Annotated in this window: 50 protein-coding genes, 1 tRNA gene and 1 pseudogene (2 of these 52 running past the window's edge); 38 read left to right on the top strand and 14 right to left on the bottom strand. The window is 58.7% G+C overall.

Annotation, left to right across the window (positions count from 1 at the left end):
* A protein-coding gene (locus B8783_RS00845) for a protein-disulfide reductase DsbD family protein (protein ID WP_169711664.1) crosses the window boundary here: on the top strand, positions 1-789 show its 3' end. The gene continues 1,332 nt to the left of window position 1, outside the view; the window shows 789 of its 2,121 coding nt (coding positions 1,333-2,121); the start codon falls outside the window, past its left edge; its stop codon occupies positions 787-789.
* A gap of 21 nt (positions 790-810) precedes the next feature.
* Positions 811-1,464, top strand: a complete 654-nt coding sequence (locus tag B8783_RS00840) for a redoxin family protein (RefSeq protein WP_084418319.1) — start codon at positions 811-813, stop codon at positions 1,462-1,464.
* A gap of 51 nt (positions 1,465-1,515) precedes the next feature.
* Here B8783_RS00840 and B8783_RS00835 read toward each other — a convergent pair whose 3' ends face one another.
* Positions 1,516-2,043, bottom strand: coding sequence for a hypothetical protein (locus B8783_RS00835; RefSeq protein WP_084417884.1), 528 nt, complete (start codon positions 2,041-2,043; stop codon positions 1,516-1,518).
* Between the two features lie 103 nt (positions 2,044-2,146).
* Here B8783_RS00835 and B8783_RS00830 point away from each other — a divergent pair, with 103 nt between their 5' ends.
* The 4 genes from B8783_RS00830 to B8783_RS00815 all read left to right on the top strand — a co-directional run bounded on the left by B8783_RS00830 (position 2,147) and on the right by B8783_RS00815 (position 9,042).
* A complete protein-coding gene (locus tag B8783_RS00830) occupies positions 2,147-3,814 on the top strand; it encodes a peptide ABC transporter substrate-binding protein (RefSeq protein WP_084417883.1) in 1,668 nt (555 codons plus the stop codon).
* Between the two features lie 25 nt (positions 3,815-3,839).
* Positions 3,840-4,940 (top strand): DUF3667 domain-containing protein, encoded by a 1,101-nt coding sequence (locus tag B8783_RS00825; RefSeq protein ID WP_084417882.1) that lies wholly within the window; start codon positions 3,840-3,842, stop codon positions 4,938-4,940.
* Positions 4,941-5,144: 204 nt separating this feature from the next.
* Entirely contained in the window at positions 5,145-8,201 is a 3,057-nt protein-coding gene (locus B8783_RS00820; protein ID WP_084417881.1) for a TonB-dependent receptor domain-containing protein, read from the top strand.
* Positions 8,202-8,307: 106 nt separating this feature from the next.
* Entirely contained in the window at positions 8,308-9,042 is a 735-nt protein-coding gene (locus tag B8783_RS00815) for an RluA family pseudouridine synthase (protein WP_084417880.1), read from the top strand.
* 131 nt (positions 9,043-9,173) lie between these two features.
* On the opposite strand, the gene B8783_RS00810 is transcribed toward B8783_RS00815, so the two are convergent.
* The 4 genes from B8783_RS00810 to B8783_RS00795 form a co-directional block, all read right to left on the bottom strand.
* Positions 9,174-10,382, bottom strand: coding sequence for a PQQ-dependent sugar dehydrogenase (locus B8783_RS00810; RefSeq protein ID WP_084417879.1), 1,209 nt, complete (start codon positions 10,380-10,382; stop codon positions 9,174-9,176).
* A gap of 80 nt (positions 10,383-10,462) precedes the next feature.
* On the bottom strand, positions 10,463-11,533 hold the full coding sequence (locus B8783_RS00805) for a phosphotransferase (RefSeq protein WP_169711663.1): 1,071 nt from the start codon (positions 11,531-11,533) through the stop codon (positions 10,463-10,465).
* Positions 11,526-11,891, bottom strand: a complete 366-nt coding sequence (locus B8783_RS00800) for a nuclear transport factor 2 family protein (protein WP_084417877.1) — start codon at positions 11,889-11,891, stop codon at positions 11,526-11,528. Before B8783_RS00800 ends, B8783_RS00805 begins: the two co-directional genes overlap by 8 nt.
* Before the next feature lie 4 nt (positions 11,892-11,895).
* A complete protein-coding gene (locus B8783_RS00795) occupies positions 11,896-13,125 on the bottom strand; it encodes an FAD-dependent oxidoreductase (RefSeq protein ID WP_084417876.1) in 1,230 nt (409 codons plus the stop codon).
* A gap of 167 nt (positions 13,126-13,292) precedes the next feature.
* Here B8783_RS00795 and B8783_RS00790 point away from each other — a divergent pair, with 167 nt between their 5' ends.
* From B8783_RS00790 to B8783_RS00735, 13 genes and pseudogenes are all read left to right on the top strand, one after another.
* Positions 13,293-13,682 carry a fluoride efflux transporter FluC gene (locus B8783_RS00790; protein WP_084417875.1) on the top strand — a complete coding sequence of 130 codons (390 nt, stop codon included), beginning with the start codon at positions 13,293-13,295 and terminating at the stop codon, positions 13,680-13,682.
* Positions 13,679-14,674 carry an RluA family pseudouridine synthase gene (locus B8783_RS00785; RefSeq protein ID WP_084417874.1) on the top strand — a complete coding sequence of 332 codons (996 nt, stop codon included), beginning with the start codon at positions 13,679-13,681 and terminating at the stop codon, positions 14,672-14,674. The genes B8783_RS00790 and B8783_RS00785 overlap by 4 nt, the downstream gene beginning before the upstream one ends.
* A 144-nt stretch (positions 14,675-14,818) precedes the next feature.
* Positions 14,819-15,508, top strand: a complete 690-nt coding sequence (locus B8783_RS00780) for an HAD-IA family hydrolase (RefSeq protein ID WP_084417873.1) — start codon at positions 14,819-14,821, stop codon at positions 15,506-15,508.
* A 36-nt stretch (positions 15,509-15,544) separates the two neighbouring features.
* On the top strand, positions 15,545-16,219 hold the full coding sequence (locus B8783_RS00775) for a hypothetical protein (protein WP_084417872.1): 675 nt from the start codon (positions 15,545-15,547) through the stop codon (positions 16,217-16,219).
* A 104-nt stretch (positions 16,220-16,323) separates the two neighbouring features.
* Complete coding sequence (locus B8783_RS18430) at positions 16,324-16,467, top strand: hypothetical protein (protein WP_169711662.1); 144 nt, start codon at positions 16,324-16,326, stop codon at positions 16,465-16,467.
* Positions 16,468-16,636: 169 nt separating this feature from the next.
* On the top strand, positions 16,637-17,080 hold the full coding sequence (locus B8783_RS00770; RefSeq protein ID WP_139792182.1) for a hypothetical protein: 444 nt from the start codon (positions 16,637-16,639) through the stop codon (positions 17,078-17,080).
* A 51-nt stretch (positions 17,081-17,131) separates the two neighbouring features.
* Positions 17,132-17,860 carry an ATP12 family chaperone protein gene (locus B8783_RS00765; protein WP_084417870.1) on the top strand — a complete coding sequence of 243 codons (729 nt, stop codon included), beginning with the start codon at positions 17,132-17,134 and terminating at the stop codon, positions 17,858-17,860.
* A 53-nt stretch (positions 17,861-17,913) separates the two neighbouring features.
* A complete protein-coding gene (locus tag B8783_RS00760) occupies positions 17,914-18,543 on the top strand; it encodes a hypothetical protein (RefSeq protein WP_084417869.1) in 630 nt (209 codons plus the stop codon).
* 238 nt (positions 18,544-18,781) lie between these two features.
* Positions 18,782-19,507, top strand: a complete 726-nt coding sequence (locus B8783_RS00755) for a hypothetical protein (protein ID WP_139792181.1) — start codon at positions 18,782-18,784, stop codon at positions 19,505-19,507.
* Positions 19,508-19,634: 127 nt separating this feature from the next.
* Positions 19,635-21,167 carry an acyl-CoA carboxylase subunit beta gene (locus B8783_RS00750; RefSeq protein WP_084417867.1) on the top strand — a complete coding sequence of 511 codons (1,533 nt, stop codon included), beginning with the start codon at positions 19,635-19,637 and terminating at the stop codon, positions 21,165-21,167.
* 315 nt (positions 21,168-21,482) lie between these two features.
* Positions 21,483-23,069 carry a hypothetical protein gene (locus tag B8783_RS00745; RefSeq protein WP_169711654.1) on the top strand — a complete coding sequence of 529 codons (1,587 nt, stop codon included), beginning with the start codon at positions 21,483-21,485 and terminating at the stop codon, positions 23,067-23,069.
* A 173-nt stretch (positions 23,070-23,242) separates the two neighbouring features.
* A pseudogene (locus B8783_RS18800) lies at positions 23,243-23,344 on the top strand (hypothetical protein); the annotation flags it as partial.
* 215 nt (positions 23,345-23,559) lie between these two features.
* Complete coding sequence (locus B8783_RS00735) at positions 23,560-24,273, top strand: hypothetical protein (RefSeq protein ID WP_084417864.1); 714 nt, start codon at positions 23,560-23,562, stop codon at positions 24,271-24,273.
* A gap of 405 nt (positions 24,274-24,678) precedes the next feature.
* On the opposite strand, the gene B8783_RS00730 is transcribed toward B8783_RS00735, so the two are convergent.
* Together B8783_RS00730 and B8783_RS00725 are read right to left on the bottom strand one after the other, a co-directional pair.
* Complete coding sequence (locus B8783_RS00730) at positions 24,679-24,888, bottom strand: cold-shock protein (RefSeq protein WP_084417863.1); 210 nt, start codon at positions 24,886-24,888, stop codon at positions 24,679-24,681.
* Between the two features lie 225 nt (positions 24,889-25,113).
* Positions 25,114-25,482, bottom strand: coding sequence for a DoxX family protein (locus B8783_RS00725; protein WP_139792179.1), 369 nt, complete (start codon positions 25,480-25,482; stop codon positions 25,114-25,116).
* A 146-nt stretch (positions 25,483-25,628) separates the two neighbouring features.
* Here B8783_RS00725 and B8783_RS00720 point away from each other — a divergent pair, with 146 nt between their 5' ends.
* Positions 25,629-26,792 carry an acetyl-CoA C-acetyltransferase gene (locus B8783_RS00720; RefSeq protein ID WP_084417861.1) on the top strand — a complete coding sequence of 388 codons (1,164 nt, stop codon included), beginning with the start codon at positions 25,629-25,631 and terminating at the stop codon, positions 26,790-26,792.
* A gap of 61 nt (positions 26,793-26,853) precedes the next feature.
* Here B8783_RS00720 and B8783_RS00715 read toward each other — a convergent pair whose 3' ends face one another.
* A complete protein-coding gene (locus tag B8783_RS00715) occupies positions 26,854-28,548 on the bottom strand; it encodes a class I adenylate-forming enzyme family protein (protein ID WP_084417860.1) in 1,695 nt (564 codons plus the stop codon).
* A 287-nt stretch (positions 28,549-28,835) separates the two neighbouring features.
* Between B8783_RS00715 and B8783_RS00710 the strand changes: the two genes are divergently transcribed.
* Positions 28,836-32,246 carry an autotransporter domain-containing protein gene (locus B8783_RS00710; RefSeq protein ID WP_169711661.1) on the top strand — a complete coding sequence of 1,137 codons (3,411 nt, stop codon included), beginning with the start codon at positions 28,836-28,838 and terminating at the stop codon, positions 32,244-32,246.
* Positions 32,247-32,323: 77 nt separating this feature from the next.
* Here B8783_RS00710 and B8783_RS00705 read toward each other — a convergent pair whose 3' ends face one another.
* Both B8783_RS00705 and B8783_RS00700 read right to left on the bottom strand, forming a co-directional pair.
* Positions 32,324-32,806 carry a hypothetical protein gene (locus B8783_RS00705; protein WP_084417858.1) on the bottom strand — a complete coding sequence of 161 codons (483 nt, stop codon included), beginning with the start codon at positions 32,804-32,806 and terminating at the stop codon, positions 32,324-32,326.
* Positions 32,807-32,836: 30 nt separating this feature from the next.
* A complete protein-coding gene (locus B8783_RS00700) occupies positions 32,837-33,445 on the bottom strand; it encodes a DUF6445 family protein (protein WP_084417857.1) in 609 nt (202 codons plus the stop codon).
* A gap of 245 nt (positions 33,446-33,690) precedes the next feature.
* Between B8783_RS00700 and paoA the strand changes: the two genes are divergently transcribed.
* The 8 genes from paoA to B8783_RS00660 all read left to right on the top strand — a co-directional run bounded on the left by paoA (position 33,691) and on the right by B8783_RS00660 (position 42,799).
* Positions 33,691-34,341 carry an aldehyde dehydrogenase iron-sulfur subunit PaoA gene (paoA, locus tag B8783_RS00695; protein ID WP_084417856.1) on the top strand — a complete coding sequence of 217 codons (651 nt, stop codon included), beginning with the start codon at positions 33,691-33,693 and terminating at the stop codon, positions 34,339-34,341.
* Positions 34,338-35,288, top strand: coding sequence for an FAD binding domain-containing protein (locus tag B8783_RS00690; RefSeq protein ID WP_084417855.1), 951 nt, complete (start codon positions 34,338-34,340; stop codon positions 35,286-35,288). The genes paoA and B8783_RS00690 overlap by 4 nt, the downstream gene beginning before the upstream one ends.
* 3 nt (positions 35,289-35,291) lie before the next feature.
* A complete protein-coding gene (gene paoC, locus B8783_RS00685) occupies positions 35,292-37,481 on the top strand; it encodes an aldehyde oxidoreductase molybdenum-binding subunit PaoC (RefSeq protein WP_084417854.1) in 2,190 nt (729 codons plus the stop codon).
* A gap of 212 nt (positions 37,482-37,693) precedes the next feature.
* The gene (locus tag B8783_RS00680; protein WP_084417853.1) at positions 37,694-38,104 is read left to right on the top strand and encodes a BLUF domain-containing protein; all 411 of its coding nucleotides are present in this window, start codon (positions 37,694-37,696) and stop codon (positions 38,102-38,104) included.
* Positions 38,105-38,188: 84 nt separating this feature from the next.
* On the top strand, positions 38,189-39,178 hold the full coding sequence (locus B8783_RS00675; protein ID WP_139792177.1) for a hypothetical protein: 990 nt from the start codon (positions 38,189-38,191) through the stop codon (positions 39,176-39,178).
* 172 nt (positions 39,179-39,350) lie between these two features.
* Complete coding sequence (locus B8783_RS00670) at positions 39,351-41,351, top strand: acetyl-CoA carboxylase biotin carboxylase subunit (protein ID WP_084417851.1); 2,001 nt, start codon at positions 39,351-39,353, stop codon at positions 41,349-41,351.
* A 49-nt stretch (positions 41,352-41,400) separates the two neighbouring features.
* Positions 41,401-41,937: a DUF805 domain-containing protein gene (locus B8783_RS00665; RefSeq protein WP_169711660.1), complete on the top strand. Its 537-nt coding sequence runs from the start codon at positions 41,401-41,403 to the stop codon at positions 41,935-41,937.
* A 76-nt stretch (positions 41,938-42,013) separates the two neighbouring features.
* Positions 42,014-42,799 (top strand): DUF805 domain-containing protein, encoded by a 786-nt coding sequence (locus B8783_RS00660; RefSeq protein WP_084417849.1) that lies wholly within the window; start codon positions 42,014-42,016, stop codon positions 42,797-42,799.
* On the opposite strand, the gene lipB is transcribed toward B8783_RS00660, so the two are convergent.
* Positions 42,796-43,509 carry a lipoyl(octanoyl) transferase LipB gene (gene lipB, locus B8783_RS00655; RefSeq protein ID WP_233355628.1) on the bottom strand — a complete coding sequence of 238 codons (714 nt, stop codon included), beginning with the start codon at positions 43,507-43,509 and terminating at the stop codon, positions 42,796-42,798. The two genes, B8783_RS00660 and lipB, sit on opposite strands and share 4 nt — an antisense overlap.
* Positions 43,510-43,571: 62 nt before the next feature.
* Between lipB and B8783_RS00650 the strand changes: the two genes are divergently transcribed.
* The 4 genes from B8783_RS00650 (at position 43,572) to B8783_RS00635 (ending at position 47,938) form a co-directional block, all read left to right on the top strand.
* A tRNA-Leu gene (locus B8783_RS00650) sits at positions 43,572-43,656 on the top strand.
* A 62-nt stretch (positions 43,657-43,718) separates the two neighbouring features.
* Positions 43,719-45,110, top strand: a complete 1,392-nt coding sequence (gene mgtE, locus B8783_RS00645; protein ID WP_084417848.1) for a magnesium transporter — start codon at positions 43,719-43,721, stop codon at positions 45,108-45,110.
* 73 nt (positions 45,111-45,183) lie between these two features.
* Positions 45,184-46,707, top strand: coding sequence for a lysozyme (locus B8783_RS00640; protein WP_084417847.1), 1,524 nt, complete (start codon positions 45,184-45,186; stop codon positions 46,705-46,707).
* A gap of 58 nt (positions 46,708-46,765) precedes the next feature.
* Positions 46,766-47,938, top strand: coding sequence for an isovaleryl-CoA dehydrogenase (locus B8783_RS00635; RefSeq protein WP_084417846.1), 1,173 nt, complete (start codon positions 46,766-46,768; stop codon positions 47,936-47,938).
* On the opposite strand, the gene B8783_RS00630 is transcribed toward B8783_RS00635, so the two are convergent.
* Positions 47,935-49,890 carry a response regulator gene (locus B8783_RS00630; RefSeq protein ID WP_084418317.1) on the bottom strand — a complete coding sequence of 652 codons (1,956 nt, stop codon included), beginning with the start codon at positions 49,888-49,890 and terminating at the stop codon, positions 47,935-47,937. The two genes, B8783_RS00635 and B8783_RS00630, sit on opposite strands and share 4 nt — an antisense overlap.
* A 202-nt stretch (positions 49,891-50,092) precedes the next feature.
* On the opposite strand from B8783_RS00630, the gene egtB reads away from it, so the two are divergent.
* Genes egtB through B8783_RS00615 form a run of 3 tightly spaced genes read left to right on the top strand, consistent with a single transcriptional unit; the run spans position 50,093 to position 52,685 of the window.
* Positions 50,093-51,361 (top strand): ergothioneine biosynthesis protein EgtB, encoded by a 1,269-nt coding sequence (gene egtB / locus B8783_RS00625; protein WP_084417845.1) that lies wholly within the window; start codon positions 50,093-50,095, stop codon positions 51,359-51,361.
* A complete protein-coding gene (gene egtD / locus B8783_RS00620; protein WP_084417844.1) occupies positions 51,361-52,299 on the top strand; it encodes an L-histidine N(alpha)-methyltransferase in 939 nt (312 codons plus the stop codon). Before egtB ends, egtD begins: the two co-directional genes overlap by 1 nt.
* 20 nt (positions 52,300-52,319) lie before the next feature.
* Positions 52,320-52,685, top strand: coding sequence for an MmcQ/YjbR family DNA-binding protein (locus B8783_RS00615; RefSeq protein WP_084417843.1), 366 nt, complete (start codon positions 52,320-52,322; stop codon positions 52,683-52,685).
* A 6-nt stretch (positions 52,686-52,691) separates the two neighbouring features.
* Here B8783_RS00615 and B8783_RS00610 read toward each other — a convergent pair whose 3' ends face one another.
* Positions 52,692-53,966, bottom strand: a complete 1,275-nt coding sequence (locus tag B8783_RS00610; RefSeq protein WP_084417842.1) for an APC family permease — start codon at positions 53,964-53,966, stop codon at positions 52,692-52,694.
* Between the two features lie 112 nt (positions 53,967-54,078).
* Here B8783_RS00610 and B8783_RS00605 point away from each other — a divergent pair, with 112 nt between their 5' ends.
* Positions 54,079-54,912 carry an aldo/keto reductase gene (locus B8783_RS00605; RefSeq protein ID WP_084417841.1) on the top strand — a complete coding sequence of 278 codons (834 nt, stop codon included), beginning with the start codon at positions 54,079-54,081 and terminating at the stop codon, positions 54,910-54,912.
* A gap of 44 nt (positions 54,913-54,956) precedes the next feature.
* Here the strand turns inward: B8783_RS00605 and B8783_RS00600 are convergent, their stop codons facing one another.
* A complete protein-coding gene (locus tag B8783_RS00600) occupies positions 54,957-56,777 on the bottom strand; it encodes a patatin-like phospholipase family protein (protein WP_084417840.1) in 1,821 nt (606 codons plus the stop codon).
* A 153-nt stretch (positions 56,778-56,930) separates the two neighbouring features.
* Between B8783_RS00600 and B8783_RS00595 the strand changes: the two genes are divergently transcribed.
* Positions 56,931-57,671 carry the beginning of a carboxyl transferase domain-containing protein gene (locus tag B8783_RS00595; protein WP_084417839.1) on the top strand. It continues 867 nt past the right edge of the window, so 741 of the gene's 1,608 nt are visible here — the first part of the coding sequence; the start codon lies at positions 56,931-56,933; its stop codon lies beyond the right edge, outside the window.

Here is a 57,671-nt window from a genome sequence, read left to right as displayed (position 1 = left end):
GGCCCATTTGTCGGCATTGCCCTCGGCGCCGTGCTGGATGACCCATGGCCGGTCGTCATGGGCGTCTTTCTTATTCTTGGCTTCGGCCTTGCCTTGCCGTTCCTGGTTCTCAGCTTCGTGCCGGGCCTGCATAAGTCCCTGCCAAAGCCCGGCGCCTGGATGGAGCGCCTGAAGCAGGCCTTTGCCTTCCCGATGTTCCTGACGGCGGCCTGGCTGATCACGGTCCTCGGCAACCACCCGGCCGCCGGCGCGACGGCCTTTGGCGCCGTCATTCTGTCCTTTGGCCTCTGGCTGGTGAGCGTGGCAGGCGGCAAACTTCGTGCCCCGGTTCTGGTGATTGGCGGCGTATTGGCGCTGGTCGGTATTGTCTGGCCGGTCATGACTGGACTGGAGGACGCACCCACAAGTCAGACCAGTGAGAGCTATGCCAGCGTGCAGACCGAACCCTGGTCACCCGAGCGCGTCGATGACCTGATCGGTGAGGGCCGCGGCGTCTTCGTCGACTTCACGGCCAGCTGGTGTGCGACCTGTCAGGTCAACAAGCGCAGCACGTTAACCCGCCCGGATGTGCTGGACGCGATGGCGGACGCCAATGTCGCCTTCCTCGTCGCGGACTTCACGCGCAATGATGAAACCATCGCCGCCGAGCTTAAAAAACGTGGAAGCCCCGGCGTACCGATGTATCTTCTTTACGGCCCTGGAGACTCTGATCCGGAAGTCCTGCCGGTCTTGCTCAATCCCGGACTGATGAAACGGAAGCTGGGGGCGCTCGGTGGGGCGGCGCCTTAATAGATCAAGAGGATGTATCGCATGTTCAAGATTACCCGCAGAAACGTTGGTCTGGCCTCAGGCATGGCGGCCGCCGTTGCGCTGAGCGCCGGGGCGCTGATCGCCTTTTCCGCAGATGCCAGCCCAGCTGCAGAAGTCGGCATGGCCGCGCCTGACTTCTCCGGGACGACGAGCGTCGGCGAGACGATTTCCCTGGCAGATTTTGCGGGCAAGACCGTTGTTCTGGAATGGACCAATGATGGCTGTCCGTTCGTGCAGAAGCACTATGAAACCCCGCCGGCCAACATGCAGACGCTGCAGAGCGAAGACGCGGCGGGTGATGACATCATCTGGCTGCAGATCGTTTCTTCGGCGCCCGGCAAGCAGGGCTATGTCGATGGCGCAGAAGCTGAGGAGATCAATGACGGACGGGGCGCGAGCCCGGATCATGTCATCCTTGATCCGTCCGGCGATATTGGTCGCCTTTACGAGGCCAAGACGACCCCGCACATGTTCGTGATCAAGGCGAACAGTGAGATCGCCTATGCGGGCGCGATCGATTCGATCGGGTCAGCGCGGGTCGCCGACATTGAGAAGGCAGACAATTACGTCCGCGCCGCCCTCCAAGCCATTGAGGCAGGTGAGCCGATCAAGGTCGCCTCATCCAAGCCGTATGGTTGCGCAATCAAATACTGAAGGCGTGAGGACCGAGGCGCTCACAGATGCGAAGCGCCCCGGCCGGTCTGATTATTGAACGCGTTTCACGCGGAACATGACGCCATCGTCCATCTTCATCATATAGCTTCCAAACGAAGCTTTCTTGATCAGCGCCATTTCTGCGCCCCGACGCGAGGAGTAGTAGACCCTCTTGTCGTCAATCTGTTCCCAGATCTGTCCGTTATCGAGATAGATGAGGAAACGGCCGCGAAGCGTCTCGTCGACCTTTTTGATAGGGATCTGGACCTCTTTCAGAGTCGTGTCCTTATCGCCATTGCCGAATTTCGGCATTGTCAGTTTCGGCAGGCTTGGCATCGAAAAACCGAACGTATCGCGTTTGACGTTCTCGACCTGCTCGCGGGTCACCGTGACTACTTCACCGGTTTCTTCCGCTGCCTTCAGGCGCCCAACGGCCGAGTCATAACACTCTAGCCGCTGTGCATCGTCGGTAAGATCCACGCAAGCATAGACCGTTGACGTAGAAATATCCGTCGTTTGGGCAACTGTTGGCAGGGTTATGCTTCCCAGAAGGCCAATCGTGAGCAATATGTGCCGCATTATATTCATCTCCCGCTCAGGCTTGTTGCGCTCTCTTTCCAAGACCGCGCTCGTCTGAAACAGTATGGCGGGACGTTACACCAAGGGAAAGTCACAGACACACATGATGAATTCTTTCAAACGGACACTCTTCGCCGCCGGTTCGGCCGGCCTTCTCTTGACGCTCGCTGCTTGTGGCGGCGGCGGTGGCAGTAGCAAAGGCGGTGATGAAGCGCAGGTTCTACGCCGCGGTATTTCGGCAAAGGTCGATACGCTGGATCCGCACCGCTCTTCCGCGCAGTGGGAAAACATCATCATCGGCGACATGTTCATTGGCCTGACGACGGCAGCGGCGGACAATGAAGTTATCCCCGGCATGGCTGAAAGCTGGGAGACGAGCGAAGATGGCCTGACCTGGACGTTCAAACTGAAAGAAGATGCTGTCTGGTCCGATGGCGAACCGCTCACGGCTGAAGACTTCGTCTATGCTTTCCGCCGCATTCAGGACCCGGCCATCGCCTCGCAATACTCCTCGCTTCTCTACATTGTGAAGAATGCGGCCGAGGTGAACTCAGGTGATCTTCCGCCGGAAGAGCTTGGCGTGCGTGCCGTGGATGAGCACACCTTCGAGATCACCCTAGAAGAGCCAGCGCCTTATCTGCTCGGCCTGCTAACCCATTACACGACCTATCCGGTGCCAAAACACATCGTCGAGCAGTATGGTGAGGCCTGGATCCAGCCTGAGAACATCGAGGTGAACGGTCCCTACAAACTCGCCTACTGGCGCACGGGCGACCAGCTCGTCACCGAGAAGAACCCGCTCTGGGAAGGCGCCGATGAGCTTTGCTTTGATCGTGTCGCCTATTTTGAGATCGAAGACGCGGCGGCCGTCGAGCGCCGGATCGAATCGGGCGAACTGGATATCAATAACGGCTTTGATGGTGGACGTACGCAGGAGCTGGAAAAGCGCTTTCCGGGCTGGGTGCGCACAACGCCGGGGCTGATCACGACCTATTGGACGCTTAACTCCAGCCAGGAGCCGTTTACCGATGTGCGCGTTCGCAAGGCGCTCGCTATGGCGCTGGACCGCGAATTCATCGTCGATAAGGTGCTGACGCCCGGCTATGTGCCAGCTTACTCCTTCGTCCCACCGAAGATGAGCAATTATAATGTTGAGCGGCCAGAAGTGAGCTTTGCGGACATGTCACGCGAGGAACGGCTGGCTGAGGCCAAAAGCCTTCTTGAAGAGGCCGGCTATGGCCCGGACAATCCGCTGAAGTTTGAGTTCATTCACCGCTCAACCGACGACAATCCGAAGGTTGCGCCTGTCGCCCAGGCGAACTGGAACGAGATTGCGCCATGGGTGAATGCCGAAATTCTGCGTCAGGACACCAAGGTGCTGTATGCGCGCCTTCGCCAGAGCGACTTTGAAGTTGCAGACGGGGCGTGGGTCGCTGATTTCGATGATCCGATCAACTTCCTCTACCTGCTTGATTCGACCACCGGCCAGCAGAACTATGGCCGCTACAACAATCCCGAATATGACGCTCTGCTTCAGCAGGCCAGTCGGGAGCGTGACTTGCAAGCGCGCGCTGAAATCTTCGCCGAGGCGGAAAAGCTGATGCTGGAAGATTACCCGATCACGCCGATGTGGGTGCAGGTTACCAAGAACCTGGTCGATCCGACCCTCACGGGTTGGGAAGAGAATGCGCAGGACCAGCACCGTTCTCGCTGGCTGTGCCGCGCTGAGGCTGCCGACGCTTCGACAGCGGATGCGTCGCCGGAAGAATAGGGGAGCCTGAAGGGGCTAGGGGAAAATGAGTGCTGAAATGGAAACGGCCGCCGCCGCTTCGGTTGGCGGGCTTTCGGCGGGTGGCAAGTCAGACCTTTCCGGTCAGCCTTGCCGCAATTGCGGCGAGCTTGTCGCCAAGCGGCACTGTCCGGTCTGTGGGCAGCTGGCGGCCAGTTTCCATCGGCCTTTCCTCGGGCTGATCATCGATACGATCTCAGACAGTTTCGCGCTGGATGGACGTATCGCGAAAACCCTCCCGCTTCTTTTCTTCAGGCCGGGACGGCTCAGCCGCCGCTATAGCGAGGGCAAGCGTGCGCGTTATGTGCCGCCTTTCCGCCTGTTCCTGCTGTCCAGCCTGATCTTCTATTTTGTCGTGTTCCTGTTTGCCGACCGGGCCGGCTGGATCGACGAGATTGTGCAAGTGGGCGAATCTGGCCGCGAGGCCAGGATCGAGGTGACGGACGAACAACTGGGCGCCCTGCGCGAACGGCTGGCGAACGCCGAGACCGAAGTGGAGGCAGATACGCTTCGCCGCTTGCTTGAACAGGCGGAAGGCCTTCGAAACGCTGAAGCTGCCGTCGATGCCGCCACCATTGGCGTTCAGGACGAAACCGTGGCGATGGACGCTGGCGCATCAGAGGACGCCGCGCCGTCTGACGAAGAAGACGCGCAGGGGGCTGCGAGCAGCAGCAGCACAGGCGAGGCTCTGGAAAATGCGGCCAGACGCGTGGCTGATAATCCGCGACTTTTCTTTGCGGCGATCGAATCCTGGGCGCCGCGACTCAGCCTGCTTTTCGTGCCGATGACGGTGCTCGCGCTCTCGATCCTGTATGCCTGGCGACGAAAATACTACATCTACGACCACGCCATCCACGCTCTGCATCTGCACACATGGATGTATATGATGGCGACAATTGCCTTCCTGGTGTCCCCCTGGTTGGGGGGCTGGGCGCCGGGTCTGTTGTTCCTCATTTTGCCCATCTACGTCGTGCTCAGTTTCCGGGGCGCTTATGGCTCTGGATATGTCACTGCCTTCCTCAGATTCCTGTTCCTGAGCTTCGTCTGGCTGATAGGGGCAATTTTCCTGTTTACCTCGGTGCTGATCGTCAGCGCTCTGTCGGTGTAAAAAGAAACCGGGGTAAAATTTACTAATTTTGGGGCTCAGAGCGGCATTGTGAGACAACTTCGCAACAGTCGTTGAAGAAGTTGTTACTTCAGTGTCACTTTTGATTGACCAGTTGAATTCTCAAACATTACGTCGTGTCCATGCCGTATCCTCAGGGGGCGCGGCTGCCAATTGGCATGTGAGAGTTAATTTGGAGGTTCCATAGTGAACGGGAAATTTTTTAAGACCCGCCTTCTTGCCTCGTCCGTAATCGCGGGCGCTGCATTTACATTCGGCGGTACTGCCATTGCGCAGGGTCAAGATGAGCCAGCAGTTGCGCTGGATTCGTCTGTTGAAGACAGCACCGCGCGTCAGGAAACTGTAACGGTTACCGGTACGCGTATCGGTCAGACCAACCTGTCGTCGCCAGTTCCAGTTTCGCAGTTCGACGCTCAGCAAATTGAGCTGACCGGTGCTGTGAACACTGCAGAAATCCTGCGGACCCTTCCAGCAGCTGGTGTGTCAGGCCTGACATCCACCAACTCGAACTTCACGACAACTGCTTCGGGTATCAACACTGTTGATCTTCGTAACCTTGGTGAAGACCGTACGCTGGTTCTGGTTAACGGCCGCCGTTTTGTCGCTGGTCTTCCTGGTTCGCAAATCGTCGACTTCAACCAGATCCCGACTGACTTCATCGAGCGTATCGACGTCATCACTGGTGGTGCATCGGCCGTTTACGGTTCCGACGCGCTCGCAGGTGTTGTCAACCTGATCCTCAAGGACGACTACGAAGGCTTCTCCTTCTCCGCACAGACCGGCATGGCCGAAGCTGGCGACCTTGAGAGCTATCGCGCAACGATGACGGCAGGTGCCAACTTCGACGAAGGTCGCGGTAACGCAGTTGCTTCTATCAGCTGGAGCCGTAACAACGGTTCGTTCTTCCGTAACCGTACAGGCCAAGGCGTGGACGACCTTTCGTTCGCGGCTTACACCGGCGACCCGGCCGATGTCCTTTACAATGCGTCCGAGTATTTCGGCGCGCCACGTTTCTCTTCGTTCTCCGAGCGCGGCCGCTTCTTTGGCGCCGGCGTTGGTAACGGTACCTTCGACGAAACCACTGGCACCTATCGTGCGTTCAGCAGCGGGACCGACGGCTTTAACCGCCAAGCTTTCCGCGCACTGTTCACGCCAACCGAGCGGATCACTGCATCGTCTGTGATCAACTATGAGCTGGCACCTTGGGCGAATTTCTTCACGGAAATCAACTACGCTTCGACCGACACGCGCGCTGAGCTCGAGCCATTCCCGCTTTCTTATGAAGACGTGTATGGTGGAGCGATCCAGTGTGGTGATCTCGACAGCAACGCTGCGACGGCGCCAACCTGTATCAATGGTGCCCCAATTCTCGGCGCTTTTGTTCCAGAAGCCCTTCGCAATCAGATCCGCGCTGCCAACCCAGGCATTGCTGACGAAGACCTGAAGTACGCCTTCGTTCGTCGGACCACGGAAGTTAACATCCGTTCGGCCAACAACACACGTCAAACGGCACGTATCGTGGCAGGTTTCGACGGTGAGTTCGAAAACGGACTTGCGTACGAAACCAGCTTGAACTGGGGCCGCACCACGCAGAACCAGGAATCTACTGGTCAGCTTGACGTTCGTGCGTTTGCTGCAGCGCTCGACACGACCGTCGTCAACGGTGAGGTCGTTTGTGCTGATCCAGAACAACGTTCGCTTGGTTGTGTGCCAATCAACATCTTCGGCAAGGGCAGCATCACTGATGACGCCGCTGCATGGGTTCGTGCTGATTCGAAGTTCGATGCTGAAATCGAACAGACCGTCTTTAACGCATTCATCACCGGTGACTCGTCGCTGGCAGGCTTCTCCCTTCCAGGTGGCCCTGCGGCTTTCGTGCTCGGTTACGAATGGCGTAGTGAATCGTCTTCGGAAATTCCGGACGCGCTTTCCCAAAGCGGTCTGAATGGCGGTAACGTCACTCCGAAAACGATCGGTAGCTTTGAAGTCGACGAAATCTTCGGCGAACTTAAACTGCCTATCCTGGCAGACGCTCCATTCGCTGAAGAGCTCACGGTGAACCTTGCTGCTCGTGCATCCAACTACTCCACAGTTGGCGACACGTTTGCCTGGTCCTCGAACATCGACTATCAGCCAATCTCCTCGCTGCGTTTCCGCGCTTCTTACTCCGAAGCTGTTCGCGCACCGAACATTGGTGAAGCCTTCTCCGGTCTCGGTGAAACCTTCGCGACTGTTTCCGATCCTTGTGACGGCGTGTCGATCGTTGGTGGCACACCAGCCAGAAACGGCGTCACGACCGGTGATGATGGTCGTATCGCAAGCATCTGTGCGGCTGACCCACTCGTTGCGGCCCGTATCGCTCGTGACGGTTCGTTTGATCTGACGCTCGCTGAACGTCAGGGCACAGGTGGTTTCGTCGGCGGCGCAATCGCTGGCGGCTTTGACCTCAAGGAAGAAGAAGCTGAAACCTTCACGATTGGTTTTGTCTTCAATCCGGACTTCAACAAGTGGCTCGAACCACTCGCGATTTCGGTCGACTACTTCGACATCGAAATCACCGACGCGATTGGTACGTTGGGTCGTCAGACCTCGCTGAACCGCTGTTATGGTAACGGTGATGATACGGTTACGACCTTCGATCCGACCAGCACGTTCTGTTCGAACGTTGTTCGTTTCCCAGTCGGCCCGTCGCTCGGCGCAACGGATCAGGTGAACTCGTTCACGCAGAACCTCGCGTCTATCAAGACGTCCGGTATCGACCTGCAGGCTAGCTACACGCTGGATATTGCTGACATGTTCGGCTCTCAGACGGATTACGGTATCCTTGGCTTCTCGGCCAACTATCAGTATCTCGACGAGTATTCGAGCGAAGCCTTCCCAGGCGACGGTTTCTCTGACTCCGTGGGCGACCAAGGTCTGTCCGAGCACGAAGGTCTGTTCGGTGTAGTGTACGACTACGGTCCAGTTACGCTGGCCCTCGACACCACCTGGATTGGCGAAACGTCTGACGACTACGGCTTCCTGTCCACAGACTTCGAAATCGGTAACAAGTTCTTCACCGACGTTCAGGCTCGTTACCGTGTTGCTGACACGATGACCCTGGTGTTCGGTGTGGACAACGTCACTGACGAGTTCGTCTACACCGGTGTTGGCCTTGTTGGTGGTACCGGCCAGTACACGAACGACGCAGTCTATGACTCGCTCGGTCGTCGCTACTACGCCGGCTTCCGTCTCGACTTCTAATCGACGGTTCAACCGAAAAGTATTTGGGAAGGGCGGCCTCTTGGCCGCCCTTTTCTTTTGTCCGGAAGATTGCGGTCCGGGCGCCTCGCGCGCTAAGAGCGCATGCATGGGCCGCAACAGACCAATTCCTCACATCAAGCCAGAAGATGCGGATTTCATTCGCTCGCTGGTGATCCATGAGGATGATCAAATTCTGGCCTTCAACAAGCCGTCCGGCCTCGCCGTCCAGACCGCGGGTGGCCGGGGGCAGTCTGTCGACTTCCTGCTCTGGGCCTTTGCTAAATCGAATGGGAAGCGGCCCAAACTTGTGCACCGGATCGATTCCGGCACATCGGGCGTACTCATCGTCGCGCGCACGCAGCCTGCAGCGGCAGCCCTGTCCGAACAATTTGCCAGACGTACAGCCCGCAAGACTTATCTCGCGCTGGTCGGCGGTGACATCCCCGCAGAAACGTCCGGCACAATGGACCAGGCTTTGCTGAAAGTGCCTTCGGACCGGGGCGGACGGGAGAAAATGGTGCCTTCATCCGCTGATACGCCAAAGGCGCAGACGGCGCGGACCGACTGGACCATCATTGCGCGGTCTGGGGCCCATGCGCTCATCCGGGCAAAGCCCCGCACAGGACGGATGCACCAGATTCGCGCGCACATGGCCGCGCTCGGATGTCCGATTCTCGGGGACCGGATTTACGGGACTGGCAAAATGTCTGCCGACAGGTTGATGCTCCACGCACAGCAGCTTGAGCTGAAGCATCCCGATGGAAGTGACCTGACCCTGGAAGCAGGTGCGCCACCGGACTTTCTGGAAAAAGCCAGTTCGCTCGGCCTGGAAGTGGCGTAGTTGGCCGGGTCCGCTCGCTTGAGCCAAGGTTCAGGACCATATCGCGTGCCAATTGCGACAGCCCAAAAGGCAAAGAAAGGGCCCCCTGGTCGTCACCGGGCGGCCCTATCAATTCAGTTGAGCGGCGAGGTTTAGCCAGCAGGCGTCAGCTTGATCAGCCGGCCGCCCGGATCATCCTCCAGCACATAGATCGCGCCATCCGGGCCTTGTTCCACCTCGCGGATGCGCTTGCCCCATTCAAAGCGTTCGGCTTCGGTTGCGGTTTTTTCCATTGTCTTCGATTTGCCGCCAGCGCCCTGATTGTCGAGCGGGGTTTCCTCAAATTCGACACGGATCAGCGCCTTGGATGAGAGGCCGCCGATAAAGGCGTCGCCGTCCCAGTCAGAGAACATGTCACCATCATAAATGATCAGACCAGCCGGGCTGATCACAGGCGTCCAGGAAACGGCAGGGTTCTCATAGATCGGATGGTCTTCGTGATTTCCGAAGAACTGTTTGCTATTATAGTGCTCGCCATTCGACACGATCGGATAGCCGTAATTCTCGCCCTTCAGGATGAGGTTCAGCTCATCGCCGCCTTTCGGGCCCATCTCGTGCACCCAGAGATCGCCATCAGCATCAAAGGCGACGCCCAGCATATTGCGATGGCCGAGCGACCAGATCGTATCGGTCACGCCGCCGCTGCCATAGAATGGATTGTCGGAAAGAGGTTCGCCATCGGGAGTGACGCGGATCGTCTTGCCAAGGTTCATGTCCATATTCTGCGCCGGGCTGAATTTCTGGCGCTCGCCTGATGTGATGATCAGATTGCCATCCTGCGCAACGGCGATCCGATGACTATAGTGGCCATTGCCAGGCACTTTCTGGGACTGCTCCCAGATCCGGTTGACCTCCGACAGCATGCCGCCTTCAGGTGTCAGGGAGAGGAGGGCGGTGTCGACCACCGCGCCGCTAAGGGAATCGTCTTCCGGGTTACGCTCGACATAGGAGAGATAGACGACGCCGCTATCATCGCCGAAGTCCGGACCGACCACGATGTCGCCAAGCCCGCCCTGTCCGCGTGCAGTGACTTTCGGCACATTCTCGATCTGGCCGAGCTTTTTGCCGTCCGCGTCCAGTAGCCAGAGGTCGCCATCCTGTTCGGTGACGAGCGCGCGGCCATCCGGCAGGAAAGCCATCGCCCAGGCGCCATCAAAGGTTTCGAGCGGGGTGGCGGTCAGCTCGGTATCGGCAGAGCCGGTGACCGTCATGGACTCGGCGGACTGCGCAGATGCGCAGAGGCCGATGGCGGCGGAAGAGGCGGAAACAAGAAGCAATCGGGAGAAAAATCTGGGGGACATGAGAGCCTTTCTGGGTCTGATACGTGCGGTCCGCACGCTCTGGTTTACCCTTTAAGACCTAGTCTGGTTCCCCGCGGCGGCTAGTTGAACCAGTCGAGCGCGTCATGATCAGCGATGAGATCGACCGCACCGTTGGCCATCCGGAAGAACATGTCATCCCCTCGCGGAGTTTGCGTCACCAGCATTGCGGCAAAGAAGGCCGTGAAGAAATGCTGGTACGCCCCAGCGACATAATGGGGGAGGAAAATATCGCGTGAGTAGTCATCCGCGCCGAGCGTCGACATTTTCGAGAGGTAGAGGTCCAGAAGCTCGCTCTCATGGGCGCGGCGCGTTTCAGGGTCGATCGCGCCTGCGATGAAATAGCCGACATCCGCGCCGCCCGGGCCATAGCCGAATGACTGCCAGTCAACGACGGTGACGGGTTTGTCCGGATCGGCTGGATTGAACATCATATTGTCTGGCCGGAAGTCCGAATGGATGAGGCATTTCGGGCCTTCGCGAGCATCATTATAGCCGTCGAGATTGCGGCTCATCGCATCGCCGACTTGTCTTGCCTGCGGCGTGACGCGGGACCCGTATCGGGCCTTGAAGCCATCCCAGAGCTGCACAACCAGCTCTGGCGGGATCGGGTCAGGCGCATTTCTGGTGTTCATCACCCAGCTAAAATCATCGAGCTTTTCATCCTGCCAGAAGGCCGAATGAAGTTTCGCCGCTTCATCAAGGACAAGCCGCGTCTGGTCCAGCGTGACGCCCGCCAGCTGGTCGCCCTGCTCGGCGGGCGCAAGATCGCTCATCATCAGGACGAAATCGTGCGTCTCCTCATTCACATCGGTGAAATAGCAATGCGGCGTCGAGATTCGCGCATCCGGCTGGAGCAGCTGGTAGAACTTCACCTCGCGGTGATAATTGCCAAGCTGCACGCCTGTCGCGCGGCTTTCAGCGCCCTCGGACGGGAACTTGCCGACAATCGTCGCTGGCGCGTCTGGCGGGGCTGAGGCGTAGTCCAGCCTGAACCGAACACAGTCACCAATCTGGCCTGTGCCGACCTTGCCCGCCTCAAACGCGCTGACCTTCGCGTCAACGCCGCCGGCCTGCAGAGCCTCGCTCAGCCAGGCCGCGTCGATGTCTTTCCACTCGCGAATATCAGGCATCTTGCGGCTCGCCCAAGGGATGCACATAGACCTCATTATGCTTGATCAGGCCATGCTCCAGCAGCACCAGATCAAAGCCGCGCATCTTTCCCTCGGCGCCATTTTCGCCGATCTCGCAATACCAGCGTCCGCAGAAGCCGCCCTCGATGGCCCAGACCGTTTCCGGCGTGTAGGTCATCGGCGGGGTCGAGGCGAAGAGAGTGGTGAGGTAGCCGCGCAGCGCCTCGCGGCCCTCAAGACCGGCGGTTGTCTGCGGATCCTTGTAGACCGTGTCGGCGCTATAGAAGCCCACCAGCCTGTCGACATCCTTGTCGGTCCAGGCCTGAAGCCAGTCGGCGTTGAATTTCTCAATATCCATGGACTTACCCCTGTAGGACGCGGTCGCGGTGCGCATCGGTGAACACTTCAGCCGGCACGCTTTCCGGCCCGCCCATGATCGCCGCGCCATGCATCCCGAGCGTCGGGTCAGCTGCGCTGCGCTCATGATAGCTTTTGCGGCGCGCGCGGGCCTCATCGCCAAACTCCATATCGAGCGCAGCTTGTAAGTGACCGGCAAAGCGCAGCCGGCGCATCCGCTCGGCCCGTTCGCTCGCATAGGATGAGAAGTCGGGCGTTTTGCCCTTGGGCGTCGCCTTCAGAATGTCTGAGACGATCCGTACATCGCGATAGGTGATCGACAGGCCAAGCCCGTTGATCGGATCATTCCAGCCGGCCGCATCGCCGATCAGCACCGCGCCCTCGGCAAAAGGCTCATCGGTCCAGCTATCATTGTTGAAATAGGAAAGAAGCGGCCCGGCCGGCGTGCCGTCGGCGATCGCCCGATTGGCGGGAGCGCAATTCATCCTGAAACTGTCGAGGAATTTTCGCGCGCCATCCTCACCGGCAAAGCGGCCCTTTTCTGCGAGGGGATAGCCCCCATAGACGCGCACTTTATCTCCGCCCTGCGGAAACGCCAGAAAGCCGAACTGCCCCTCAGTGCCGATCGCCTGGCGCGACGGGTCCCAGCCCTCGACGCCCTCGACCAGCAGGCCCGCAAACCAGTGATGCGGCTTGTCCTGATGCAGCTTGATCCCGGCTTGCTTGCGCGTCGGCGACATCCGCCCTTCGGCGCCAATCACGAGTGCGGCGTGCGCGGTGTGTTCGGCGCCGTCATGATCATAGGTGACAGTGGGCGAAGCACCGAGCTCGATATTCGTCACATTGACGCCGCGCAGCGCCGCCGCGCCGCATCGCACCGCTTCATCGAACAGCGTCTGGCAGTGATGTGGATGACCAATCGTGAGCGGGCCGGGCACGTTCTCCGCGAAGATATTGAGCGGCATGGCCGTCGTTTCTGCCGCATCCGGATCGCGGCTTTCATCATAGGTCACGTGCGAAGTGATGTGGTGGCCGCCCGCCTCCATCAACAGGTCATATAGCCCAAGCCGCCGAACTTCTGCGACGCCCCATGGCGCGATCCACTCGCCGCGCACACGGTCTTCATAGCTTGTAGATTTTTCGAGCAGCAAAACGCTGGCGCCGGATTTTGCCATGGTTGCGGCCATCGCAGAGCCGCCGATCCCGGCACCGACGATAACTAGATCGTAGGTCATGTTTCCTCCTGATCGTCTCTTTGCGGACGTTGAATGCAGGCGAGCGTATCGGTGCGTCTAAAGCTGGCAAGAGGGGACGCCGCGTCAGGCGCCATGTTAAATTGCTATCAGCTCGCGTGCGCGCAGCCCTATCACTGTTGGGATATTCGCAGTAAGGGAGCGGCATTATGAACGGTTTTCTATACGTAGCTCTCGGCGGCGCCATCGGCGCGAGCCTGCGTCATGGCGCTGGCCTTGCGACGGTACGCCTTGGTCTTTTGGGTTGGCCGTGGGCGACCTTCTTCGTCAATCTGCTGGGCAGCCTCCTGATGGGTTTGCTGATCGGCTGGATGACGTTTCGCGGTGAGACCCTTGCCGGCGGACAGGAAACACGCCTGTTTCTGGCGACGGGCCTGCTTGGCGGTTTTACGACCTTCTCGGCCTTCTCGCTGGAAGTTGCCCGCTTCGTTCAGGAAGACCAATGGCCAAAGGCGTTTGCCTATGCTGGCCTGTCGGTGGTGGCGGGCCTCCTGCTCGTGATGGCCGGCATGATGATAATGAGAAAGTTTTTCGCATGAACTCCCAGGTTATCAATGAGACTGTCAGCCCGAAGGAAGAGGGCGTGCGCCTTGATCGCTGGGTCAAACGCCGCCTTCAGGTGACGCAGGGCCAGCTGGAAAAGCTGCTCCGCTCGGGCCAGATTCGTGTCGATGGCGGCCGGGCGAAAGCCAATACGCGCCTCGAAGCCGGCATGGTCGTGCGCCTGCCGCCCGTCCATCAGCAGACCGCTGAGGAAAAGCAGGCCTACAAGCCCGGCAAGCTGACCTCCCGCGATCAGGACTTCATGCGTGAAATGGTCGTCTATGAAGACGATGAGATGTTCGCGCTGAACAAGCCCGCTGGCATCGCCGTCCAGGGCGGCACCAGGCAGGGCGGTCGTCATATTGATGGCTTGCTGGACGCTCTGTCCGACGGCGAATATCGCCCGAAACTGGTTCACCGCCTTGATAAGGAGACCTCTGGCCTGCTGCTGATCGCCAAGCATCCGGCTGCTGCGGCGAAGCTTTCCGATCTGTTCCGCTCACGCGACATGCAGAAGGCCTACTGGGCCGTCACGGTTGGTGCGCCAAAACCGGCGGCCGGTCAGATACGCTGCTGGATGGCCAAGGGGCAGGGGCCGGAAGGCCGCGAACGCATGGTGCACGCTGCGCAAAATGATGAAGGCGCGCGCCATTCCATCACAGACTATATCACAGTGTCGCAAGCAGCTCAGAAGGCAGCATGGGTTGCGCTCCGCCCGCAGACGGGCCGGATGCACCAGTTGCGCTTTCACATGCATGAGCTTGGCACGTCCATTCTCGGTGACGACAAGTACGTCACCGGGCGTGAAGTGCCGCAGGGCGTCGCCAGCGGATTGCACCTGCACGCGCGCGCCTTGCTCATCCCGCGTGCCAACAAGAAACCGCTTCTCCTCAAGGCGCCGCTGTCGGGCCATATGAAAGAGACGTTCAAGACACTCGGCTTTCTGGAAGCCGAGGCGGGCAACGATCCGTTTGAGCTGTTTTTGTAGAATGGCCTGCGCGAATGCCCCCGCGCCGCAGATACCTGCGAAGGCCGGTGCCCATGACGCAGCATCGCCGTCTCTTGGGGTTTCGGGCCGCATACTCTGGACCCCTGCCTGCGCAGGGGTCGGCGGTTCGTGGGAGGCGAGCGCATGACAGACCTCAAACTCGCCATCTGGGACATGGATGGCACCATCGTCGACAGCCGAGACGTGATTCAGACGGCCATGTGCCGCGCCTTCGTGGCCTGCGGCTTGCCGGAACCGGCCTATGATGACTTGCGCAAGACGGTAGGGCTCGGCCTACATGAAGTCTGCAGCACGCTGGCGCCGGACTATCATGACATTCCGGCCCTCACCGAAGCCTACAGACAGGCCTTCGTTGCCCGGCGAACCGAAGAGAACTTTGTCGAGCCGCTCTATGATGGCGCGATCGAGACGCTCGACCGGCTGGCCAATGAAGGCTGGCTGATTGCCATGGCGACCGGCAAGTCGCATCGCGGCATCCGCGCCATCTTCGAGATGCATCCGCTGGAGCAGTATTTCGACACGATCTGGTGCGCCGATGACGGCCCCGGCAAGCCGCACCCTTTCATGGTGCAGCAGGCCATGGACGCGCTCGGCTGCGAGCCGCATCAAAGCCTCATCATCGGCGATGCCATCCATGACATTGCGATGGGCCGGAATGCTGGCATTCACACGATGGGCGTTAGCTGGGGGTTCGGCGAGGCGGGTGAATTGAAGGCGGCCGGGGCGCATGAGGTGCATGATGAGTTCACAAGCCTGAATCAGGGCCTCGATAAATTTGGCCGGTCTGTTCAATCTCCGATTGTCTCAACCTGAGGGCGCGGCTAGCCTGACGTCTGGAGGAATTCTCAAATGGCCAGACGACAACGCAGTCCCATTCAGAAAGCCCGGCGGGCCGCACTCGCTGAGGCAGAAGCCAGCCGTCCCGACACAGAGGATTTGAAGCTGGAGCGGGCGGTTCAGACGCTCAAGGTCATCGAGATCAAAAGGCGGGTCATCCAACAATGCAGCCGGAAAATTCCATGGGCCATGGTCGGCACCGGGTTGGCGGCCATTCCGATGGCGATCAGCGTTGCTCTGATTTCGCCGCTCGGCATCTTCATCTTCGGTGCGATATTTTCGGGCGCGCTGTCCCAGCTTGTCGGCCCGTTGGGGGCGATGACAAAAAGGTCCAGCACGCGCCAAGAGTTACCGGCGCTCATCGACACACTGCAAAGTGAAGTGAAGGCGCTGTCCAACGCGCGGATTTGTGTGTTCGGCGTTTTGCCATCGACCAAAAGGGGGCTGGTCACCGGGCCGTCCATGCATCGGCTTGACGCAGAGCTGGTTGGCAAAATCGACGCGAACGGACGCCTTCCAATCGGGGATTATGTCCAGCTTGGTATCGCTTTCGCCCGCAATCCCGGTGATCAATTGGTCTTTGAAGACCAGAGTATCCGCAGGCTCGACTGGGTGTCCTATGCGCGTGAAAAGAAGATTTCAGACGCCGATATGCACGGGGCCATTTCGCGTATTTTGACGGCGTAATGGACCGCGCTGCGGACCATCTCAAAAAAATGTCCAAAATGTAAGGAACCACGCGCGGTGTGTAACGTTGGACTGTTGAGAGACTAATTCAAAAGGGGAATCTCATGAAAAAGACTTTTCTAGCTCTGCTCATCGGTATGGGCGCAATTGGCGGTGTCGCAGCTTGTGAAGACAATGACGGCCCAATGGAAGAAGCCGGGGAAAACCTGGATGAAGCAGCGGACGATATGGAAGACGCTGTCGACTAGACGTCTGAACTGATCAGAATAATGAATGGGCCGATCCTCGAAAGAGGGTCGGCCTTTTTCTGTAGTGCGTTGAAGTATATGCATTAAATGCAGTTTTTATGGATCGATTTCCCCCAAGCTGCGTTGGCTAATCAGACAGATCGAAAACAGCCGAAAAGGACAGAGGCCCGTGAAACTCAATATCGACCATGTACTGATGGGAATTGCCGTCGCACTGATCGGAGGCGGGTTTCTTGCTCTGTCGGCACACTCATCCACTCAGGATGAAGGGTTAGCGTCGAATTTTACGTCTTCGGACAAAGTGACCTTCGATACCAATTTTAAAGCTGCGAACGGCCAATGCGATGTGGGCCTCGCCAAGCATGGCATCTGCTTTGAGCCATCGCCTCTGGAGCAGCGCATCGAGCTTGGTGAACCGTTTCCGGAAAACATGTTCCCGCTGGCAATTGAATGGAGAGCGGGCCTCGCGCTGGATCAAAAAGCGCCTGACCTCAAGACCGTTCGCGTCGGCCAGACACTTATCCTGATGGATCGCGAAACGCGGACCGTTATCGACATGCTGGATGTCGGCCCGCAGCAAAATGCTGAAACCGAGGCCGTCACAGCCGGTTAGGACAGTCTGACATCTTTCCCTGATGCGCCTCATGGTGCAAAGGCAGACGAGATGACACAGCAATCTCAAAAACAATCGCAACTGCCGCGCCGCTTTTATAAGACGGCCAGCGCCTGCGCGCATGAAGGCAATTGGCGCGTCGAGCTGGATGGGCGGCCCGTCAAGACGCCTGCAAAGAACGAATTGTCGTTTGCGTCGCAGGACCTCGCGGCCCTCGTCGCCAGCGAATGGTCGGCGCAGGGCGAGCATATCGATCCATCCACCATGCCGCTGACGCGATTGCTGAATGTCGCCATAGACCGTGCGCCGCTCACCCGGGACGCCATGGCGGATGAAATCGCCAAATATGCAGAGACCGATCTGGTCTGCCATCTGGCCGAAGGTCCAACCGAACTGCGTGAGCGCCAGGATGCAGGCTGGCGTCCTTGGCGCGACTGGGCCGGCCGTGAGCTTGATATTGTGCTCGTGCCGGTCGAAGGCATCATCGCCTCACCGCAGCCTGCCGCTTCGCTGACCGCTGCGCGGGCGCATGCTGCATCGCTCGATGACATTTCGCTGACGGGACTGACCTGGGGCTGCGCCCTGTTTGGGTCGGCCGTGCTCGCTTGCGCTGTAGAACGCGGCGCGCTGAAGGCAGATGAGGCGTTTGAGCTGTCCCGCATCGATGAGGCCTGGCAGGTCGAGCAGTGGGGCGAAGACGAAGAAGCGATGGATGCCCTCTCGCGCCGCCGGAAAGATGCCCAGTCTATCGGGAAACTATTTGCCGCGCTCAGTCGTTGATTGTTTGGCGGGGATGAAATGTCCGCTGACACTTTGAAAGCGGGAGATCCGAAATGAAATTCTCAACATACTGCGCACTCGGCGCGATTGCCGTGACACTTGCCTCTTGCGGGCCTGACACACCAACCGATCCGGCGCCGATCACACCTCCAGAAAACGTGACGTCAGAAATGGTGCCGGGTGCCGACGCTGTTGATGGCGTGTCGATAGGTGATGCAGAGCCAACCCAGTCGGCGGCCGCAGAGACTGCTGGCTGCACAAGTGTCGATGCAAACGGGTTTTGCGGCGTCGAATTTGGTATGACCGCCGAAGAGGCGAAAGCGTCCTTCGAGGGCACGCTCTACGGCGAAGCAACCGAGCCGAGCTGTTATTCCTTGCGCGCCAATGAGAACAATTACGACCGCGCCTTCATGATATATGAGGGCACGGTCCAGCGTGTTGATGTGCTGGACCCTGATGTGAAACTCGGTGAGATCGGCATCGGAAACACACTGGAAGAGGCCGAGGCGGCGTTTGAAGAGACGTCCCGGTCACCAAACAAGTATGACTTCGACGCAGAAGACCTTACCGTCACGCTGGACGACGGCGCCAAGGCGGTCTTCGAAAGTGATGCAGACGGCACGATAATTGGATGGCGCGTTGGCATCGAGCCAGCCGTAGACTTCGTCGAAGGCTGTGGCTGATTGTCAGGCTGGATAGAATGACATCAGGGGCTCGCTTGTTTCGCGAGCCCTCATTTTTTTACCTGAACAAAGCGCGCCACTTCGTTCAGAAAGCCTGACTTCTGCTGCTGGTCAGCTTAAATGCGTTCATTTAATCCGTTGAAATTAAACGTATAAACTTTCTGAACGGTTTCCGAACGGGGCGGTCATGCGGGGTTCCATACCCTCATGATTATCTGGGCTCATGATAAATCGCATCATGACGACCCGGGTGGCAGCGCTGGCTTTTGCGGCAATCCCACTCACTGCAGCTCCAGCTCTGGCTGATCAACCTTCGTGGAAACCAGCGACGTCGACATCGGGTCTTTCCCTGTCGATCGGAGATGCGTCCTTCTATGTCTCGACAGGCACGAATAGCTGGAGAGGCCGCGACGGTCGCAGCTATAGCCGTAGCCGCTACGGCCAGAATCCCTGGGAAGCCCGCCAGCTTCGTCGGTCGGCCGTCGAATCCTGCGCAGCATCGATTCAGCGCCAGGGCTACCGCGTCGGTTTCCGGGATGTGGATATCGATGACGACATTCGCGTTCAGCAGACCGGCCGCAACAGCTTCACTATTCGTTTCGAGGATGTTGAGTTCGAAGGTCGCCGCCGCGAGCTGGAACGGGATATTTCCTGCAGCGTGGCCTATGGCAACGTTGTCGCGCTCCATGGCATCCCGCAACCTGGCAGCCGTGGCTATGGCTACCGTCAGGGCTCCCACCACAATTACGGATATTCGGGCCGACCATCCTGGGGTCAACACGGCTACACGACCTATAGCGGCTACAGCTATGGATCCAGCAATAGCTACGGTCATCCGACCTACACCTCCAAAGCGTCCACCTATGGCGGGCGCAGCGAGGGCCACTCCCACGACAGAAGTGATGACCGTGGCGGCAGGGATGACAGGGACCATCGCGACCGCGATGGACGGCGCGGCCACTAGCGTCTGACGTGTTCAAAAACTGAAAGGTGGGCGGGTTGTCTTTGCGGCAACCCGTCCTTTTTCTTGCGTCCTGCGCCTCATCGCGTATCAAGTGCAACGCAAGGCAAAGACTGATGGAGTACCCTTCATGAAAGACGTGATCGAAGCGCTTGAGGCGAAACGCGAAGAGGCCCGTCTCGGCGGCGGACAGAAGCGGATCGAACGCCAGCACGAAAAAGGCAAGCTCACCGCGCGCGAACGCGTCACTATGCTGCTCGACGAAGGCTCGTTCGAAGAGATGGACATGTTCGTGGAGCACCGCTCTCACGATTTTGGCATGGAAGAACAGCGTATTCCGGGCGATGGCGTGGTGACCGGCTTCGGCACGGTGAACGGCCGCCTCGTCTACGTCTTCTCCAAGGACTTTACCGTTTTCGGCGGTTCGCTCTCCAAGGCGCAGTCTGAGAAGATCGTGAAGGTTCAGCGCATGGCCGCGCGCAATGGCGCACCGGTCATTGGCATCTTTGATGCTGGCGGCGCGCGCATCCAGGAAGGCGTTGATTCGCTGGCAGGCTATGCCGACATCTTCATGGAGAACGTTCTCTCCTCAGGCGTTGTCCCGCAGATCTCTGTCATCATGGGCCCTTGTGCCGGCGGCGACGTCTACAGCCCCGCCATGACCGACTTCATCTTCATGGTGAAGGATACCTCGTACATGTATGTGACCGGCCCGGACGTGGTCAAAACCGTCACCAATGAGGAAGTCACCCACGAAACGCTCGGCGGCGCCTCCGTCCACGCGAAGAAGTCTGGCGTCGTCGATGGCGCGTTCGAGAATGACATTGAGGCGCTCGTCCAGATGCGCCGCCTGATTGACTTCCTGCCCCTCTCAAACCGTGAGCAGCCGCCCGTGCGGCCAAGCTTCGATGACCCTGAGCGCATTGAGCCAAGCCTCGACACGCTGATCCCGTCCAATCCGAACACGCCTTACGACATGAAAGAGCTGATCGAGAAGACGGTGGACGAGGGCGACTTCTTCGAAGTCAGCCCTGATTTCGGCGCCAACATCATCTGCGGTTTTGGCCGTATGGAAGGCTCCAGCGTCGGCATCGTGGCCAACCAGCCGATGACGCTCGCCGGCGTGCTCGACATTGATAGCTCCCGCAAGGCGGCCCGTTTCGTGCGCTTCTGCGACTGCTTCAACATTCCTGTCGTTACCTTCGTCGACGTGCCGGGCTTCATGCCGGGCACCAAGCAGGAATATGGCGGCCTCATCAAGCATGGCGCGAAGCTGCTCTTCGCCTATGCCGAAGCCACCGTGCCAAAAGTCACCGTCATCACCCGCAAGGCCTATGGCGGCGCCTATGATGTGATGAGCTCCAAACACCTTCGCGGCGACGTGAACTATGCCTGGCCAACCGCCGAAATCGCCGTGATGGGCGCCAAGGGCGCGGTTGAGATCATCTTCCGCAAGGATATCGGCGACGCCGACAAGATCGCGGCCCACACCAAGATGTACGAAGACAATTTCGCGAACCCCTATGTGGCCGCGAAAAAGGGCTATATCGACGACATCATCATGCCCCACTCAACCCGCCGCCGCATCGTAAAAGCGCTGCGCACCCTCCGCGGCAAAGAGCTGGAAAACCCCTGGAAGAAGCACGATAATATTCCGCTTTAGATTTCGAACTGATCGGACGGAGACGAACCGGCAGAGGGCTTTGAGCGTAAACAGAAAAAAGCGCTTAGAGCCCGTCGATGCGCCGTCCGCATAGATCGAATGGAAGCGCCGCCCCGATGCCGATCTAAAAAGAAAAAGGGGGCTCACCACCATTTTCGCAGCATTTGGTTCTAGACCAAAAATAGAAACTGCGATTTTGTCCGCCCTAAGGTTATGTAAAAATCAAGGGGTAGCGTAATGATGAGCCACAATCGTTTCCGTTCGAGCGCGAGCAGAATAATATTAGCCCTCGCTTTGGGGGTAGGCGCGCTTTCATTGGCAGGATGCGGTGGCGGCTCGTCCGGTGGCGGAGGAACGCCAAACGGCGGACCGCCTCCTCCTCCGCCGCCCCCACCGGGGAACGGAGGCCCGGACATCCGGATAGAACTGTCCAGCAACCCCGTTCTCGAGCAAAATATCTTTGTCATCGACACGTTCGATACGACGGACCCGGACGGCGATTCTTTCAACATAACGCTACGCCAGACCTCTGGCCCTGCTGCCGAGCAGCTGGAAGATGTGAACGCCTACGCCACCAAATGGCGTGCGCCTGATATCACGACGAACACGACCGCCACGATGGTGTTTGAAATTCGCGCTGAAGACTCTCGCGGTGCGGTGAGTACAAAATCTGCGAACGTTCAGCTGCGGGGTTTTTCTGGCCCCGGCCGCCCGGTCGCCCTTCTGGATCAAGGCGCACGACTGGAAGTCGGAAATATCGGCACCACTTTTTCTGAGGTCTTTGCGTCTGTGCCTGCGGTTGCCGGAAGTCCGAACAATCCCCGAGATCTGGTTCTATTCGGCGAAGACACAACAAAAGGCTATTTTGACTATTCCAGAACGGACCTGGCAACGGTTGAGCCATCTTTTTCCGGCATCGCCCAGATCGTTCCGAATGGTCTGGGTTTCAACGGTGTTGAGGCGCCCAATCAGTTTGTTGTCGTCGAAGAGGGCGCCAACAAAATCAGCCTTGTAAATTCAGATCGGAGCGTCGTACCAGGCGGTACATTCCAGCTGGCCGACAGCTTCGCAATTGACCAGCCCTGCTACTTCGAGGGGCGGACAAATACCGGGCAAGACTTCGGCTGGGTCGGGCAGCGCGATAATGGACTGGCGGTCGTACGTATCACGCCGGACAATTCCAGTTCATCCAACCAATTCGACAGCGAAGTGATTTTCGATCTCAATTCCGATCGGTCTCTATGCCACATTTTCCCGACTGAATTGCCTGCGGACGTCTACACGAAAGACCCTTTCGACGAGTCGAACTTCAGCCCGCTGATCGCTGTCGATTTTGATTCAAATGAGCTGGTCCTCTACGGCGATACGGATGAGACCCAGGAATATGTCGAACTGACAGCAATACCGCTCCAGACAGAAACGACGGAGCAAATGACCATTGTCGACGTCCTGTCCTTCGGCTCGCCAAGCCTGAAGCCCAGATACATGGTCGTACTGCTGACGGATGGGAAAGATGGCGGTCAGCAGCGCCTGATAATGGTGAGCCAGGACAATAGCAGCGAGGAGATATCGCAGGAAACATTCGCCTGGACGGGCGGCGTACCGGTCGGTTTGGTCCAGGGCGCGTTTGTGGGCGTGAGGCCGGCAGACCAAAAGCGCCTCGATCTTGTGGTCGTCACGGAGTCTGGTCAGGCGATGGTGTTTGAGAACACGCTGGCCGAAAATCAGGGGGTCGGAGAAGTGCCAAGCTTTGCTGAACCAAAATCATTCGCAATTGAGCCGGGTGCGGGCTCGGCTGCGACAGCTAAGGATGATAATTTCAGTGACAATGTCGTGATGGTTGCAAATCCGGGAAGCGGAGTGGTCCGCGTTTACAAGCCTGTCGACCTTGTTTCTCAGTGATTGAATGCCTTCGTTTAGGGGCGGGTGGACCAGCGGCAGCGTTTGAACGCCGCGTGGCTCATCCGCTGACGGGGCAAGCCCTGAGAAAACACCGCAGTGCCCCCGCTTTCGGGAAGGATAGCGCAGAAGCTTCCCCACCCCTCCATTTCAGCCTCATATGGCTTGGACACCATCTACCCCACTCAACCCGCCGCCGCATCGTAAAAGCGCTGCGCACCCTACGCGGCAAAGAGCTGGAAAACCCCTGGAAGAAGCACGATAACATTCCGCTTTAGGGCAGACACAGTTCACGATTGATCTCGACTTGTAGGTGTCGCTGATGATGAAGCCTGTGCGCCGCTAGCTGGCTTCAGAAGGTTTGGCAAAGCTGACGTCGTGGCGCTGAGGGTATTGGCGGCCGAATGTCAACTTGCCCTGAGATCAGGTTCGGGCGAAACAAGGGCACGCACATAACTGAAACACCTAGCATTTCTAGGCAGGGGACGAGCCAATGACCGATGAGCCTATTGGCCGAGATGAGCAATCCAAAGAGGGTAAAAATCATCTAGCTGAGCTGCAAAAGAGTGAGGCAGCGCTGGAAGCCAAAGCTTCGATGTCGGAATCCCAACTCAAGGAAATTTCGGAGAAATTGAAGCGTAATCAGGATGCGCTTGAAAACTATCTAGAGAAAGCGTTCGTACACTCTGTCGACGACACCACTTACTGGATGCGGACATGGATAACTAGTGTGTCGGTTGCGAGTGGTGCACTAGCCGCGGCAATGGGGTCTACAATACTTGCAGGCCAAGAATTTCCCGATTCAGTGCCAATCTTACGCATGGCACTGTTGAGTCTTGCTTTTTCAGGAGTGGCTCCGGTTGCGCTAGCGTTGAGGAGTTCTTTCGCCTCTAATTGGTTCTTCCAAAGGAAATTGAACGTCGGCGACGAGGCCGCCAGCGATTTACCTTTAAAGAGAGTTGCTAGGTGGCGTAATATGATGGGGTTGATCGCAGCTGGGCTAGTTGCGTCATCGCTCGGCCTTCTCTCTTGGTGTCTTCTGCTCATCGCGCTTCATGCCCCAGAAATCACCAAACTTCGCGATGAGGTAGTCGCCTCAACCGTAGATTCTGGCGATCAGTATTCCAACGAAGTCTCGGCTTCAGCTGCCATTGATGACCACCCAGTCCCTGCACATCGGGATCAAGGCAATACACCCCCCGAATGAGCAGAAATGAGGAACCTAAATACATGCGGCGCGACGGAAGTTTGGGTCCACTTTAATTCCTTTTAGTTTCTTGGCTGGAATCGTTTGGAAGCTTCTCAGCAGCACTCAACGTTTGGTTTTTGCTCTTCCTCGTTGGGCTGGCGGCGGTCGTACCAATCTCAAATCCAGATCGCACACCCGCCCTCCAAAACACCGATCTTCCCCGCGAAGGCGGGGATCTCAGCCAGCTAAAGTAGGACCTCAGTTTCACGAGATTCCCGCCTTCGCGGGAATGAGCGGATCGTTTCGAATGTGCGCAAAACGCCCCAATCCTCCCCACCACGCATAAAAAAAGCGCCAGCAGGAAACCTGCTGGCGCTTCTTGTCTTGTGCGAGACCGGGCAAAGCCGGTCTCATCAAAAAAGCCTAGGCTGCTTCGATCTGGTCGACGGCGGTCTTGCCCTTGCGGGGGTCGACGGCGGTCGTGAACTGGACTTTTTGGCCTTCATTGAGGGCCTGCATGCCGCAGCGTTCCAGAGCCGTGGCGTGAACGAACACGTCGTCGCCGCCCTGGTCGGGTGCAATAAAACCAAAACCTTTTTGGTCGTTGTAGAATTTAACTGTGCCTTGGGTCATAAAAGATCTCCTGCAAAGCGTTATCCGCGCGCGACAGTGCGAGCGGAGGTGTCGAAACTTTTGAAGGAGTCGTCTAGGTCGTGGGCGCGGGGAGACCCCAAAAGGGGCAACCGCAAACAAAGCCCGATAGTCCGGCGAAAGGTCGATAGCGGGTATATGGTGGTTCCGGCGGCAGAGCGCAAGGCGTTTCCACCGCTGGGCATGTATGAGGTCCCGCGGCGCGCCTCAGGCCTTGGGTGTTCGCCCACGCTGCCAGAGCCATAGGCCGAGCCCGATCAGGACAAACTGCACGGCAATCCGGATGCTCGCCGCAACGGGCACCTCGAACACCGGGTCCGGGCGGAAAAAATCCCAGACATGCAGCGGCAGAAAGCCAAGGCAGAGCGCGGCAAAAGCGAGGCCCGCCAGCGCGCGGGTCCGTGGCAAGAGCACGCCAACGCCAATCGCGATCTCGACAATGCCGGAGACGTAGACCACGGCAAGCTCCGGCATCCAGTCCGGCACGATCGGATAGAAATAGGTGGGTACGATGAAGTGGGCTACCCCGCCGGCGAGCATCCATACGGCGATGATGAGAATGGCGATCCAGTGCATGGGACCCAATGTCGGGCGAAACGGCACGGCGACCAAGCTCTAATTTGGCAGAGGTTCAAAACGGCGCTTGTCTGCCCCAGCGGCAAGGGCTGGATAATGTGCATCACCGTTTTAAGTGCGATCTATAAGAAGGAATTTTTACAATCATGACAGACGCTTACATCTGCGCCGCCGTCCGAACCGCTGGTGGACGGCGCGGCGGACGCCTCTCAGGTATTCACGCAAACGACCTTGGCGCCAAGGCGCTGGACGCGGTCGTCGCCCGGGCCGGGATCGATCCGGCCTCGATTGATGATGTGATCTTCGGCTGTGTGACGCAAGCTGGCGAGCAGGCCGGGCAGGTGGCGCGCAACTGTGTCCTCGCTTCCTCTCTGCCGGATAGCGTCCCCGCCGTCACGATTGACCGCCAATGCGGGTCTTCGCAGCAGGCCGTCCAGTTCGCCGCGCAGGCCGTGATGTCAGGCACGCAGGATGTTGTGATCGCCGGCGGCGTCGAATCGATGTCGCGCGCCCCGATGGGCTCGAACTTCCTGCCGGGGACGGGCATCTCGCCCATCTCGCAGGCGATCAAGGACAAGTATAGCATCAAGGGTTTCAGCCAGTTCGTCGGCGCCGAAATGGTCGCGAAGAAGCACGGCTTTACCCGCGATCAGACCGATGCGTTCGGCGTTGAGAGCCAGCGCCGCGCCGCCGCTGCGACGGAGGCGGGCGCTTTTGAGGATGAGATCGTGCCGGTTGAGATCGTTACGCCAGAAGGCGAGACCGAGATGCACGTCACCGATGAGGGCATTCGTCCGGGCACCACGATGGACGCGCTCGCCGGGCTGAAGACGATGGCGGAAGACGGCATCCTCACCGCCGGGACCGCCAGCCAGATCTGCGACGGCTCGTCGGCTGTTCTGGTGGCATCGGCAGAGGCGGTGAAGCGCCACGGTCTGACGCCGCTCGCGCGGATCCACAATCTCACAGTTACGGCTGGCGACCCGGTCATCATGCTTGAGGAGCCGCTGTTTGCGACCGACAAGGCGCTTCAGCGGGCCGGTATGAAGATGAGCGATATCGATCTCTATGAGGTCAATGAAGCGTTCGCCTCAATCCCGATGGCCTGGCTGAAGCACACGGGCGCCGACCCGGACAAGCTCAACGTCAATGGCGGCGCCATTGCGCTCGGGCACCCGCTTGGCGCGACCGGCACGAAGCTGATGACGACGCTGATCTATGGCCTGAAGGCGCGCGGCAAGCGCTGGGGCCTGCAGACCATGTGTGAAGGCGGCGGCATCGCGAACGTCACCATCATCGAGATGGCCTAGCCTCGAATAACGGGCTTGCAGGGCGGACCGGATGTCTGCCCTGCAAGTCCGAACCTTCGACTTAGCTGGAAAGAGACTCGGTCAGCTCTTTCTTGAGGTCTTTTTTCAGGAATTTGCCGCTGGCATTGCGGGGCAGGGGCTCGTAGCGCAGCCAGATGTAGCGGGGGATCTTGTGCTTCGCCATGATCGACGCGCAATGGGCCCGGACATCCTCTTCGGTCAGAGACTCGCCGGGTTTAACGACGATCGCGGCCCCAACTTCCTCGCCGAGACGCTCGTCCGGAACGCCGAACACAGAGCACTCGGCAATCGCGCCATTGCGGTAGAGAGCGGCCTCAACCTCAGCGCAATAGATATTCTCGCCGCCGCGTAGAACCATGTCCTTCTTGCGGTCCACGATGAAGATGAAGCCGTGCTCGTCGATGCGGGCGATATCCCCGGTGTGAAGCCAGCCATCGGTGATGGAATCGGCGGTCGCCTCGGGGCGGTTGATATAGCCCTTGATGACGGACGAGCCGCGCACCCAAAGCTCACCCAGTTCGCCCTGCGGGACGGCCTCGCCGGCATCGTTGACGCATTTGGCCTCAAAGTTCGGCATGTAAGGGCCGGCGCTGTCGGGCTTGTCGATGAAGAAGTCAGCTGCAAGCGAGGTGATGATCCCGCAGGTCTCGGTCATGCCATAGCCGGTGTTCGGGCGGGCTGTGGCGACCTTGTCGTCAATCTTCTGAACGAGGTCTGGTGGCACTTGTGCGCCGCCGCCGCCGAGCGTCATCAGGCTGGACGTGTCTGTCTTGTCAAAATCGGGATGGTTGATCACTTCCCGCGCCATAACGGGCACGCCGCTCAAGCCCGTAACTTTCTCGCGCTCAATCAGACGCAGCGCCTCGCCAGCATCCCAGCGATACATCAGCACCATTTTTCCGCCTGCCGCCGTGATCGCATATGCGCCGCAATTGTTGGCGGTGACGTGGAACAGCGGCGTGGGGATGAGGCCGACGGGGATGGGCAGCGGGTCTGGCGGGACTTCACCGGTTGCGAGGTTCATGGCGCGTGCGCCCGAAGCCCGGGCATAGAGCATGTTCATCAGGTTCGCGACGCAGCCGCGATGGGTGAGCTGTGCGCCCTTGGGAAAGCCGGTCGTGCCAGATGTGTAGAAGATACAAGCGTCGGAATCCGGGTCGACTGTAACGTCCGGCAAAGGAGCTTCCCTGGCAATGACATCCTGCCAGGGGGTGATCCCATCAGGCAGATTGTCGATACGGACGCCAACAAGTTTGAGGCCTTCAGCCATGTCAGGTTTTTCGCCAATCCGCGCCAGCCGCTCGACGTCGAGAAACAGGATTTTCGGCTCTGAGTCTGACAGCGCATAGGACATTTCCTCGGCCGTCCACCAGGCATTCATCCCGACGACGGTGATTCCCACGCAAGCGCAGGCCCAGTAGATCTGCATCCATTCGGGATAGTTGCGCATGGAAATTGCGACGCGATCTCCCGGCTTTACGCCCTGATCCAGCATCCATGATGCGAGGGAGGCGACGCGTTGATGCGTCTCACCATAAGTCAGGCGCTCATCTTCGTAGACCAGATAGTCCCGGTCAGCGAATTCAGCGGTCGCAAGCCAGACTTCACGCACGCTCGGCGGGGCGTTCTTGTAGGTGCGGATGCGATTGCCAAGGATGTCTTCCTCAACAATTTCGAAATCGCCGCCAGGTCCGGTCAGCTCTTCTCGCGCTTTTGATAGCTCAGCGTAATGCATCGTCACTCCCAATTTTTTGATTGTAGTGAGCATACATGTGCTGCTGGCAAAGGGAACGATCTACGCAGCGGAAACCGCAGGTGCGGTCAGCAGCCGCGCTGGCAAATCTGCCCCCGATTTGACCGGTTTGGTAGTCCCGTTGCTGCCTGGTGTTGGCAAAAAGGCAACACACCAATGCACTTATGGTTGGCGATTGGAAATTTCTGCTGGTCCATCTTGCGGAATGGACTTACGACTGCTCACCAAGCCTTAATATGACTTTATGGTGTCCAGTGAGGGAAATTCATATGAAAATTCGCAAAAACACGACAATCAGTCGCTCTCAGCTTTTGCTGACGGTTGGTGCAGCAGCACTGATCAGCGTTGCGTTCGCGCCGACGGCCAGCGCGATTGTTCCAAATGATAATGTCACGCCTGATGAGGCCGTAGACACAGAAGGCGGCGTCAATGGCGTTGGCATGTTCTACCGGGCCGACGGCTTTGTTTGTACCGGCACGCTGATCAACCCGCGGACCGTTCTGTTTGCCGCTCACTGCGTGAATAACTATCCGCAAGAGGTTTTCGGGTCGCAGCTGCCTGCAGCGTTCTCTTTCGACGTGGATGCGCTTCCCGGCTTTATCGATTGGATCAATAACGGCTACGCCAGCAACCCAGCTGCGTTTGTCTACAATGTCAGCCAGATCCAGTACCATCCAGACTCGCTGAAGAACCCGCAGTCGCAAGGCTTCCTGGAAGCCGACATCGCGCTGGCCACGCTTGATACGCCAGCTGCAGACATTCCGACCTGGGCCCTTCTATTCTCCGCGCTGCCAACGCCGACGCAAGATCCGGTCAATGGCACAGGATATCACGTCAACATCACTGGCTATGGCCGTAGCGGTAACGGAACGCAGGGCGACATCCAGGGCATCGACTGGCGCCGCCGCGCCGCCGAAAACATGCTGGGCGCGCTGACATCTTTTGATGCTCGCGACGAGTTCCTTTTCGGTTCCGCATCAGGTCTGCCACAGGATCTCTACCACCTCGATTTCGATGATCCGAACAAGACCAACCCATACGACTTCAACCTCTATCAGGATGAGCCGCTCGCGAATGAAGCCACGACGGCTGGTGGTGACTCCGGTGGCCCGCTGATCCTTGATGCGGCAAATAACGACATCACCGACGAAGACCTCGTCATCGGTGTTCTGTCCGGTGGTTCGCGCTTCTTTGGTGGTCAGGTGTTCAGCTCGTACGGCACGCAGAGCTTTTATCAGCCGCTGTACCTGTTCTATGACTACATCGCTGAAGTGAACCCTTACCGCTATGTCAGCGCGCTGGAAGGTGACGGTAACTGGGAAGACGCAAGCCACTGGGTGAGCGAACTTGACCCGAATTACCGCATCATCGACGCCGATGGAAACATCGTGAACGGCTTCCCTGATGAACCTGCAGCCGGCATTGCCGGAACGGACGACGACTTTGGTGTGGTCTGTTTTGACCCTGAAGGCGACAATGTCGGTGACGCGTGTCAGGACCTCTCGACGGGTGACCCTGTTGACCCAGCCCGCCCTGGCCCAACTGTCGACGATGAAGAAGAGCAGTCGACTGAAACCGTGTCGAACAATATCGGCCGGGTTTCTCTTGGCGACCTGCTGAATTCAGACGGCTTTGAAGGCATCAACTTCACTGCAAACTCGGCTGCTACAACGGATGAGGCCGCTGCATCTGCAGGTGCCGCAACCGGTGTTGAATTTGCTGACAATGCGCCGCAAGTTGATGCGGCCCTGCCACCAGCAACGATCGACAATGGTCTGCCGGGTGCAACTGACTTTGTGCCAGACAACCAGGATCCAGATGCTGCTGCCGGCGTTCGTGGCAAGTACTTCGACGTGACCCTGTCGCGTGCTGGTACGACCACACTGTCGAGCTCTGTCGAGATTGATCGCTTCACGCTTTCTGGCGCAGAAGCCGGTCTCAACATCACATCTGATGGTGCCCTCACGAGCCTCATCGACGTCACGCAAGCGGGCGGCCTGATGAATGTCGATGGCTCTCTGACATCTGTCGGTGACTATCTTCTCATGATGGGCATCCTCAGCGGTAACGGCACCGTCACGACGCCGTTCCTGACGAACGTTGCCGGTGGCATCGCGCCAGGCACGCCAGGTACGATTGGTGAGCTGACCATCGATGGATCGCTTGTCCTGTCTTCGGGCAGCGCGCTGCTCATGGATGTCAGTGCAGATGGCTCCGACACGCTGAACGTCACGGGCGACGCATCGCTCGGCGGTATCATCGCGCTTGGTTATCTTGATGGTGGCCCAGCCTTCGGTCAGGAATACTCACTCGTGAACATCGACGGTGATGTGGACGGTGATTTTGCTGGTGTTACCGGAGTTGGCGATGGCGTTCTGTTTGGCGACATCTCGATCAATGATGGTGCGGTGACTGTCTCGGTTGAAGCTCAGGCATACCAGGACTTCCTGGGTGCAGATGCGACCGAGGTTCAGAAATCCTATGCCCGCACACTCGATGCAGCACGCAGCGGCAGCTATGACGATCTCTCGGGCCTCTATGGTGCGGTTGACCTTCTGGCAGCAGCCGATGTGGCAACAGCCTTCGATCTGATCTCGCCAGACGACGCAATCGCGTCAGGCCAGGTCGCTCTGTCGATGGGTGAAGCCCTGTCCAACCGTCTCGACTCACGTCTTCGCGATGTTCGCAACGGCAAACGTGGCTTCACGACGACAGCACCGGCGAATGCCGTCGATGTTGCCGCTTCTAACAGCCAGTCGGCTTTCGCCGCAGCTGCTTCGCAGCTCGCTGCAACGGAATCGGAAGTCGAAACCAAGACCTACGACATGAAGCCTGGCTTCGGCGGCTTCCTGAACGTCGACTTCTTCACCGGTCAGTTTGAAACGGCCTTCACCGGTCGCGGTGACACGGACGTCGAAGGCTTCACGGTCACAGGTGGCTTTGATCAGCAGTTCGAGAACGGAGCTGTGCTCGGTATCTTCGGTAGCTATGCCGAAGCAGAGAGCGATCTCAACAATGCTATCGGTTCAGCTGATGCCGATGGTGGCTCGGTTGGTGTCTACGGCTCCGCGCCGTTCGCCTTCGAAGGCTTCGTTGACGGTTATGCAAGCCTCGGTAGCTACAGCTACGACATGCGCCGTGACGTGACCATTCCAGGCGGAACGTCCTACTCGGCAGCTGGCGAAACCGATGCGGATCAAATGATGATCGGTGCGTCTGTTGGTAAAGTGTTCACCCACTCTTCGGGTGTCGCGAGCTTCACGCCTAGCCTCAGCATTGATCACCTGAGCGTCGATTTCGATGCCTACACCGAAACTGGTGGTCCGATCGCTCTCGCAGTGGACGGCCGCACGGTGAGCAGCACGCAAGTGTCGTTCGGCGGTGTCGCAGACTGGAATGCAACAGAATCAGGCCGTGTTCGCCTGAACGCTGGTGCCTTCGGTGTCTACGACCTCAATTCTGATGAGGATGTCGTCGTCGGTACGTTCGCTGCGGCGCCAACCACCGGTTCCATCGTTCTGACCGGCCAGGATCCAGATGACTTCTGGGTTGAAGTCCAGGCTGGTCTGGATGTCGATCTCAGCTCCAGCATCGTTGGCTCCCTGAACGTCAAGCAGACGCTCAGCCGCGACGACCTCGAGCAGACGACCATCGGCGGTAGCCTGACGGTCAAGTTCTAGGGCCTGATTGTTGATCTAATTAAGAAGGCCTGCGTCATCGGACGCAGGCCTTTTTTTATGGGTTCTTATGGGAAAATTCAGTCGGCGCGAGTGACCAGATCGGCAGTTTGGCCAGTGGCGTTGAGAGTGCCAGAGAAGGCGTCGCCTTTGACCTCGCCCGTCCACACCGCAGTGCCGTCTTCGTCCACCAGGGTAAGCTGCCCATAGGCGAGGTAGAGCCATGTGGTTGGGGCAGGACCTGTCTGCGTCCAGGCGGACTGCATCTCCACCTGGCCAACGCTCAAGCCCTCCCGACCCGTCAGTGTGATGGCGACCGGTTCGGCCGTCTCGGTCACCAGATCCCAGTCGCCTGGAATTTGCGCGGCGGTGAGATCGGAAACAGGACCGGATGGCGCGCCGGGGCCCGGTGACTGAACGGCGCCGGTTGGTCGCGTCAGCTTTGGAGCGGCCTCTGTGCCGGCCGTCAGGCTCTCAGTGTCTGAAGGGTCACCGGGCTGCATGCAGGCGCTCAACACAGCCCCCATGGCGAGACCGGACATTGTCTTTTTTGATTTGGCCATCGCTTCACTCCCAGTGAGATTGAGGGCGACCTATAGCGCCCGATTAAAGAACATTAGGCAGACCAGACGGCCTGAGGCAGCGTCCGTGCCGAAAGCGGGACCTGCATTGTGGAACATCCACGGATTGAACAGGACAAGCCGATTAAAGCGCATCGGGACGCGCATCGTGCGTTCCCATTTGGCCGGGCTATTGGAGTCGCGGTTGACCACTTCCTCGATCAGACGGTTGGGGTCCGAATAGCCGGCCTTGAGCATCTGGTCCGCTCTGGTCGGCACATAGTCGAGTCCGGTTCGTCTATGTCTGAAGAAATCGGTTCCGCCCTTGCTGTTGGCTTCGTCGCTCAGAAACAGGATGCCGGAATACTGACATGGATCGATGTGAACGCCGCTGCGACCCCGGTCATTTTTCAATGTCAGACGGCAATGGCTGTGTACCGTATCTGCGGCGGCCGCCAGCTTGACGTTCAGAAGGCGCGACACCGTCTCGCTGAGCCCCTGAATTTCCAGCGGCTTGCCGGACATTTGACCGGGATAGTTTCCGCGGTTTTCCATTGGGTTGGCGACAAGCTCGAGCGCCTTCTGCCGCGCGGCAGACGGATCTTTCAGGAAGTCATCGAAGATACAGACATTTGGAAGCACATCCGATTGTTAGGCGCGCCCGCCATGCGAGGCAAGCGTCTGACCCCAAGGGCGCGGCGTTCCAGATGTTTCCAATTTCAGCTCACTCGACGTTTTCCGGAACCGGCAGGCTTGCCGGGGAGTCTCTACCGTAAGCTGGCACATGGCCTTCGGGTTTTTCTCCGTGCCGAGGCTTTGGTCTGCAGGGGAGGGTGATCCTCTCCCAAGCGAGCCACGGCGCCTTGAAATTGAGCCGGAGGACCTAAATGGCTTCAGATCAGCACCTCAGACCGTCCAGACGAGAGATCATCGTCGTTGGCGCTGCGTCTTCATTCGTTATCAGCCTGCCTGTCGGGGCCGCTGCACAGAAAAAGGTAGTCAACCGCATGGCCAATGGAAATCCGTCGAGTTCTGTCGTGACCCTGACAGTCAATGGGGTCGATCAGAAACTATTCGTGGACAATCGCGTGACGCTGCTCGACGCGCTGCGCGAAGGCATGAAACTGACCGGTACAAAGAAGGGCTGCGACCACGGCCAATGCGGTGCCTGTACGGTCATGGTGAATGGGCAGCGGGTGAATTCCTGCCTGTCGCTGGCGGTGATGCATGATGGCGATGAGGTGACGACGATTGAAGGGGTCGGGACGCCAGACAGTCTTGATCCGATGCAGGCGGCCTTCGTCAAACATGATGGCTATCAGTGCGGCTATTGCACGCCCGGCCAGATCTGTTCGGCCAAGGCTGTGCTGGAAGAGATCAAGCAGAACATTCCAAGCCATGTCACGGGCGATCTTACGGCCCCGGTCAAATTGTCCCCCGATGAAATCCGCGAACGGATGAGCGGCAATATCTGCCGGTGCGGAGCCTACTCGAACATTCTGGACGCGATTGAAGACGTCGCAGGGAGCGACACATGAGAGCGTTCAGCTATGAAAAGCCGACCAGTGTTTCTGCGGCAGCGGGCGCCGTTGCCCAGAACGAAGGCGCGAAGTTCATCGCTGGCGGGACGAATCTGCTGGACCTGATGAAGCTCGAGATCGAGGTGCCGACGCACCTCGTTGATGTGAACGGACTTGGTCTCGACAAGATTGAAGCGACGGAGGAGGGCGGTCTGAGGATCGGGACGCTTGTCTCCAATACCGCGCTGTCGGCACATGAGGTGGTTCGCCGGGATTATGGTGTTCTCAGCCGTGCCATTGCGGCCGGGGCGTCAGGACAGCTGCGCAACAAGGCGACGACAGGCGGCAATCTGCTTCAGCGCACGCGCTGCCCGTATTTTTACGACACCAATATGGACTGCAATAAGCGCGAGCCCGGGTCTGGCTGTTCAGCGCTGGACGGTGAGAGCCGTCAGCTCGGCGTTGTCGGCACCAGTGACAAATGCATCGCGACGTATCCGGGCGATATGGCGGTCGCGATGATGGCGCTGGACGCCGTTGTTGAGACAACATCGCCGAATGGCACCTCGCGTCAGATCCCGCTTGGGGATTTCTATCGTCTGCCTGGCGATACGCCGGAAGTGGAAACGACGCTGCAACCGGGTGAGATGATCACCCATGTCGTGCTTCCAGCGCCTGTAGGTGGACGCCATTTCTACGAGAAAATCCGTGATCGGGCCTCTTATGCATTCGCGCTGGTATCGGTCGCGCTGATCCTGCAGACGGATGGCACGGGCCGGGTTGCGCTTGGCGGCGTCGCGCCGCGACCCTGGCGCAAGGATAGTGCCGACGCGCAGCTGCCCAATGGCGCAAAGGCCGTGATGGCTGAGCTGTTCCGTGAGGCAAACCCCACAGAAGACAATCGTTTCAAGCTGGTTCTGGCGGAGCGCACGCTCGCTGGTCTGCTCGCAGCGGCGAAGGAGTAGGCGATGAAATTCGACGACCTGGACGACAATTACCAAGGTGACCTCGCCCTTGTTGGCAAGACCACCTCGCGCATTGACGGTCCGCTCAAGACGTCCGGCCTCGCGCCCTATGCCTATGAGCGCCACGATGTGACGGGTCCTCAGCTCGTCGCCTATCCGGTCGGCGCGGCGATCGCGAAAGGTCGCATTGCGTCGATTGATGCGGACGCCGCCCGGTCTGCTCCGGGCGTTGTTGATGTCATCCTGACGACGGACGTGAAGCCTCTGCCACTGTCCGACTGGAACACGGCCAGTCTCTTCGGCGGCGCTGAGGTGCAACACTATCATCAGGCCGTCGCCGTTGTAGTGGCTGAAACGTTTGAGCAGGCCCGCGCTGGCGCAGCGCTGCTGGACATAAAGTATGAGACAACGCCAGCAGAATTCGATCTTGAGGCGGCGCATGACCGCCTGAGCAAGGATGATGTCGATCCAGCCGCTGATACAGGTGACTTCGACGATGCGTTTGGCAATGCAGACGTCAAGCTGGACGAGACTTATCGCACGGCGTGTCAGAGCCACGCCATGATGGAGCCGCACGCGACCGTCGCAAATTGGGAGGGCGACAAGCTCACGGTCTGGACGTCAAACCAGATGGTCCAATGGACCGTTGAGGCGCTGGCGACCACGCTGGACATGCCTGCGGAGAACATCCGCGTTGATTCTCCCTATGTTGGCGGCGGCTTTGGGGCGAAGCTGTTCCTGCGCGCCGAATGCGTGCTTGCAGCGCTTGCTGCGCGCAAGACCGGCCAGCCGGTTAAAATGATGCTGCCGCGTGGAATGGTCTTCAACAACACGACCCATCGCTCTGCAACAATCCAGCGAATCCGGATCGGCGCGTCCAGTGATGGCAAGATCGTGGCGCTGGGGCATGACAATACGTCTGGCGCCCTGCCGGACGGTAGCGGTGAAAACGCGACGAGCCAGACACTCAAATTCTATGGCAGCAAGTCGTTTCTGGTGCGCAATCAGGTGGCGACCCTTGGGCTGCCTGAAAGCAATGCCATGCGCGCTCCGGGCGAAGCATCGGGGCTGATGGCGCTGGAAATCGCGATGGACGAGATGGCCGAGAAGCTATCGCTGGATCCGGTCGAGTTCCGCATTCGCAATGATGCGCAGGTTGATCCGCTCGATTCGGGCAGACCCTTCTCCCAGCGCAATTTCGTTGAGTGCCTGAAAACCGGCGCTGAAAAATTCGGCTGGACGCCGCGCACCGGCCCGGGCGAGCTTGAGCGCGATGGCATGTGGTTGATCGGGACTGGTGTTGCCGGAGCCTATCGAGGGTCACCGGCTACAAAGTCTGGCGCGCGCGTGCGCCTCGTTGAAGGTGGAAAGCTCATCGTAGAGACCGACATGACCGATATCGGCACCGGGTCTTACACAATTATCGCACAGACCGCCGCTGAGATGCTTGGGCTGCCGATCGAGAAGGTCGATGTCATCCTGGGCGACTCCGCATTTCCAGTCTCGTCCGGCTCTGGTGGCCAGTGGGGCGCGGCCAGTTCTACGGCCGGCGTTTATGCGGCGTGTCTGGACCTTCGAAAGAAGATCGCCGGACGGCTGGAGAATGCTGGCGCGGATGTCAGTTTCGCCAATGGCGAGGTGAAGTTCGAGAACGGCTCAATGCCACTGGCGCGGATTGCGGCGACGGGCGAGCTTGTTGGCGAGGATGATGCTGAATTTGGCGATGCGCGTGACAAGTATGTGGTCTCGACGTTCGGGGCGCACTTCACCGAGGTCGGCGTGCACGCCGCGACAGGCACGATCCGGGTGCGCCGTATGCTGGCGGTCTGTGATGCCGGACGCATCCTCAATCCGCTCACGGCCCGCAGCCAGGTGATTGGCGCAATGACGATGGGGGTCGGCGCTGCGCTAATGGAGCACCTCGCGGTCGATACCAAGCGCGGTTTCTTCGCGAACCACGATCTGGCCGGATATGAAGTACCGGTGCATGCAGATATTCCACGCCAGGAGGTCATCTTCATTGATGGACAGGACCCGCATGCCGGGCCGTTGCAAGCCAAGGGCGTGGGCGAGCTGGGGCTCTGCGGTGTCAGCGCGGCCATCGCGAACGCTGTATATAATGCTACAGGCGTACGCGTTCGGGACTATCCGGTCACACTGGACAAGCTGCTTGAAGGTCTGCCAGCCGTCTGATGTGAGCGGGGCAGGGGCGTCAGATTCAGGTCTATCCTCACGGTAAGTAACTGCGGCCGATCCTGCGCTTGATCTGGCAAAACTCGCAAAAATCAGCTATGGATAATTGGGAAGACCGCCCGGTTTTCATTAGCTTTTGTGCGCCACACCGATAGGTTGAGACCGCTCGTTTCTCTACACGTCGAATTGGACATTCCGAGGAACGGATCACGATGTACCGTCTGGTATATGTTAGCAGAGCAACCGAGCATCTTGGGGATGCCGACATTGAGAATATCCTCAATGTGTCGCAGTCCAATAATGATGAGCGCTATATAACGGGCTTCCTGGCCCACAATGGTCGCGCCTTCATGCAGGCGCTTGAAGGCCAGCGCGACGAGGTTCTCGACATCTATAGCCGCATCGAAAACGATGATCGGCACTTTGGTGTGACGCAGATCATTGGCGAGCCCATTGAGACCCGCGCATTTCCTGACTGGTCAATGAATTATCACCGCGTTGACGATGATGAAGGCTCATCAACCATGGTCGTTCGCAAGGACGATTCGGTCGATACGCTTCTCAATCCGTCCATGCCGCGGGACTTGCTCTATATGTTCTCGAAGTTCATCCGGATGCGATAGCCCCGGACGCGGGCTTCGATAAAGAGCGGGCAGACCTGCTAACTCTATCGAAACTGATTCATGCAACCCTGCCGGCAGAGACTTGTGAGGCAGGGTATCGTCGCGATGAATGAAGAGATGCAACTGATGATGGCGCGTATCGCGCAACTCGGTGACCTCAGCGGAAGCGAGGCGCGCAAGATCGTCAATGAAGTCTATGCCGACGGGATTGTCAGCCGCGCCGAGGCAGAGGCGCTGTTCAAACTCAATGATCAATTTAGCGCAACGGATTCTGAGTGGACCGGACGGTTCATCGAAGCGATCAAGGATTTCCTGATCGTACGTGAGGCGCCAGAAGGCTGGGTCAGCCAGGATGAGGCTGACTGGCTGCAGGCGCAAATTGAGCGCGATGGGCATATTGAAACCGAAGGCGAGATAGATCTGCTACTGGCGCTCCTGCGCCATGCCGACAGTGCGCCAGAATCGCTGTCACGCTTTACGCTGAAAGCCATTTCAAATCGCATTATTGAGGACGGTAAAGCGAGCGATGCGATGGCAGAGCGGATGCGCTCGGTCCTTAGCGCCCCCTCCGGCGAGGGCTCCCTCTGGGTGACCCGTCATGAGGCGAATGTCCTGTTCCGCACTAATGACGCCGTTTCAGGCGCTTCGAATTCGCGCAGCTGGAACAATGTGTTCGCCAAGGGCATCCTCAATCATCTTCTGTCGGCGGCCCATCCAGACCCGATTTCAGAGGCAGATGCGCTGGCCCGTGAGGCCTGGTTCCAGGATAGCAGGGCGGATGTGCGCGGCTTTTTTGGCCGGATGGCCGACGCGTTCACCAGCGGCGACTGGTTTTCCAGCATCAGCTATAGCGAAGAATCCGCTGCCCGGGCCCGTTACATGGCGCGTGAGACCGCGAGCAAATCAGGGCGGGTTCTTACGGGCGACGAGCAGAACTGGTTTCTGAAGCGGCTTGGCTGGGACAAATCGGTAAATGCCGGTGAGCGTCAGCTGATCGAGCTTTTGAAGGAAGAAGCGCCTGGTTTTGTTCGCGGACTGAACGAAGCCCTTAAGCCGCATGACGCGGCCGCCTGAGCTCCAGATCGCCCACGGCGAACCTCAAATTTGCCCTGCACATCTGCATAGCACGGCTGCTGTGGCATAATTTCTGACAAATTGACCCTAGGACATGCGATGGACACGAGGGCCTGCGGGTTATAAGCGTCAGCCTTCCTACGTAAATTACTGCTGATTCAGGGGGCAGTCCATGTTCAAGAAAATCCTGATCGCCAACAGAGGCGAGATCGCGGTTCGGGTCATCAAGACGTGCAGACGTCTCGGTGTTAAAACCGTTGTAGTCTATTCCGATGCCGACGCCGATTCGATGGCCGTCGAGATGGCTGACGAGACCGTTCACATCGGACCGGCGCCTGCCGCTGAATCCTATCTTGTCATGGACAAGATCATTGATGCGGTGAAGCAGACCGGCGCAGAGGCCGTGCATCCAGGCTTTGGCTTTCTGTCCGAGAACCCTGAATTTGCAAAACGGCTGAAAAAGGAAAACATCACCTTCATCGGCCCGAACCCGCACGCGATCGAAGCGATGGGTGACAAGATCAGCTCCAAGAAGCTGGCCGCAGAAGCGGGTGTCTCAACGGTGCCGGGCCATATGGGCCTCATCGAGAGCACAGAGCACGCTGTCGAGATCTCACGTGAGATTGGCTATCCAGTGATGATCAAGGCGTCAGCTGGCGGCGGCGGTAAAGGTATTCGCGTTGCGGCCAATGATAAGGAAGTTCAGGAAGGCTTTCCGGCCGTGAAATCCGAAGCCAAGGCTTCTTTTGGTGACGACCGGATCTTCATCGAAAAGTTCATTCTGAACCCACGCCATGTCGAGATCCAGGTGATGGGCGACAAGCATGGCAACTGCGTCTACCTGTTCGAGCGCGAATGCTCCATTCAGCGCCGTAACCAGAAAGTCATTGAAGAGGCGCCAAGCCCGCTTCTCGATGAAGCGACCCGCAAGAAGATGGGTGAGCAAGCTGTCGCGCTGGCCAAGGCCGTTGATTATGACAGTGCCGGCACGGTCGAATTCGTCGCCTCGGGCGTCGACAAGAGCTTCTACTTCCTCGAAATGAATACGCGCCTGCAGGTCGAGCACCCTGTGACCGAAATGATTACGGGTGTGGACCTTGTCGAGCAGATGCTGCGCTCGGCCTATGGCGAGAAGCTGAACATCGATCAGGCGAGCCTCAAGATAAATGGCTGGGCCGTTGAGAGCCGCGTCTATGCTGAAGACCCTTATCGCAAATTCCTGCCGTCGATCGGCCGTCTGAAGCGTTTCCATCCACCTGAAGAAGGTGCGTTGAACGACGGCACTGTCCGGATGGATTCCGGCGTGCGCGAGGGCGACGAAATCTCGATGTTCTATGACCCGATGATCGCCAAGCTGGTGACCCATGGCAAGGACCGCGACACCGCGCTCGACACGCAGGCAGCCGCGCTGGACCGTTTCCACATCGAAGGCATTCAGGACAACATTCCGTTTGTCGCCGCTGTGATGGACGAAAAGCGGTTCCGCTCAGGCGACATTACAACCGCATACATCGCCGATGAATTCCCCGACGGGTTCAATGGCATGGAGCCGACTGAAGAGCAGCTCGCCTATCTGACGGTTTCGGCAGCTTATGTGCACGGCGTGTTTGCGCGCCGCGCCGAGAAGATTTCCGGCCGCATGACCGAGCCTGGCGAGCAACGCAAGGACTGGGTTGTCATTCTGGGTGACCGTCATTGCGATATTGAGTTGACCCTTGGCGAGGATAACTCCGCCGAGATCGTCATCGACGGCAAGACGCACACGCTCGAGACAGAATGGCGTCCCGGCACGCATCTGTTCGAGGGCAAACTCAATGGCGAGCCCTTTGCCGTGAAGTTTGCGGACAAGACAGAAGGCTATGTCTTCCGGCACCGTGGGGTGTCCGTCACAGCGCTGGTTTGTACTCCGGTGACAGCGACGCTTCACTCGCGCCTGCCTGAGAAGCCAAAGCCGGATACGTCGAAGCTGATCATCTCACCGATGCCCGGCCTTGTCGTGTCGGTCGATGTCGAGCTTGGCCAGACCGTGGAAGAGGGCGAAGCGGTTTGCATCGTCGAGGCGATGAAAATGCAGAACATCATCCGCGCTGAAGCCACTGGCACCGTGAAGACGATCAATGTCGGCGCCGGTGACAGTGTTGCGGCTGATGAAGTCATGGTCGAATTCGAGTAGGCTGTTCTCGGCAGGCCTTTCTGCCGGGACCCGACTTATGGAGCGCACCATGCAGACCCTGCTGTTCAGCCCTCAAGGGCGTATTCTGAAACGCCGGTTCTGGCAGGGGCTGGTCGTTGTCACGGTCGTGGCTATCATCCTGCAGGCGGCGCAGGTGATGATCGGGCCGTCGCTTGGTCTCGCTGCGGGGATCTTCCTGATTCCCGCTCTCGCGCTGATGTATTGCAACATCTGTGTCTACGCCAAACGGTTCCACGATGCGGGCACGACGGGCTGGTGGATACTGGCCGTCTGGGCTGGCAGCTTCGTGCTCCAGTTTATTGAGGGGCTTCTGTTTTCACCCATCTTTCTGGGCGAGGAAGGCCGCGCAATCCAGGCCGAGGCAGCCGAACGGTTAGGCCAGGGTGAGCTTGCGATTTTCATGCAGGCGCAAGAGCGTGTGGCAGAAATACTGCTACCTTTGTCGCTTCTTACGACGGTCGTGAATGCCGTCATCATTGGCTTCATCGTCGGCTCCCTTGCAACCGAGCCACGGCAGAACAAGCATGGACCGGTCCCGGGCGGCCCAGCTGATACTTTTTCCTGATTTGCTCTTATCGTTTATTGATAAAAATTGAGAAGCTTGTATAAGCCGTTTATCGATAAACGTGAAAGCGGCCCGGATGTCTGACGCAACCCCACAAATCATTGATCCCAAACGCCCCTGGTTGACCGACGAGCGAGAGCTCCCGGCCCGAATGAACTGGGCGCGCACGCTGTTCGATCCGACAGGAAAGTCCCCGCGTCTGCATTTTACGCGGGCCTGGACGATGTTGTTCGCGGCTCAAGTGATCATTGTCGTGCTACCCTTCATGGTGGCCGCGGTGCTGGATATGGCGGGCGGGGACGGCTCCAGCGTCTCGACCTTTGGTACATTTGTCTCTCCGATCGTGTTCATCGTGACGACCTTGATGTCATATGTGATCCATTCGCGCCGCCTGAACGATGCCGATAAGCCTCAATTGCTGGCGCTGATCCCGCTGCTGCCGCTTCTGGTTGGCATGTTCCTGTTTTTTGGAACGGTGACGAAAACCTCCACGCAGTACGACAAGCGCTATGAGATGCGGCAGGATTTTCTGGAAAATCCCGAAGCGTTCCGATTGAAACAGCTTGAAGAAAGAAAGGCCGCCCAGGAAGCTGCCAAGGCTAGTGGCAAACCGCCCCCACAGCGGCGTGGGGGACCCGGTGGTCCGGGCGGCGTCGCAGAGCCGCTCCCTCCGAAAGCTGGATATGTTCTTGAAGCGGCAGCGCCGAGCATTCAGATGGCGATCATTCCGCTCAGTGCATTGATTGCAGTCTGGAGCCTGCTCTGGGTGGCACGCGTGCCTTTCTTCGGCCGCTACCCGGGCGATCCGGACTTCAGAGAGCCTATGCCGCGCAAGCGCAGACGCGATAGAGTTCGCAGCTAGGTCGAGACGGGCGCCGTTGCATCGGCGACCGGAGACAGGAAGACAGACTGAAACGCCTTTTTTAGCGCAACGTCTGCGTCTTCCATGGTCACGGGCAGGCCGAGATCCACGAGGCTCGTAACGCCAAGGCCTTCTTCTGAAATGCCGCAGGGCGTGATGCCTTCAAAGTGCGACAGGTCCGGCTCCACATTCAGGCTGATGCCGTGGAAGCTGACCCAGCGCTTCAGGCGAAGGCCGATCGCGGCAATCTTGTCCTCGTGCACGGGGCCGCCCGGCCGGCTCCGGTCAACCCAGACGCCGACACGTCCATTTCGAATCTCGCCTTTGACATTGAACTCGCCGAGCGCCTCGATGATCCAGGTTTCCAGCTTCTGGACGAAATCGCGCACATCCTTGCCGCGCTTGGCGACATCCAGCATGACATAGGCCACGCGCTGGCCTGGCCCGTGATAGGTGTACTGGCCACCGCGACCGGCATCAAAAACCGGAAAGCGTGTGGCATCCTTCAGGTCTTCGGCTTTGGCGCTTGTGCCGGCCGTGTAGAGCGGGGGGTGCTCCAACAGCCAGACAAGCTCTGGTGCGCCGGCGTCACGAATGTCGCGCACGCGGCGCTGCATAAAGTCCAGAGCGGCCTGATAATCCACGGGGGCGGGGCTTACGGCCCATTCAACAGCTGCAAAATCTTTCATAACGCGCATATAGAGATGCATGTAGGGCTTCACAAAGCCTTCTGACGCACTTATACCGCGCGGACTTCCCCCGAGGGACTATTGCGGTCGTGGCGGAACTGGTAGACGCGCAGCGTTGAGGTCGCTGTGGAGCAATCCGTGGAGGTTCGAGTCCTCTCGACCGCACCATCCCCCGGGGGGAACAGGCAGAAGTCGGGTGCCCGCGTGCACCTGCATGAGTGGAGGCGACCATGTCCGACCTGCCGCAGACACAGCAGACAGACAATCAGGATGATTCGGGCCGCGAGGCGCACCTTGCCTTTGTGCAGGATGTCCGCGATGCCATCTGGGATCATGACACACGCTGGCTGACCCGCCTGCTTGGCCGTCTGCACCCTGCCGACGCCGCTGACCTTCTCGAACAGCTGTCGAGCGATGATTTTGCCGCCTGCGTTGATTTGCTGGGCGAGCAGCTGCCGACCAATGTCATTATCGAGCTTCGTGACGAGTATCGCGAGGAAGCTGTCGAAGTGCTTCCCGATGAAGCCGTGGCGGCCGTTCTCGAACAGCTTGATTCTGATGATGTCACGACGATCCTCGAAGACCTTGAGGATGAGCGGCGTGAGCGTATCCTCGAAGAGCTGTCGCCGGAAGACCGCGCCTCCCTCGAGCAGGGCTTTGCCTATGATGAGGAGACCGCTGGTCGCCTCATGCAGCGCGAATATTTCGCCGCGCCTGAGTTCTGGACCGTGGGCCACACGATCGACCATGCGCGTGACAATGCCGAAACGCTGCCGACGGAGTTTTTCCAGGTCTTCGTGATCGACCCGGCCCATAAGCTGAAAGGCCAGGTGCCGCTGGCTCTGCTTTTGCGCACGGCGCGCGATGTGAACCTCTCTGATATCATGGAAGAGGTAGAGTCTGACATCACGGTCGACATGGACCAGGAAGAGGCGGCCTACCAGTTCCAGAAATACTCTCTAGCCTCTGCGCCTGTCACAGATGATACCGGACGGCTCCTGGGTATGTTGACGGTGGATGACGTGGTCGACGTTATCCAGGAAGAAAACACCGAAGACCTTCTGGCTCTCTCTGGCGTGAACTCGGCTGACGGCTCGGACACTGTGCTGGATTCGGTCAAGGCGCGTGCGCCCTGGCTGGCCGTCAATCTGATTACCGCGTTCATCGCATCGGGCATCATTTCCATCTTTGAGAACACGCTGGACCAAATTGTTCAGCTTGCCATCCTCATGCCCGTCGTTGCAGCGCTTGGCGGCAATGCGGGCAGTCAGGGCCTCGCGGTGGCTGTACGCGCCATTGCAGAGCGCGAGATGGAAGGCGATGCCGGTCGCCGCGCGATCCTGCGTGAGACGCTGACCGGCCTCGCCAATGGCGTGATTTTTGCGATCGGTGTCGCCATCATCGCATATATCTGGTTCCAGAATGTCGGTCTGAGTATCGCGATTTCAATTGCGATGTTCCTGACCTTTGTCTGGGCAGGGTTCTCGGGGGTGGTTGTGCCGCTTGCGCTCAAGCGGGCAGGGGCAGACCCGGCTGTTGCGTCATCTGTCTTTGTGCTGACACTTACGGACATTATGGCCTTCTTCAGTTTCCTCGGTCTGGCCACACTCATTCTCGTTTGAGCCGCGCGCTTATGGTTTACGGCCCGTGAATTGCAGCGTGGAGGTTTGACTGTATCGGTTTGGAGCAAACACAGTGACAGAACTTCGTACATCCGAGGCTGGTCTGAAACTGATCATGACCTATGAGGGCTTCAGATCCCACGCCAAGAAGCTGCCTGATGGGCGCTGGGTCGTGGGGTACGGGCATACCAAGGGTGCGCGCGAAGGTGTGAAGATCAGCCCGAAGGAGGCTTTGGCTATCCTTCAGGAATTTGACCTGCCCCCAATTGAAACGGCCCTGAATGATCTGCTGCTTGTGCCAGTGTCCCAGAACGAATTCGACGCGCTGGCCTCGCTTGCCTACAATATCGGAATTGATCAGTTTGAAGCCTCAGACGTGCTCGCGCACATCAATGTCGGCAACAAGCTGAAAGCCGCCTCGGCCATGGAAAATTGGCGCAAGGCGCGCGTTGGCGCCCGCGATATGGTGGTCGATCCGCTGGTGCGTCGCCGCGCCGATGAAAAAGCGCTGTTTCTCAAGACCACCGGATCTGTCCCGCTCGCATCGACGAGCCGATTCCGTCCTGTGCTCGACAATGATCAAAGCATGTTCGTTCCCGCAGCCGTTCGGAATGAAGAGAACAAGCCGGCGACCGCACCGAAGCCGGAAGACGAGACCTCGACCGAAGCTGCTGCGCGCCATGTCCGCGACCGGCTGACCCGTATCCTCGGCAATGAGACTGATGAGACTGATGAGGTCGAAGCAGACGAGATCGACTCCGATGAGATCGAAACTGATCTGACGGATGCGACGGATGATGAAAAAGCGTCCGTCGACAATATCCGCGCCGCCGTTTCCGCCCTTGCCGTCGACAAGACGGATGATGTGCTGGCGGTTGCTGATGAGCCGGTCGAAGCCGAAACGGAGACTGAGACCGACACTGAGTCAGAGACCGAAACGGTCGACACCGTCGAACCGTTTGATGAGGACGCTGCGAAGGACGCGCAGAACGATAATCTCGTCGTCGAAAACGCGCCTGATGATGTCGAAACCGCTGTTGCTGAAGACGAAATCGAAGCCGAGGACGCCGAACTTGCCCCTCTGGCAGTGGCCGAGACGATCGATTCTCCGGTCGATACCGACCCGACTGACGACAAGGAAGACGCCGTTGAGGCGGCTGAGGAGGCTGAAACGGTCACCGACACCGAGCAGCCTCAGTCCGATGATAAAGACGACGAAGAAGTCCTGCTTGAAACGACGCCCCTGACGGCCGACGATACAACGCTCGAACTGGAAGAGAATGAAACCGTAGATGAGCGCGGCCGCATCATCATTGATGATCTGAAGCCATCAGACGTCTGGCTGTCGGAAGATGCCAAGGAAGCTGAAGCCAAAAAAGAGAGCCCTCTGGAAGTGTTTATCTTCGGTCTGCTTGCTCTGGTCGGGGCAGGGGTCTTCGCCTATGGCGGCGCGCGGGAATTCAGCTTGTTCGGTCTGCAGCCGACCGATGAGTCCAGCATCATGGCCTATCTTCCGCCATTCCTGATGTTGATCGGTGGCATCCTCTTCCTGGCCATGGCCTATTACTGCATCCGCGCGCTGTTCACCCGCAAATAGCGGGGCAGAGCGCGGTTCTCGCATTGGCATTCGGGGCAAGGGCGGCTAGATAAAGCCCATGATCCCGAACACATATCCCACGCTGAACTTCGATCTTGGTGAAACAGCGGACATGATCCGCGACACGGTGCAAGGATTTGCCGCCGACCATATCGCCCCGATCGCCGCCGAAATCGACAAGACGGACGTTTTCCCGCGCCATCTACTGCCCAAGATGGGCGAGCTTGGCCTGCTGGGCATCACGGTTGAGGAAGAATGGGGCGGCTCTGGCCTCGGCTATCTCGAACATGTCGTCGCGATGGAAGAAATCTCCCGCGCATCGGCCTCGGTCGGCCTTTCCTACGGCGCGCACTCCAATCTGTGCGTCAACCAGCTTCGCCGCTGGGGCAATGATGACCAGAAGAAGCGCTATCTCGAAAAGCTCGTCACCGGAGAGCATCTCGGCGGCCTCGCCATGTCCGAAACAGGGGCCGGGTCTGATGTCGTCTCGATGAAGCTGCGCGCCGAGAAAAAGGGCGACCGCTTCATCCTAAACGGCTCGAAGATGTGGATCACCAATTCACCGGATGCCGACACGCTGATCGTCTACGCCAAGACAGAGCCTGAGAAGAAGTCACGCGGGATTTCGGCCTTCATTATCGAGCGCGGCATGAAGGGGTTCTCGGTCGCGCAGAAGCTCGACAAGCTCGGCATGCGCGGGTCCGAGACCGGCGAGCTGGTCTTCGAAGACTGTGAAGTGCCGGAAGAGAATGTTATGGGGCCGCTGAATAGCGGCGTCGAAATCCTGATGAGCGGGCTCGACTATGAGCGCGCGGTTCTATCGGCTGGCCCGACGGGCATCATGCAGGCCTGTATGGATGTCGTTCTGCCCTACATTCATGACCGCAAGCAGTTCGGCAAGTCGATCGGCGAGTTCCAGCTGGTTCAGGGCAAGCTCGCGGACATGTACGTCCAGATGAATGCGGCGAAGGCTTACGTCTACACCGTCGCCAAAGCTTGCGACCGCGGAGAAACGGCCCGCAAGGACGCGGCTGGCGCGATCCTTTACGCGGCAGAAACTGCCACCAAGCTTGCGCTTGATGCGATCCAGCTGCTCGGTGGCAATGGCTATATCAATGAATATGCTACGGGCCGGCTGCTTCGTGATGCCAAGCTCTATGAGATTGGGGCAGGGACGTCCGAAATTCGCCGCTGGCTGATCGGGCGCGAACTGTTTGGCGAGACGGCCTAGCCGGCCAGCCGCACCTCTTTGCCACTTGTGACGTAGAGAACCTGGCCGATTGCCGAAATCAGGTCGCGTTCTTCGATTGGCTTGGAGACATAGCCGTCAAACCCCAGGCTGATGAAGCGTTCGCGATCGCCGCTCATGGCATCTGCGGTCAATGCCAGAACCGGGACCTGTCGGTTGCGGCTGTTCGACATCCGAAGCCGGCGGAGAGCCTCAACCCCGTCCATCTTTGGCATGTGAACGTCCATAAGCACGAAGTCGAACGTCTCGGTGTCCAGCTTGGAAAGCGCTTCTCGGCCGTCGCTGGCTTCACAAATATCGATGTCGTACATTTCCAGGAATGTTCGCAGGACGCGCAGATTGAGCGCATTGTCATCCACGACAAGCGCCCGACTTCCGGAGATCACAGTTTGACGCCTGGCGGGTACGCGGCGGCTGGCCTGTCGGCGGGTTTGCAGTTGCAGCTCCGGCGCCACAGCTTCAGTCACGATTTTTAACGTGAAGACAGATCCTCGTCCCTGTTCGCTGACAACGTTCAAATCACCGCCCATCATGCGGGCCAGGTCACGTGTCACCGCAAGACCAAGGCCCGTGCCGCCGAATTTTCTTGTGATCGACCCGTCTTCCTGCGTGAAGCTTTCAAAGATCTGGTCAAGCTTGTCGGCCGCAATACCGCAGCCCGTGTCGGAAACGTGGACGATGAGTTCCAGGCGTCCGCCCTTTAGGGCATGGGTTGTCGCGACAATCAGGATTTCGCCTTCGGCGGTGAACTTGATCGCATTGGAAATAATGTTGTTGAGGCATTGGCGCACGCGGACCGGGTCGAGCATCAGCGCCGGTGGGACACTGGGGTCAATATGTAGCCGGATGCCGAGGCCTTTCTCGGTCGCCTGCGTCCGATGCAGTTTGTATAGATTGGTCAGCTTGTGGTGCAGATCAGCCGGGACCGGCGTTATATCCATTTTACCGGCTTCGATTTTTGAGAGGTCCAGAAGATCGTTGAGAAGCACCATCAGCGACTGACCCGACTCAAGAATGATTGAGACCTGTTGTGCCTGTGACGGTGTCAGGTTTTCTGCGGCAAGCGTTTGCGCCATGCCGAGGACGCCATTGAGGGGCGTGCGGATTTCGTGGCTCATATTGGCCAGGAATTCAGACTTCATGCGCGTGGCCTGTTCAGCCTCGTGCAGTGCGGCTTTAAGCTCAAGCGCCTTTCGGTGCTCTTCGCGTATATCCTGTATGTGCGTGATAAAAACCGGTTCAGACTGCCCCGGCAACACGGCGCTGTTCATTGCGACGGCAACCTGAATGCGCTCGCCCGTCGATGAGATAAGCTCGGTTTCCGCGATGTGTTTTAACCGCTCACCCGTCGACGCATTCCTGAAAATCTCATTTGTCTTCTTGAGAGCGGCACGGTCAAATATTTTGGTTGTATGCTGACCAACGAGGCTTCCGGCTTCGTATCCGGCCAGTTCAAGCAAAGCATCATTCGTGTAGAGTAGAGTGCCGTGCCGGTCAGCGATGGCGATGGCGTGCACAGCGCTGTCGCAGGCGGTTTGCAAAAGCTCGGCCCGGTCAATGGCCTGATCTCGTTCCTTCGCCAGATCAGTCACTTCATGCGAACAGCTCAGGACACCATCCTTGGTCGGGATAAGTGTTGTCTTGAGCACCGTCTTCAACATTTTGGCCGCTCGGCCCTGTCCGGTGATCATCGTGGCGGGCTGACCCGTCGCCAGCACAGTCTCGATTTCGCGGATCATGTCGGAGCTGCGATAGCTGGGGTCGAACTCAAATACCCTCATGCCGACAATGCTGCTACCATCGGGCAGGATGGACTCATTCATCAGGCGGTTCGCCATGGTCCATTCATAGTCGACGATCTCGCCGGCTTCATTACGCACTGGGCAGGTTTCGCACACCAGCACAGGCAGATGATCTAGAATTTCGACATGCATTCTGGCCGTCACCCCCAGCGCTGGTTTCTCCGCGTTGGAAAAATTTGCGCAGATATACTTAACATCAGGTTGCGGCCGCCTGCAGAGGTGCAGCGCTTGCTGCACCAGGTCACCGGGCGATCTGGCAATCATTCCTTCGAATTGTGGAACGTTGGTCGTTTTGCACTAGTTGTATTCAGGATCGGGAAGGAAGGAATAATCGATGCCGCAGACCGTCGCCTCACCCCCGCTTGAGTCCGGCCGAACGCTCGCTGCACGGTTTGAGGATGTGCGCGGCTATTCCGTCGAACTTGCGCGTGATCTCTCGGATGCTGATGCAACGGTGCAGTCCATGGAGGATGCCAGTCCGTCAAAATGGCATCTCGCGCATGTGACCTGGTTCTTCGAGGAGTTCATACTCAATCGATTTCTGCCAGATTATGAAGTCTACGACGAGGCGTTCAGCTATCTGTTCAACTCCTACTACGACGCTGTTGGTGAGCGCCATCCAAGGCCACGCCGCGGCATGCTGACCCGGCCCTCGCTGGATGAGGTGCTGGGCTATCGCGCGCATGTCGACGCTGCCATGATCCGGTTGCTGGCAGATGCGCCATCAGAGGATGCGACTTCGCTTGTCATTCTGGGCCTGCATCATGAGCAGCAGCATCAGGAGCTGTTCCTGACAGATATTCTTCATCTCTTCGATCAGAACCCGCTGAAGCCCACCTTCCGCCCGACAGAGCCTCGCTTGATGCGCGGCGTTGCACTGGCTGATGGCTGGAGCCGGTTCGAGGGCGGCCTCGTTGAGATTGGCCATGAGGGCGGCGGGTTTCACTATGATTGTGAGGCGCCAAGACACAAACGCTGGGTCGAGCCGTTTGAAATTGCCAACCGCGCCGTGACAAATAGCGAATGGATCAGTTTCATCGATGCCGGTGGCTATGACGGTGTTAGTCTCTGGCTGTCAGATGGCTGGGCGGCCCGCCAGGAGGAAGGCTGGCAAGCCCCGCTCTACTGGCACCTCAAAGATGGCGAGTGGTGGACAATGACATTGCGCGGCGCCCAGCCTGTCGATCCCGATGCGCCGGTCTGTCATATCAGCCAGTATGAAGCCGATGCCTATGCGAGCTGGGCGGGCGCCCGTTTGCCCGATGAGGCCGAATGGGAGTTGGCGGCGCGCGACCTCGAACCGACGGGCAATTGTGCAGACTCAAAGCGCTTCAGTCCTGCGCCTCAAGCGGGCAACGGCCTCTGCGGTCTATACGGCGATGTCTGGGAATGGACGCGCAGTGCTTTCCTGCCATATCCGGGCTTCAAGGCGGCCGAAGGCGCTGTCGGCGAGTACAATGGCAAATTCATGAGCGGCCAGATGGTCCTCCGGGGCGGGTCCTGCTTGACGCCGCCGGGCCACATCCGCGCCACCTATCGAAACTTTTTTCCGCCGAATAAACGCTGGCAGTTCAGCGGGCTGAGACTGGCAAGGGATATCTGATGGATAGCGGCGAAGAAAACCCGTTCCTCGACGACGTGCTGGAAGGCCTGGCCAAGCCACAGAAGGCGATTCCCAGCCGTTGGCTCTATGATGCCAAGGGCTCCAGCCTGTTCGACGATATTACGAACCTGCCGGAATACTATCCGACGCGGACCGAACTAAAGATCCTGCGGACCCAGGCAGGGGCAATGGCCAAGGCAATTGGCCCTGGGGCGGTCATCGTTGAGTATGGCGCAGGCTCTCTGGTCAAGGTGCGCATTCTGCTTGATGCGCTCGACGCACCGGCGGCCTTCGTTCCTGTTGATATTTCCGCGTCTCATCTGCAGTCGGCGGCGAGCGAGCTGAAAGAAGATTATTCCGATCTGGTGGTCGAACCGGTCGTCTCTGACTTCATGGCCTCGAACCTTGGTCATGCCCTGCCTGACCTAAGCGGTCGCAAATGTGGGTTCTTTCCCGGATCGACTGTCGGCAATCTGCAGGATGCGGACATCCAGACATTCCTGAAGACCGCCCGGACCGATCTCGGCGATCGTGCCTGTTTCATCATTGGTCTGGACCAGCCAAAGTCGCCCGACATTCTTGTCCCCGCTTATGATGACGCCCAAGGCGTGACGGCGGCCTTTAATCTCAACCTGCTGACCCGCATCAATCGGGAACTCGACGGTGATTTTGACCTCGACGCCTTCGAGCACGAAGCCCGCTGGAACAGCGTGCAGAGCCGGATCGAGATGCACCTGAAAAGTCTCAAGGACCAGCGCGTGATCGTGGCCGGGAAGCCGTTCGATTTCACAGAGGGCGAGACCATCCACACCGAGAATTCCCGGAAGATCAGCCTCGACAGCTTTGCTACGATGGCAGAAGATGCCGGTTGGTCGCTGACGCGGTCATGGACGGATGAGCAGGAGCTGTTTGCGGTGATGATGCTGGAAGCGGCCTGAAACTAAGGGCGGCGTCCGGTTTGGACATCAAGAGCTATAATTCATTTTGTGGCGGCATGGCGCACACTACGCACGTTGTGCAGTGGGGCGGCGCGCATGTCTGGAAAATCGGCGGCAAGGTCTTCGCGATCGCTCACGAGGATGAAGCAGGCGACAATTTCCGCGTCAGCTTCAAGGTGTCCGATCTCGCCTTTGATATACTGAAAGAGCAGGAGGGCTGTAAGGGCGCGCCGCATCTGGCGTCTCGCGGGATGAAGTGGATCCAGCGCTTTTCAGATGCCACGCTCGACGATGAGGCCCTGAAACTCTATCTCGCCGAAAGTTACAGGATCGTCTCGCTTGGCCTGACCAAAACGCTCCAGCGTGAGCTCGGGCTGAACCAGTAAAAACGCTCAGTTGAAGCGTTTGAGGATCATGGGCCGCACGAAATAGGCCGCGATTGCATAGGCGATAACGACCGCCAGGCTGATGGGCGCATTCATTGCGAGACGCCAGACGAGTAGCCCGCCCAGCACCGCCCCGATGACCAGACCTGTCATCGGCATGATGCGCGCGGATTTGATCGTGCGCAGGCAGATGAAGTTCACCGTCAGGAATGTCGCCAGAAAGACGAGGCTGGCCGCTTCGACGAGCTGCGACAGTGACCCTGTCACCGCGAGCGTGGCGGAAAGCACGCCAAATCCAATAATCGCCGCATAAGGCGTTCCACTGCCATTTGTCTTCGAAAACCAGCTTGGCAATTCGCCGTCGTCGGCCACGCGTTTGGCCAGCTTTGCAGATGAGAAGAGGGTCGAGTTGATTGCTGCCGAGGTGGCGAACGCGGCGGCGATGGTGAGGAAGACCAGACCGAGCGATCCCCAGGCATCCTTCGCCGCGACGGCGAGGGAAACATCCTTGCTGGCGATCGTATCGGCCGCGCCCATCAGCATCGTCGCGCCAATGGCCACTGCGATATAGATGAAAACGACCGCGATGGCTGAGCCGACCAGCATCGGTACGAAGCGTGTCTTCGCGTGATCGATTTCCTCATATTCGTACGTCAGGAGCTGAAAGCCTTCATACGACACGAAGATCGCAGCAGCCCCGATAAGGCTGGCCGAGATCGGCTTGGCTTCAATGCCAGCTGTCAGCTGTGAGGGATCCCATTGTAGAAGACCGGCAACGCCGAGCGCGACGAGGGCGAACAGGTTCACCGTCACGATCACGATTTCGACCTTGGTCATCTTGCCAAGGCCGAGCAGGTTCAACCCGGTCAAGGCTGCCATGGCCCCGACAGCCAGGACGCGCATCATCATGCCGCCACCCCCAAAGGCATGGGAGACATATTGACCAAAGGCATAGGCGTAGAGCGAGATCGTCAGCACATACCCCGCCAGCAACAACCAGGACAGCGTGCCGGCAATGCCGTCCCGGTCCATCTCTTCAAGAAATTCAAATGCGCCGCCAGACCGGCCGGCATGAACCGAAAGCCGGGAATAGCTGTGGGCAGAGGTAACGGCCACGATGCCCGCGATGGCGAAAGCGAGCCAGGCCCACTGCGCCGAGGCCTGCACCACAACACCAAGCGCGACATAGATGCCGCCGCCAACCATGCCGCCCGTGGCCAACGCAACGACAGAAAACACGCCGAGCTTGGCCGAGCTATTGGTTGAGGATTTATCGGACATCACGTCTCCACTCAAATGCGCTCACTGCGTTGCACAGCGCGATACTGGAACTTGTCTGCAAGGCCTTCCGTTCCTTTTGAGAAGATTGAAAAAAAGACGACAGGAGATACGCATGACGCTGACGACCCAACACTTCGGCACTGAGATACCCACCATCGGATTTGGCACCTGGAAACTCAAGGACGAGACCGCGCAGGAATGCGTCTCGAAGGCGATTGAGGCAGGCTACCGGATGATTGATACCGCGCAAGCCTATGAGAACGAGAAACATGTTGGCCGCGGCATCGCGGATGCCCAGCTGCCGCGCGAGGACCTCTGGGTCACGACGAAGGTCTGGATGTCCGAATTCGCAGATGGCGACTTGCAGAAATCGGTCGAGAAAAGCCTGGACCGTCTTGGGATGGACCAGCTTGATCTCGTTCTGCTGCACTGGCCAAACAAGGATGTGCCGCTCGATGAGACGATGGGCGCCTTGAACGACGTGCACTCAAGTGGCCTTACGAAGAATATCGGTGTCTCGAACTTCACGACCGCGCAGCTTGGCGAAGCGGTGAAGCTGTCCAAGGCCCCAATCCTGACCAATCAGGTGGAATACCATCCCTTCATCGACCAGACGCCTGTGCTGGAAGCCGCACACGCGCTCGGCACGTCCGTCACGGCCTATTCGCCACTGGCGCAGGGCAAGGTGTTCGATAATGCCACGCTGAAATCTATCGGTGAGAAATATGGCAAATCACCCGCTCAGGTGACTGTTAGATGGTTCGCGCAACAGCCCGGTGTGATCACCATTCCAAGGTCATCTTCGCCCGAGCATCTCAGACAGAATAACGACATTCATGACTTTGCGCTGACGCCGGAAGAGATGGGGCAGATCAATGCGCTGAAATCTCAGCAGATGCGGCTGATTGATCCGAGCTGGGCGCCGGAGTGGGACAAAGCTGCATAGGCTGGACGTGCGGCGGCGGACGGCTTCACGGTTTCCGAAGATCGCTAGACCTTTTGAAGGTCGACCCTGCTATGGCCGGTATCCTTGCCGGGCCCGAAGCAGAACTCGTGCAACGATCCTTGGGCGATGGCTTTCCGGGCGGCGTCATAGCCGGCCTGGACAGTCTCGTCATAGGCTTTCCAGTCGCGAAGTTCGATGTCGCGCAATTCCGGCAGCACCAGCATGTCGACATGTTCGCGGCCAGCTGTGGTGTCAATATTCAGGGTAGCCGATCGCATCAGCAGGCCAGCAATAGGCGGGGCGGCCGAAAAGCCGTGTTGCCAGACCCATTGGAAAAAGCCGGGTGGATTGACGAAGTCTTCGGCTTTCAGCCCCTCAGGTGCGCGCGATACGTCTGAACCGATGACGAGACCGCGATGAAGCTCGCGCATCACATCGGTCGGGAAATTGTTGAGAACCGCGCCATCAACCAGCACTTCACCTTCATGCACAACCGGCGGCAGGATGCCGGGCAGCGAGATTGTCGCGCGCAGGGCCTGTCGCAAAAGGCCGCGTCGATGCACGCGGTAGGTGCCGTCGGACAAATTCGCCGAAACGGCAAAGAAAGGTATTCTGAGGTCGCCGATTTCGGCCTCGCCAAAGTGCTCTTTCAGCCGATTATTGACGCGCTTTCCGCGGACCATTGCGACAACCGGCAGATTGTAGTCGCCGAGCGGATTCGTATCGACGAAAGCCTTTCGGATGCGACGGTCGATTTCATCGTCGTCCCACCCCATCGCGACACAACCGGCGACAACCGCGCCCATGGAGGCGCCTCCAACAAAGTCGATCGGGATCTTCGCTTCTCGCATCGCGCGCACAACGCCGATATGGGCATAGGCCCGCGCACCGCCGCCCGAAAGGATGAGGCCGGTGGACCGGCCTGCCATGACCCGGGCCAGCCGCTCGCAGGTCTCCCCGTGCATGCCTTCCCAGTGAAAGATGCGCGCGGCATCGGCGGCATCCTGCCAGTCGACAGGCTTTGATGCGCGGCGCTCAGACCCATGATGCAGCAGGACAACGTCGACCAGCTTCAAGGCCCGCGCTGGAGAATCGTGCGTCGGCATGAGGGGCCGGGACGGGCGGGCATCGGCGCGGCCGATGACCCAGATCCGGTCGGCCTGGCGGGTCGACAGGCGGAACCAGGAGGAATCGCCGACCGATGTCACCAGCATTACGATGTCATTATTGGCTTCCAGCTCATCGAAGAAGCCGGTTGGCTGATCGCGGCCCTCTGTCTCATCAATGATCCGGCATTTCAGATTGAAGCGGTCGAGTGAAGCTTTCAGCGCGCGCGCCCGCAAGATCAGGTCGATGGTCGGCGACGTCGCGACCAGCGCAAACACTTTTGGCGCATTGCGCCGGTTGGGCTTTCGGCCCTCACGTAGGCGCGTCAGCATCAACCGGATCATCTGCGTCAGGATATCCGGATCGGCCTTGATGATGCGGTCAAAGCCCTTGCGGGAAATTTCCAGAATCTCGGCGTCGCGCAGGGCGTAGACCGAACTTGTATGAGGCTTGTTATCGGCTAGCCCGTCGCCATTCTCGTCTGCCGAGCCTTCGAACAGGGCCATTTCTCCGACCGGCTCGCCTGCGCGTATATGGCCGATAAAGTCAGAGCGCCCGTCCGGCATCGTGCGAAAGGCGCCGAGAGAGCCTGACAAGACAAAGTAGATCGACTCCGACAGGTCGCCCGCCTTGAACAATTCCCACCCGGCTGGCAGCGCAAACCATTTGGCTTCCCGGCCCGCCGCCTTCAGCGCGCGTTTCGGGACATCCCCAAGAAAAGGGATAGACTTCATTGTCGGAGCGATGTCGAGGCTCATGCCAGCCAATGTGTGATGTCCTGACCTGTGTTGAAAGTTAATTATACGGCACGCGCCTTTCTACATTATTGCGAGTCCGCCCTGGTGTCCGCCCGGGATGACATTCTCCGCGCACAGCGATAGGTGTGGAAGAAACTTTCCGAGGGAGGGCACATGCCCGTTCTTAAATCTACACTTGATACATCCGGCGCAAAATTTTCCGCCAACCGGCAGGCGATGGAAGCCTTGCTCGATGAGTTGAAGGCGAAAACGGCGACAGCTGCTGCTGGTGGCTCGGAGCGCGCGCGGGCGCGCCACACAGAGCGTGGCAAGCTGCTTCCGCGCGAGCGCGTAGAGCGATTGCTCGACCCGGGCACGCCGTTTCTTGAGATCGGCGCGCTGGCCGCCAATGGCATGTATGATGACGAAGCGCCCGGCGCGGGCCTCATCACAGGCGTTGGCAGCGTCGAAGGCCGCGAATGCATGATCGTCTGCAATGATGCGACAGTGAAGGGCGGGGCCTATTTCCCGATGACGGTGAAGAAGCATCTGCGCGCGCAGGAAATCGCGATGCAGAACCATCTGCCGTGCATCTACCTTGTCGACAGCGGCGGCGCGAACCTGCCGCATCAGTCGGAAGTCTTCCCGGACCGCGAGCATTTTGGCCGCATCTTCTACAATCAGGCGCAGATGAGCGCGATGGGCATCCCGCAAATCGCCTCCGTCATGGGCTCGTGTACCGCTGGCGGGGCCTATGTTCCGGCGATGTCGGACGAGACGATCATCGTCCGCAAACAGGGCACCATCTTTCTCGGCGGCCCGCCGCTTGTGAAAGCGGCCACGGGCGAAGAGATTTCAGCAGAAGACCTTGGCGGCGCGGACGTTCACGCGCGCCAATCCGGCGTGGCAGACCAT

It is taken from the genome of Henriciella litoralis (genome assembly GCF_002088935.1).
Lineage (GTDB): Bacteria > Pseudomonadota > Alphaproteobacteria > Caulobacterales > Hyphomonadaceae > Henriciella > Henriciella litoralis.
The sequence above is the reverse complement of the archived record's forward strand: the minus strand, read 5'-3'. Positions and strand labels throughout refer to the sequence as shown.

Coding starts and splice junctions, on each gene's coding strand:
- B8783_RS00840 (WP_084418319.1), top strand. CDS start 811: ATGTTCAAGATTACCCGCAGAAACGTTGGTCTGGCCTCAGGCATGGCG.
- B8783_RS00835 (WP_084417884.1), bottom strand. CDS start 2,043: ATGCGGCACATATTGCTCACGATTGGCCTTCTGGGAAGCATAACCCTG.
- B8783_RS00830 (WP_084417883.1), top strand. CDS start 2,147: ATGATGAATTCTTTCAAACGGACACTCTTCGCCGCCGGTTCGGCCGGC.
- B8783_RS00825 (WP_084417882.1), top strand. CDS start 3,840: ATGAGTGCTGAAATGGAAACGGCCGCCGCCGCTTCGGTTGGCGGGCTT.
- B8783_RS00815 (WP_084417880.1), top strand. CDS start 8,308: ATGGGCCGCAACAGACCAATTCCTCACATCAAGCCAGAAGATGCGGAT.
- B8783_RS00810 (WP_084417879.1), bottom strand. CDS start 10,382: ATGTCCCCCAGATTTTTCTCCCGATTGCTTCTTGTTTCCGCCTCTTCC.
- B8783_RS00805 (WP_169711663.1), bottom strand. CDS start 11,533: ATGCCTGATATTCGCGAGTGGAAAGACATCGACGCGGCCTGGCTGAGC.
- B8783_RS00800 (WP_084417877.1), bottom strand. CDS start 11,891: ATGGATATTGAGAAATTCAACGCCGACTGGCTTCAGGCCTGGACCGAC.
- B8783_RS00795 (WP_084417876.1), bottom strand. CDS start 13,125: ATGACCTACGATCTAGTTATCGTCGGTGCCGGGATCGGCGGCTCTGCG.
- B8783_RS00790 (WP_084417875.1), top strand. CDS start 13,293: ATGAACGGTTTTCTATACGTAGCTCTCGGCGGCGCCATCGGCGCGAGC.
- B8783_RS00785 (WP_084417874.1), top strand. CDS start 13,679: ATGAACTCCCAGGTTATCAATGAGACTGTCAGCCCGAAGGAAGAGGGC.
- B8783_RS00780 (WP_084417873.1), top strand. CDS start 14,819: ATGACAGACCTCAAACTCGCCATCTGGGACATGGATGGCACCATCGTC.
- B8783_RS00775 (WP_084417872.1), top strand. CDS start 15,545: ATGGCCAGACGACAACGCAGTCCCATTCAGAAAGCCCGGCGGGCCGCA.
- B8783_RS18430 (WP_169711662.1), top strand. CDS start 16,324: ATGAAAAAGACTTTTCTAGCTCTGCTCATCGGTATGGGCGCAATTGGC.
- B8783_RS00765 (WP_084417870.1), top strand. CDS start 17,132: ATGACACAGCAATCTCAAAAACAATCGCAACTGCCGCGCCGCTTTTAT.
- B8783_RS00760 (WP_084417869.1), top strand. CDS start 17,914: ATGAAATTCTCAACATACTGCGCACTCGGCGCGATTGCCGTGACACTT.
- B8783_RS00755 (WP_139792181.1), top strand. CDS start 18,782: ATGACGACCCGGGTGGCAGCGCTGGCTTTTGCGGCAATCCCACTCACT.
- B8783_RS00750 (WP_084417867.1), top strand. CDS start 19,635: ATGAAAGACGTGATCGAAGCGCTTGAGGCGAAACGCGAAGAGGCCCGT.
- B8783_RS00735 (WP_084417864.1), top strand. CDS start 23,560: ATGACCGATGAGCCTATTGGCCGAGATGAGCAATCCAAAGAGGGTAAA.
- B8783_RS00730 (WP_084417863.1), bottom strand. CDS start 24,888: ATGACCCAAGGCACAGTTAAATTCTACAACGACCAAAAAGGTTTTGGT.
- B8783_RS00725 (WP_139792179.1), bottom strand. CDS start 25,482: ATGCACTGGATCGCCATTCTCATCATCGCCGTATGGATGCTCGCCGGC.
- B8783_RS00720 (WP_084417861.1), top strand. CDS start 25,629: ATGACAGACGCTTACATCTGCGCCGCCGTCCGAACCGCTGGTGGACGG.
- B8783_RS00715 (WP_084417860.1), bottom strand. CDS start 28,548: ATGCATTACGCTGAGCTATCAAAAGCGCGAGAAGAGCTGACCGGACCT.
- B8783_RS00710 (WP_169711661.1), top strand. CDS start 28,836: ATGAAAATTCGCAAAAACACGACAATCAGTCGCTCTCAGCTTTTGCTG.
- B8783_RS00705 (WP_084417858.1), bottom strand. CDS start 32,806: ATGGCCAAATCAAAAAAGACAATGTCCGGTCTCGCCATGGGGGCTGTG.
- paoA (WP_084417856.1), top strand. CDS start 33,691: ATGGCTTCAGATCAGCACCTCAGACCGTCCAGACGAGAGATCATCGTC.
- B8783_RS00690 (WP_084417855.1), top strand. CDS start 34,338: ATGAGAGCGTTCAGCTATGAAAAGCCGACCAGTGTTTCTGCGGCAGCG.
- paoC (WP_084417854.1), top strand. CDS start 35,292: ATGAAATTCGACGACCTGGACGACAATTACCAAGGTGACCTCGCCCTT.
- B8783_RS00680 (WP_084417853.1), top strand. CDS start 37,694: ATGTACCGTCTGGTATATGTTAGCAGAGCAACCGAGCATCTTGGGGAT.
- B8783_RS00670 (WP_084417851.1), top strand. CDS start 39,351: ATGTTCAAGAAAATCCTGATCGCCAACAGAGGCGAGATCGCGGTTCGG.
- B8783_RS00665 (WP_169711660.1), top strand. CDS start 41,401: ATGCAGACCCTGCTGTTCAGCCCTCAAGGGCGTATTCTGAAACGCCGG.
- B8783_RS00660 (WP_084417849.1), top strand. CDS start 42,014: ATGTCTGACGCAACCCCACAAATCATTGATCCCAAACGCCCCTGGTTG.
- lipB (WP_233355628.1), bottom strand. CDS start 43,509: ATGCATCTCTATATGCGCGTTATGAAAGATTTTGCAGCTGTTGAATGG.
- mgtE (WP_084417848.1), top strand. CDS start 43,719: ATGTCCGACCTGCCGCAGACACAGCAGACAGACAATCAGGATGATTCG.
- B8783_RS00635 (WP_084417846.1), top strand. CDS start 46,766: ATGATCCCGAACACATATCCCACGCTGAACTTCGATCTTGGTGAAACA.
- B8783_RS00630 (WP_084418317.1), bottom strand. CDS start 49,890: ATGCATGTCGAAATTCTAGATCATCTGCCTGTGCTGGTGTGCGAAACC.
- egtB (WP_084417845.1), top strand. CDS start 50,093: ATGCCGCAGACCGTCGCCTCACCCCCGCTTGAGTCCGGCCGAACGCTC.
- egtD (WP_084417844.1), top strand. CDS start 51,361: ATGGATAGCGGCGAAGAAAACCCGTTCCTCGACGACGTGCTGGAAGGC.
- B8783_RS00610 (WP_084417842.1), bottom strand. CDS start 53,966: ATGTCCGATAAATCCTCAACCAATAGCTCGGCCAAGCTCGGCGTGTTT.
- B8783_RS00605 (WP_084417841.1), top strand. CDS start 54,079: ATGACGCTGACGACCCAACACTTCGGCACTGAGATACCCACCATCGGA.
- B8783_RS00600 (WP_084417840.1), bottom strand. CDS start 56,777: ATGAGCCTCGACATCGCTCCGACAATGAAGTCTATCCCTTTTCTTGGG.